Here is a 57,280-nt window from a genome sequence, read left to right as displayed (position 1 = left end):
AAAATAAGAATCAAATCCTACGATTCCTGTAATTTTCTTTTTTATAGGTAATCTCTTTTCAAAAGTAAAACCAAACTTGGTGTAACCATTTGTTGAACCAGAAATGCTAGTTAAATCTGGATCAGAAAACGAGGTTTCGATATCGGTAAGGAATGATCGCGCTACATTTGATTTTATAATGGTTCCTTCTGTAGCAAAGAAAACCTTATCCATATCATTGTAGGAATAGTGTAAATTAAACTCGATGTTGTTAAAACTGTAGTTGTTTATTGAGAGGGAGTTGGGATTATATTCGCGGTCATATTTTGGCTTTAGATTAGTGTAGCTATAGTTTAGTCCAAAACCTACGTAGCTTTTCAGGGAGTTTAAATTTCGGTTTACTTCATTATTGAATTCAAGAGCATTGTAAAGTATATTGTCTGAAGCTTTACCATTGATGTAAATTTCTTGTCTCAGAAAAGCTCCGTAACCTTCTGTTGCCCACCACCATTCTCTGCGTCCTCCAAAATTTTTCTGATAATTGATTCTCACTTTTGGCTGTTCTGCAATATCGGCAGTTATAAGAAGGCGGGAAGCGTCTGCCAGAATGTTTCTTCCTGTGTAATTAAAAATGATGCCGACTCCTCTGTAAGTATCGTAATGTACAGAAGTGCTGAGCTGGTTTTTGGCACGCTCAAACCCAAATAAATTGATGCCGAGTTTGTCTTTATCTTCTATGAAATAGCTGTACGTAATCTCTTCAAATAAATTAGTACCCATAGCTCGGTTAATTCCTTCTAATAAATCTTTGGTGGTGTATTTTACATGTGTTTTAAGATTTGCTCTCCCTACAACCAAAGGCATGTTTTCGGGACTTATTCTTCTATAAACTATGGTGTCAAACACAAATTCTTTTGGCATCTCAGGCAATGCATGAGTTCGTTGTGGATATGCTTTAAGCTTTTCAGATAAAGAAATTAATGCCGGGAGATTTTGATTTGTGGCTATTTTGCCGTCTTTGTAGATTTCATTGCTTTTGGCAAAATCAGCGGTTGAGAATCGTAAATTAGGGAAGTGATCTACTAATATATTGCAAAGATCACGGTTTGCAGGATTCTTAATATTACTCGGAAACATGCTGGTTTGCATTAACACCGTCATAATGTTATTCAGCTTGTCCAATGGTTCCATTCCGCCTCCAACATCACTCCCAATGATAATGTCGGCACCCATTTGTTTGGCAACATCTGTTGGGAAATTATTTAATACTCCACCGTCTACCAATATTGATTTTCCGTAAGGCATTGGCTTGAAAATAGCAGGCAATGACATACTTGCTCTCATAGCATAAGCTAAACTGCCTTTGCTTAAAATAACCTCTTTTCCTTCAACCAAGTCTGTGGCCATGGCTCTAAAAGGTATTGGAAGACTGTCAAAATCTTTTACATTATAGACAGGAAAGGTTAATTCAGAAAGATACTCTCTTAGATTTTGATCATTTAAAAGAGAACCAATGCTGTTCAGTTTTCCGTCTTTAACTCCAATTCCGACTAAATATCTTTGAAATTCTCTTTTTTCTTCTACACTTACAGATCGTAACGATTGACCTCCGCCGAGAAGTTTATCCCAATAAATATTTTTGGTAATTTTTTCGATACTGTCTCCAGAATATCCCATCGCGTACAATCCGCCTATAATGCTTCCCATACTATTTCCAACAATAAGATCGGGAACAATGTGCAGCGAATCCAGTTTTTGCAAAAGCGGAATATGGGCAATTCCTTTTGCTCCGCCACCACTTAATACTAATACAACTTTTGGTTTTTTTTCCTGAGAAAAAATGATATGCGGAAGACTTAGTAAAAAGATGAAGACGAATAAATAAGATATTTTTTTCAAAGTATATTGTTTATGTCGTTGAGAATTAGAAACTTATTTTTGGTAATTAAAAGTAAGGAGATATTTATAAACGTGCAATTTTTTGAGAAATGTTTTCTCAAAAAAACAATTGGTTTAATAAAATTGTTAGGTCTTTTTTTGCTTGAGGGACAGGAATAAGCCACCGAAGTAGCCTAGATGTTGTCACGCCCTAATCATTATTGATTTTGAAATTTTGAAGGGAGTTATTTTTTTGGAAGTAAACCTGACAGGTTTTTAAAACCTGTCAGGTTTCAGATCGCAACTGAACTTGAAACAAAAACAAAACCCGACAAGTTTTTTAAAACTTGTCGGGTTTAAGATATATTTCTAAAAATCAGAAATCTACAATCTTAAATCTAAAATAGATTAATATCTGTAGTATTCTGGTTTGAATGGACCTTGAACTTCAACACCAATATAAGCAGCTTGATCTTCACGTAAAGTTTCCAATTCAACTCCTAATTTAGCTAAGTGTAAAGCAGCAACTTTTTCATCTAAATGTTTTGGTAACATATAAACTTCGTTTTTGTAAGCTGCAGCATTGTTCCATAATTCGATTTGAGCCAAAGTCTGGTTTGTAAATGAGTTACTCATTACAAAACTTGGGTGACCTGTAGCACAACCCAAGTTTACTAAACGACCTTCAGCTAAGATAATGATATCTTTTCCAGCGATAGTATATTTGTCAACTTGAGGTTTGATTTCGATTTTAGAAGCACCATGGTTTTTGTTTAACCAAGCCATGTCGATTTCGTTATCAAAGTGTCCGATGTTACAAACAACAGTTTTGTCTTTCATTTTTTCGAAGTGACTTCCCACAACGATATCTTTATTTCCTGTAGTTGTAATGATGATATCAGCATTAGCAATTACAGTATCTAATTTTTTAACTTCGTAACCGTCCATTGCAGCTTGTAAAGCACAAATTGGATCGATTTCAGTAACTGTTACGATAGAACCAGCGCCTCTAAAAGAAGCTGCAGTTCCTTTTCCTACGTCACCGTATCCGCAAACAATAACTCTTTTTCCAGCCAACATTAAGTCAGTTGCACGACGAATAGCGTCTACAGCAGATTCTTTACATCCGTATTTGTTATCAAATTTAGATTTAGTAACAGAATCGTTAATGTTGATTGCAGGCATTGGAAGAGTTCCCGCTTTTACTCTTTCGTAAAGTCTGTGAACACCAGTTGTAGTTTCTTCAGAAAGACCTTTAATTCCAGGAACCAATTCTGGGAAACGATCGATAACCATGTTTGTTAAATCTCCACCATCATCCAAAATCATGTTCAATGGTTTTCTGTCTTCACCAAAGAATAAAGTCTGCTCAATACACCAGTCAAATTCTTCTTCATTTAAACCTTTCCAAGCGTAAACTGAAATTCCAGCAGCAGCAATAGCAGCAGCAGCTTGATCCTGAGTAGAGAAAATGTTACAAGAAGACCAAGTAACCTCAGCACCAAGAGCAATTAAAGTTTCGATTAAAACAGCAGTCTGGATAGTCATGTGAAGACATCCAGCGATACGAGCACCTTTAAGAGGCTGCTCATCTTTATATTCAGCACGAAGCGCCATTAAACCTGGCATTTCAGCCTCAGCCAATTCAATTTCTTTTCTTCCCCAAGCCGCTAGAGAAATATCTTTTACTTTGAAAGCCACATAAGGCGTAGTTGTAGTACTCATTTATATTATATTTGTATAATTGTAAATTTTTTGCAAATTTAAGGAATAGCTTTTGAATTTTACTATTTTCTGTAAGATTTGTGAAATCTTTAATTTCTTAATCTCTAGAATGTTAGTTTGAGAATCGTTTTGAACCATATAAGAGATATAAGTTCATTTAAAAAAGATTCTGGACTGTGCGTTTTAAACCATATAAGTTATATAAGTTCATTTAAAAAAAGATTCTTAACTATGCAGATTTATTAAGAATGCTTAAATTTACTTAACACATATTTTTAAACCCAAAGTAATATTTCCTTACATAACTTATATGGTTTAAAAGCAAAACAACAAACAATTTCAAAAATGCCTCTATTTCAAACCATTCAATTCAACGAAAACACTAAAATTTTAATTTGGAAGATTACCGAATCTTTTGAAGAATTGTACAGTCAGGTTACTTTAAAAGAAAAAACACAACGAAGATTGGACGGAATGAAATCTGAACTTCACCAACGTGCTTTTTTAAGTGTGCGTATGCTGATTCAGGAAATGGGTTTTACCGATAAGGATTTGCATTATGATGAATTCGGAAAACCTTATTTTGACTGTCATAATTATATTTCTATAACCCATTCGTACAATTATGCGGCTATAATTATCAGCGAAGAAACCGTTGGGATTGATATGGAATTGCAGCGTGAAAAAATCATCAGAATTGCAGATAAATTTACTGATTACGAATGCAATTATCTAGAACCAGATTTTACCGAAGAATACATTAAAAAACTAACTGTTATCTGGGGAGCGAAAGAAGCGATTTTTAAAATTAGAAATGAAAAAGGAATCAGTTTTAAAGACCATATTCGCGTTGAAGATTTTTCTTTAAACGAAAAACAGACTTCAGCGAGTCTGTATTTTGATGATCTAATTAAAGATTTTGATGTTCATTATCTCGAAATCGAGAATTTCACTTTGGTATATGCTTTTGAGAAATAACCACAAAGCCTGGTCATAGCGAGAAACGAAGCAATCCCTTTTGCTAAATCAATATAGTGTGATTGCTTTGTTCTTCGCAATGACACTTAAACTTCGCTTTCTTTCTGTCGATGTTTAAACATACTCATATATAAAAAAGTACTCATTTTTCTGGCGCGTCTTTTTAAAGTATCGGCATTTTCACCTTCAAAATATTCATCGATGGTTTGAAACCAGTGATTCAGCCAAATCCCGAATTCGTTTGCTGTGATTTTTTCATCAAAATGAGCGTCAACTTCATTGTGCACAGCATGCGGGTTTCCTTTATATTTTCGGACGCCAAATAAATTGGTTTCCCAAAAATCAGTAAGTTTTTCGAGATGCGCTTCCCAATCAGAAATCATTTCATTAAAATAAAAGCCGATTTCTTGATCGGCTCTTATTTTATCGTAGAAATGGTTGACGAGAAAATTTACGTCAGCTCTATTTTCTATTTGTTTTTTCACAGAAAAATTGTGTTTAAAAGAATAAATAATACACTTAATACTGAGCTCAAAATTAAGAGGTTAAAAACTACTTTATGTTTCATTTGTGCCAAAATTGAAGTGTTTACAAATATACAAGCTAAAACAATAATAGCCAGCTGAATCATTTGTGTAATAGAAGTTCCGTTTGCTAAAACGTACATTGCAGCAGCGCCTCCTAAACAGCTTTGCCCAATAACTGCCATTGCAGCAGAACCCATATAATTTCTATTGAAAATGTCGAATGTTGTTTGATATAGTGTCATGATATTCAGATTTTTATATGACAAAGATACGCTCGCATTCGATGTTCATTTTATGATTAAAATCATAAAACGGGAACTTTTTTATCTGTATACTTTTCGATTAATAATCTTTAATTCGCCTTTTTTTTCTAAAGCTTTAATGGCTCTAATAACGGTTTCAACACGCAAACCGGTTAAATCACCAATTTGTTGCCTAGTAAAATTAATGAGATAGCCATTTTCATCTTTCTGAAAATTGAAATACGCGATTCCGTGATCTATTAATTTTAAAACACGATGCTCGGGTTCGTGTGTCGAAATTTCTGCTGCCATTACCGATTTATAGTATAATCGCTGTGCAAGATTTTCGATTATTTTAATGCTCATTTTTGGGTTTTCTTCTAAAAGTTTCATGAAGTTTTCTTTCGGAAGAATAAAAATCTCCGAATCTTCTACCGCAATCGCATTTGCTGGATATTTTTGGTTTAGAAATAAAGGAGGTTCTCCAAAAGATTGTCCGTTATAGAATATTCCTTGGATAAATTCACGTCCGTCATCATTATAATTACTCATTTTGACTTCGCCAGAAATGATTTGATAATAGTGCAGAGGCAGATTTCCTTCTTCGAAAATTATATCGTTTCGATCGAAAGATTTTCTGGTTGCGCCATATTTTTCTAATAAATCAACTGTAATCATAATGTATCATTTACGTTATCAAAAACGTTAGACAAATATAATTCATTCAAAATAGTTCTTCGACATTAAAAAACTTTTACTTTTACACCCGCAATGCAAGAACAAATACTCACTATAAGACAACAGATTGTAGAGGCTAAAAGTAATGGTCAGAAACTATTGGCTGTGCTTTTGGATCCTGACAAAATTGTACTGGAAAATGTAGCTCATTTAATTGAGAAAATTAATCAGTCTCCTGCTACTCATATTTTTGTGGGCGGAAGTATTGTTCAGAACAATATTTTGGAAGAATTGATTTCGCAGTTAAAGCAGAAAACCAGTTTGCCTGTTATATTGTTTCCTGGAGATCCTTCGCAGATTTCGCCAAAAGCAGATGGTATTTTGTTTTTGTCTTTATTGTCTGGCCGAAATCCTGATTATCTGATAGAATATCAAGTTCAAGCAGCACCAATTCTGAAAAAAACAAACTTGGAAGTAATTTCTACAGGATATATTTTAATTGAAAGTGGCAATGAAACGGCCGTTGCGCGTGTTAGCAAAACAAAACCTTTAAGTCGAGAAAATCTTGATTTGGTTCTGGCAACAGCTCAGGCGGGAGAAATGTTAGGCAATCAATTGATTTATTTAGAAGCAGGAAGCGGTGCCAAACAGCCAGTGCCAACGGAAATGATCGAGCTGATTTCTCAAAATATAGAAATTCCTGTTATTGTTGGTGGAGGAATCGTAGATTTGCACGGAATTCAAAAAGCGTATAATGCTGGGGCAGATTTGGTTGTTATTGGAACGGCTTTTGAAAACAACAGTCATTTTTTTGAAAAATAAACGCCAAATACCACATTTTCATGATAGATTTTTTCTTAGAAAGTTATAAAAATGCTCCACTATGGCATATAGCTTTAGAGTTTTTAGTTTTCGTATGTGGAATTTTAAGCGTTTGGTTTGCGAAAAAAGAAAACATTTGGGTATATCCAACAGGATTAATTGCTACTGTCATATCGGTTTATCTGCTTTATGTAGCGGGTTATATAGGTGACATGATTATTAATGCTTATTTTTCTATAATGAGTATTTACGGCTGGTATGTTTGGGCAAAAGGAGGAACTGTTGAAGATAATCTGCCGATTACCCGTACAAGTTTTAATGAAAAAATAATCGGAATCTTACTGTTTATTGTGACGGTTTTTGTAGTTTTCGGCATTTATAAATATTTTGATTACGAAATTCATCCTGACAATTATGTAGATATGATTTCGTCAGGAATATTTTTTGCTGGGATGTGGTATATGGCCAGAAAAAAAATAGAAAACTGGACACTTTGGATTATTGGTGATATTATTGTTGTACCTCTTTATGCTTATCGCGGCTTAGGGATGCTGTCACTTCAGTATATAATTTTTACAATTTTGGCTATTTCAGCTTATTTAGAATGGAGAAAGATCTTAGACAGCAAAAAACAACTATCATAAAAATTGCTTTGTTTGGACCTGAAAGTACAGGGAAAACAACCTTAGCAAAACAGCTTGCAGAGTATTACGAAACCGAATGGGTTCCTGAGTTTGCACGCGACTACTTACAAGAAAAATGGGAAGAAAATAAGCATATTTGTGTAGCTGAAGATATGATGCCAATTGCTTACGGGCAGACTGCATTAGAAAATGAAAAATTAGCTAGCGCAAATAAATATTTATTCTGCGATACCAATTTAATGGTAACCAAAGTGTTTTCTGAAATGTACTATGGCTTTTGCGATCCACTTTTAAATGAAGCAGCGATGAAACACGAATACGATTTGTTTTTCTTAACAGACATTGATGTTCCTTGGGAAAAAGACGATATTCGAGATACTCCTGAAGGCAGAGAAACAGTATTTTCTGTCTTTAAACAAACTTTAATAGATACTAAAAAGCCTTTTATAACATTATCGGGAGATAAGGAATGTAGATTGGCAAAGGCAACTTCGATTATTAATAATCTGACCATAGCTAAGGAAAAAGGTTTTTCGTCAAATGATTTCGTAGAAGTTTATAATCATGGAACCGATTTCGAGAATGTTTTCAAGCAATTGGAAATTTTTAAAAACGGAATTCCAAAAAGTAATTTAATAAGTCCGGCTACAGTCAATAATGGAATTTTAAGTCTTTCTGAAGCTGAATTCCAAGAAAAAGCTTCTTTTTATGATATCCATAAATCAGAATTTAAACTAAAAAAGTTTGTGCCTGCTTCTGGTGCTGCAAGTAGAATGTTTAAATTTTTGACTGCTTTTCTAAATGATTTTGATATCAATAAAGAAACTATCAATGCTTATATCAATAGAACGAAAGATCGTGAACTTCCTATTTTTATTGTGGCAATGGAGAAGTTTCCGTTTTTTAAAGAAGTCGATAAAAAACTGAGAGAAATTTATCCTGATTTTGAATCTTTAGAAAGAGATTACAAAAACTACTATTTCATAAAAACAGTATTATCTCCAGACTATTTTGATTTTGCAAACAAACCAAAAGCAGTTTTGCCTTTTCATGAATATAAAACGCACATTGCAATTCCGATAGAAGAGCATTTAAATGAATGTGTGCATTATGCCACTTCTGGGGAAGTATCAAATCTGCATTTTACTGTTTCTGAAGCGCATCAAAGTCTGTTTGAAGAGTCGGTTTTGAAACTAAAAGATGATATTGAAGCATTGTCTCAAACGAAGATTAATGTTTCGTATTCTTACCAAAGTAAAAAAACAGATTCTATAAACGTAGACTTAAAAAATAAACTCGTAAGAGATAAAAGCGATAAATTAGTTTTTAGACCTGGTGGGCATGGAGCTTTGATTGATAATTTAAACCAGCTTGATTCTGATATTATTTTTGTTAAGAATATTGATAATGTAATTCAGAATCATATTGATGAGATTACCTTATACAAGAAGGCTTTGGCGGGAATTTTAATAACGATTCAGCAAAAAGTTTTTGGCTATTTAAAAACAATAGAAAAAAAGGAAATTCAGAAAGAAGAAATTACAGAAATTACAAGCTTTCTAAAAGAAAAACTCAATACAGATTTATCTAGCGACTTCAATAAATTTACTTTAGAAAATCAAATTGAAAAAATTAAAGAACTTCTAGACAGACCAATTCGTGTATGCGGAATGGTAAAAAATGAAGGAGAACCAGGCGGCGGACCGTTTTGGGTAATGAATGATAAAGGAGTGACTTCACTTCAAATTGTGGAAACTTCACAAGTCGATTTGTCAAATAAAAAACAACAGGAAATCTTAGCTGAAGCAACACATTTTAATCCCGTAGATTTGGTTTGTGGTATTAAAAATTATAAAAACGAAAAGTTCGATTTATTGCAATTTGTAGATCAGAACGCAGGTTTTATAGTGGAGAAAAGCGTTGACGGGAAAACAGTGAGAAGTTATGAACTGCCTGGATTATGGAATGGCTCAATGGCCAATTGGCTGACAATTTTTGTGGCGGTTCCACTGATTACTTTTAATCCGGTAAAAACAGTAAATGATTTATTGAAAGCGGCACATCAGCCACAATAATATGGATACAGAAAAAATCATATCAGAATTAAATTTTAAGGCCGTACGCAGTAGTGGTTCGGGCGGACAAAACGTGAATAAAGTTTCGTCAAAAGTAGTTTTGAATTTTGATTTAAATGCTTCTCAAGCTTTATCTGATGAAGAAAAATTGCTTTTACAAGAAAATATATCAGCGAGACTAACTTCAGAAAATATTCTGATTTTAAATTGTGACGAAGACCGAAGCCAGCTTAAAAACAAAGAAATTGTAACGAAACGATTTCTCGAAATCATCAAAAAAGGACTTTATGTCCCGAAAGTTAGAAAGGCTACAAAAGTTCCGAAAGCGGTGATCAAAAAGAGAATTAAGGACAAAAAGAACGTTTCTGATTTGAAACAATCTCGTAGAAAACCAAATATTGATTGAATTCAAAGAAGAAATTCCAATTTTTAAATTCCAAATTCCAAAACTGATTCAAGATTCGTTTTTGGAATTTGGAATTTATTTTTTGGAGATTTTGCCTATAAACGTTTTTGGAATTTGGAATTTGATTTTTGGAATTTTTAACATTACATTTGCACTGTCTCAAAGGGGTGCTCTAAATAACGAGCTGAGATCATACCCAAAGAACCTGAGCGAGTAATGTTGCTAAGGGAAAAAACGACACTATTGAGCGTGCACACTTTATTTTGTCGTGAAACACATTTATTAATTTAACAAAAGAATAATTCCCCCTTTTATTCGTAATTTTTTACGAATGAAAAATTTATTTAAAGGTACTAAGGTGCTAAGTTGCAAAGGTTCTAAGGTTCATAAATTTAGAGCCAAATCTATTTTCTTTACTCTATTCTCTATTTTCTTTACTCTATTCTCTTTTGCGCAACAGCAAGATTCTACAAAAGTCAATCAGCTTGATGATGTTCTGGTTTCTGCGGTTCGTGTTACATCAAAAACTCCAGTAAGTTTTAGTAATATGGATAAAAAAGAAATTAAGTACAGAAATTTAGGTCAGGACATTCCTGTTCTGATGAATTATCTTCCTTCAGTTGTAACGACTTCTGATGCCGGAAATGGTTTTGGATATACCGGAATCCGTGTCCGCGGAAGCGATGCTACACGTGTAAACGTAACCATAAACGGAATTCCGTATAATGATGCAGAAAGCCAAGGTACATTTTGGGTAAACATGCCCGATTTTGCTTCTTCTGTAGAAAGTCTCCAGTTACAGCGTGGAGTGGGAACTTCAACAAACGGTGCAGGTGCTTTCGGAGCGAGTTTAAACATGCTTACAGACAGTTATGCTAATAAAGCGACGGGTGAAATTTCGAGTTCAGCTGGATCATTCAACAGCTTAAAAAATACTGTAAAATTCAGCACTGGATTATTAAATGATCATTTTGAAATTGCGGGTCGTTTATCTGCTATGAAATCGGATGGTTATGTAGATCGTGCAAGTTCAGATTTAAAATCGTATTTTCTTCAAGGAACTTATGTGGGTAAAACCACTTTGATTAAAGCTTTGGTTTTTGGAGGTGCTCAGACAACCTACCAATCTTGGAATGGAATTGATGGAGAAACCCTCAATAAGAACCGTACGTTTAATTCGGCAGGTATGTATACTGATGAAGCAGGAAATGTTCGTTTTTATGATAATGAAACCGATAATTACAATCAAGATCATTACCAGTTGCATTGGAGCGAATCTATTTCTGATAAATGGAGTACAAACTTTGCATTGCATTATACAAAAGGAAAAGGCTATTTCGAAAATTATAAAGAAGATGCCGATATGGCCGATTATAATCTAAATCCTGTTGGGGCTATTACAACAACAGATTTAATTCGCCAAAAATGGTTGGATAATGATTTTTACGGAACTACTTTTTCTGCCAAATATAAAACAGACAAATTAGACGTTATTTTAGGCGGTGGCTGGAACAAATACGAAGGAGATCATTTCGGAAAAGTAATCTGGGCAAGATATGCTTCTCAATCTGAAAAGGATGATCATTATTATGATGATTACTCTGCAAAAACAGATGGTAATGTTTTCGCGAAAGCAAACTATCAGTTTACAGAAAAGTTGAGTTTTTATGGAGATTTGCAATACAGAAGAGTAACTTACAAAGCCAATAGCATAGAAACCGGTTTGGTTGATGATGATTTTAATTTCTTCAACCCAAAAGCAGGTTTAAATTACGCTTTTACTCAAAACAGCACTTTGTATTTTTCTTATGCAAGAGCCAATCGCGAACCAAACAGAACCGATTATGAAGGTGGAAATGTAAAACCAGAAAAACTAAATGATTTTGAATTAGGGTGGAGATTTAATACAGAGAAATTTCAATTAAATTCAAACCTATATTATATGGGATACAAAGATCAGTTGATTTTAACGGGAAGATTAGACGATGTTGGGGCGCCAATTCGTGCTAATACCGAAAAAAGCTATCGTTTAGGTTTTGAATTTGATGCAACAATTGCACTTTCTGATAAATTTACTTTAAGACCAAACTTTACTTTAAGCAGCAACAAAAATGTTGATTTGGCTGTTGATGGCGAATATTACGGAACAACAAAAATCGCCTATTCTCCAGAAGTTATTGCAGGAAACATTATAGTCTATAAACCTATTTCAGGATTGTATCTTTCGTTATTGCAAAAATATGTTGGAGAGCAATACATGAATAATATCGAATTGCCGGCAGCAAAACTGGCAGATTATTTTGTAAACGATTTTAATGCTTCTTACGAAATAAAACCAAACAAGATTTTCAAATCGATTACGATTACAGCTTTAGTAAACAATATTTTCGATAAAAAATATGTTTCAAACGGCGCAATGTGGGATGTTTATCCATACTACTATCCGCAAGCGGGAACAAACTTCTTGATTGGTTTGAATTTGAAATTCTAATAAGTTAAGACACAAAAAAAGCCTGAAAATAATTTTTCAGGCTTTTTTGTTTTTAATTGTAAACATGAATTACAGTTCCGGAAGATTCTACACGATATTGTTTCATCGGATATTCTTTTCCGCCCAATCCTGTAAATAAGTTATATTGAGTTTTATCGCAAGAACATACGGCGTAAATTCCGTCGATTGTCATTGCGGTGCAAGAAGTTAAAGGCTGGTTTGGACACGCAGCATCAAAAGCAGTGTAAGTTCCTTCGCCAGTTTTCATCACAATAATTCCTTTCGCACCATAATTAGCAACATAAACTGGATTACTAGGATATAGTAATTTGTTATACGTTGGCAAATTGGTGTCGAGATAAGCGTTTATAGAATAATTAGGGATATTAGGATTGTTGTTGCTTCTGTTGTTGTCACTGCAAGAAAATAAAACAGCAGTAAATGCGATAAAGAACCAGATTTTTTTCATTATTTGAATAAGAATTAGTTAAAACAAAAATAATTTATTTAGATTTGAAATCTATATGATTAACATATAATTATGTACTATTAAAAATTATAGTATATTTGTGGTAAGAAAATCCCGTCGCGATGGGATTTTTTGTATTTATATAAACGATGAAGTTATGAGTAAAGTATCTTATTATACAGCAGAAGGATTAAAAAAATTAAAAGATGAATTGGAGCATTTAAAAAGTGTAATGCGTCCAAAAGCATCTCAAGATATTGCAGATGCAAGAGATAAAGGAGATTTGTCTGAAAATGCAGAATATGATGCAGCAAAAGAAGCACAGGGTTTATTAGAAATGAGAATTTCTAAACTAGAAGAAGTATATGCAAACGCAAGATTAATTGATGAATCTCAATTGGACGTTTCTAAAGTTTTGGTTTTATCGAATGTGAAAATCAAAAACCAAAGCAACGGGATGGAGATGAAATATACGCTTGTTGCAGAAAGTGAAGCAGATTTGAAAACAGGAAAAATTTCTGTAACCTCTCCAATTGGAAAAGGTTTGCTAGGAAAATCTGTTGGAGAAGTAGCTGAAATTACAGTTCCAAACGGAGTTTTGAAATTTGAAATTCTTGAAATCTCAAGAGACTAAAGTCATTACGAGGAACGAAGCAATCTCACTATTATATTTTAAACAAATAAACTATGAGTTCAATATTCACCAAAATAGTAAACGGAGAAATTCCATGTTACAAAATTGCTGAAGACGATAATTACTTAGCTTTTTTAGATGTAAATCCAAATGCTAAGGGACACACGCTTTGTATTCCAAAACAAGAAATCGATAAGATTTTTGATATGGACGAAGAACTGTATTTAGGCTTAATGAAGTTTTCTAAAAAAGTAGCAGCAGCCTTAGAAAAAACAGTTCCATGCAAAAGAGTAGGAATCGCTGTTGTCGGACTTGAAGTGCCTCACGCACACGTACATTTGATTCCGTTAAACGAAATGGACGAAATGCGTTTCATCAATAAAGTTTCGCTTTCTAAAGAAGAATTTGAAGCGTTAGCAAAAGACATTCAATCGAATTTATAATAAAAATAAAATAAGCTTGTCAGGCTGAGCGGAGTCGAAGCCTTTAAAGTGAATAAAAAAGTGCAGTAAAACTATTTACTGCACTTTTTTATTTAGTGAAATCTGAAATGTAGTTCCTTTTCCAATTTCAGAATGAAGCACTTTAATTTTTCCGTTGTGGTATTCCTCGACAATTCTTTTAGTTAAAGAAAGGCCAAGTCCCCAGCCACGTTTTTTGGTTGTAAATCCAGGTTCAAAAATGGTTTTAAATTGTTTTTTAGAAATTCCTGTTCCAGAATCCTTTACATTAATTTTGACATGATGCAGATCTTGCTCAATCTGAAGATCTAAAGTTCCTTTTCCTTTCATGGCATCAATCGCATTTTTAACCAAATTTTCTATAGTCCAGCTGTGCAACGTTGGATTTATCATTCCCAAAATCGGAGAATCTGGAGCTTTAAACGAAAAAGCAACTTGCTTAGAAAAACGCGATTGCAAATATTCGTAGGCATTTTTTGTTTCTTCGACAATATCATGAAGCTCTAAAACGGGAATCGAACCAATTTTAGAAAAACGATCCGTAATGGTTTGCAATCGGTCAATATCTTTTTCAATTTCAGTACTAATGGATTGATCGATATTTTCGGTTTTTAATATTTCGACCCAGCCAATTAAGGAAGAAAGAGGTGTTCCAATTTGGTGTGCGGTTTCCTTTGCCATTCCCGCCCAAAGTTTGTTTTGAGTTGCCATTTTAGTGCTTTTGTAGAAATTATAAATCAAAGCAATGCAAAGAAAAATAATGAGAACCAGTGCAATAGGGTAATATTTGAGCTTGTTAAGAAGCTCTGAATTCCCATAATATAGCGTTTGATATTTTCCTGGAGCATATTCAAAAGTAATCGGCTCGTTTTCATTTTTCAATCTATTTAAAAGCGCTTTCCTTTTTTTCTTGTCATTCAAAACATCGTCAGAAACATTTTTGGCGCTGACAACTTTGTCGTACAGCATTATGACACCAGGAATTGAAGTGTTGTTATTGATAATTTGGAGAGGTAAATCTAAATCGGTGTATTCATCGGCATTAACTAGAGTAATTTGAGCATTTACAAAAAGATTCATTTTTAAGCGCTCTTCATTTTTAAAAATTTGGAAGAAAGTATAAGTGTTCCAAAGAATTAGAGAAATGATTAAAAAGCAAATTGAAATAATAATCCAGCGGGTTGTATTTGTTCTTTCAGAAAAAGACATATCAGTTATTTTGTGGTATAAATATAACGAAATATACACATTTTATATTTTGCCGATGCTGAAAAGATTTTTCGCTTTTATCTGCAAAACTATTTCTTCTAATTAAACCATTTCAATACTTTTGCAGGTACTAAAATGAGATTCTGTCTAAATTTTAAAGTATGATCAGCATTAATCCAAAAGAGATTCCAACGGCCAAATTGCAAGGCTATCTACAGAGTTCAATCGGTCCAAGGCCAATTGCGTTTGCGAGTACCATTAGCGAGACTGGGATTCCTAATTTATCTCCGTTTAGTTTCTTTAATGTGTTTAGTGCCAATCCGCCGATTTTGGTTTTTTCGCCATCACGACGTGTTCGAGACAATACAATAAAACATACTTTAATTAATGCCGAAGCCACTCGCGAAGTAGTAATAAATGTCGTAAATTACGATATCGTACAGCAGACTTCACTGGCAAGTACAGAATATGGAGATGGTGTCAACGAATTTATTAAAGCTGGATTAACGCAAATCCCTTCAGATTTAGTAAAACCATTTCGCGTAAAAGAATCTCCAGTTCAGTTTGAATGCAAGATTACGCAGATTATTCCGTTAGGAACTGAAGGTGGAGCTGGAAATTTAATTTTATGCGAAGTAGTAAAAATTCATATTGCTGAATCTATTTTGGATGAAAACGGAGCGATCGACCAGCACAAAATTGATTTGGTTTCGAGATTGGGAAATAACTGGTATTCAAGATCAAACCAAGGGCTTTTTGAAGTAGGAAAACCCTTGACAACATTGGGAGTAGGCGTAGATGCAATTCCTGATTTTGTAAAAGAAAGCGCTGTTTTTGACGGAAATGATTTAGGTAAATTGGGAAATATAGAAGCCTTGCCTACAAAAGAAGAAGTTAGTATATTTGTGAAAGAAAATTTCGCAGTCAAAGGAGTTTTAAGTTCCGACGATCAGAAAAAAGTGCATTTAGAAGCCAAAAAATATCTGGATAATGGCGATGTAGAATCGGCTTGGAAAGTGCTTTTAGCTAAAAAATAAAAAAGAAATAGAAACAATAATTAAATAGACGAAGATGGAAGTTACAGGAAAAGTAAAAGTGGTAAACCCAGAGCAGCAAGTTAGTGCCTCATTCAAAAAAAGAGAGTTAGTTGTTACTACTGAGGAGCAGTATCCACAACATATTTTAATCGAATTTACACAAGATAAATGTGATTTATTGAGTAGCTATAAACAAGGAGATGCAGTAAAAGTTTCTATCAATTTAAGAGGAAGAGAATGGGTTAATCCACAAGGAGAAACTAGATATTTCAATAGTATTCAAGGTTGGAGAATCGAAAGATTAGCTGCAGAAGGAGCTACACAAGCACCACCAATGCCAGCAGCAGAAACTTTTGCTCCAGCAACAAACTTAAACGAAGACGAACCAGACGATTTACCGTTCTAAGAAAGTTTAAATCTCAAATTATAAATTCCAAATTCCAAAGCTTTACTGTGTTTGGAGTTTGGAATTTTTATATTCAATATAGCTTTGTCAAAGTTCAAAACTTTGACAAAGCTTTTTAAGAAAGATTGGAATTTGGATTTTTTTTATTTGGAATTTTTTAAAGATGTATTACTTATTCAACGATTTATTTTTTCCGCCAGTAACAGAAGCTGATGAAGAAGGGGTTTTGGCAATTGGAGGCGATCTCAGTTCAGAGCGCTTACAATTGGCATACAAAAGTGGTATTTTTCCTTGGTTTAATGAGGGAGAGCCAATTCTTTGGTGGGCTCCAGACCCAAGGATGGTATTGTTTTTTGATGAATTGGTGATTTCCAAAAGCATGAAAAAAATCCTCAATAAGAAAATATTTAAGGTTACGTATAATAAAAATTTCAGAGAAGTAATTTCCAATTGCCAACAGATAAAACGCGAAGGTCAGAACGGAACTTGGATTTCTGATGAAATGATAGACGCCTACTGTAAATTAAATGAAGAAGGAATAGCAAAATCTGTTGAGGTTTGGCAGGATGATGTTTTAGTTGGCGGCTTGTACGGAATTGATTTGGGTAAAGGAAACGTCTTTTGCGGAGAAAGTATGTTTTCTAAAGTTTCCAATGCTTCAAAAACAGCTTTCATTGCTTTAGCCTTATATTTGAAGAAAGAAAAATATAAATTGTTGGATTGTCAGGTTTATAATTCTCATTTGGAGAGTTTAGGATGTCGAGAAATTGATCGTGAAGAGTTTATGTCCATTTTAAAAAGTAAATAAAAATGAGTGCAGTTTACAGCGTAAAAGAAATTTATATCTATCCGATAAAAAGTTTAGCAGGCATAAGTTTAGAAAGTGCCAATGCGGAAGAAATGGGCTTTGAAAATGATAGAAGATGGATGCTGATTAATTCAGAAAACGTTCACGTTACCCAAAGGGAATATCCTATAATGAGTCAGTTTTATCCTCAGATTGCAGGAGATAAAATTCAAATTGCTTTTGAAGGCGAAACTCATGAATTTTTGATAAACGAATCTTTAGAAATCCCAATAGCATCAAAGGTTTGGGAGGATAAAAGTGAAGTTTTCGAAGTAAATAAAAACAGTTCAAAATGGTTTAGCGATAAATTGGGTTTTGAATGCAGATTAGTGAAAATCAATAAAATTGGGGCTCGCAAACACGAAAGCTCAAGAACGCAGGAAACATACAATGTGAGTTTGGCAGACGGTTATCCGTATTTATTAATTGGAACAGAAAGTCTGGATTTCTTGAATTCTAAACTGCAAGAAAAAATTACCATAAAAAGATTTCGCCCGAACATTGTTGTAAGTACAAAAAATGCTCACGAAGAAGATAATTTTAAGACTTTTGCAATTGGTGGAGTTCAATTTAAAAATATAAAACCTTGCGGAAGATGTATTATGGTGAATAATGACCCGCAGAAAGGAGTTATAAAAAAAGAGCCTCTAAAAACGTTGAGCAAATACAGAAATGTAGATAATTCAGTTTTATTCGGAACTAATCTTGTAAGTCTGAATTCAGGAATTATTAAGGTTGGCGATGAGGTTATTTTCTAGAAATTCAATTTTGTAAAATTCCAATTTAAAGTATTAAAAAGTATTAATTCATTGTTTAAAGTTGGTAGTTCTAAAATTAATTTTAATGTTTCATGCGCCATCATATTTCCTATAATTCCAGGCAACGTTCCTAAAACGCCATTTAGATTACAATTTGGAACATATTTCGGATCAGGCATTTCTGGAAATAAATCACGAAGATTTTTACTTCTGTTATGATTGAAAACAGAAATTTGTCCTTCAAATTTTAAAATACTTCCGTAAACCAAAGGTTTATTAAGCTCAACACAGGTATCATTGACCAAATATCGAGTCGAGAAATTATCAGAACCATCCACAATAATATCATATTGTTCAATAATTTTTGAGGCATTTTCAGCTGTTAGTTTTTCATTAATCGAAACAGCTTCAATAAGCGGATTTAGTTTTGAAACGACTTTTTGCGCCACAATGGCTTTATGTTGTCCAATTTCATTCTCAGTATATAAAATCTGCCTGTGAAGATTATGAACTTCAATCGTATCAAAATCCATAATTCCGATAAAACCAACTCCCGCAGTCGCAATATATTGCAAAATCGGACAGCCTAAACCACCTGCGCCGATTACTAAAACCCTAGCTTTTTTTAACTTTTCCTGACCTTCATCACCAATTTCAGGAAGAATGGTTTGTCTATTGTAACGAAGAAATTCTTGGATAACACTCATTTTTGGGAATTTTAGATTTTAGATTGTTGATTTTAGATTGAGTTTGGAATTTGGAATTTTATTTTTTTTGGAATTTAACTAAAGCTTTTGTCCCAATCTTTCCAAACCGGTTCGTAGCCTGCATTTTTTATAATTTTTGAAATTTCCTCAGCAGAACGTTCATCGCTGATTTCGAATTGCTCCAAAGACTGCGGATCTACCACATAACCGCCAGGATTGGTTTTGGAACCTGCACTCATACTCGTAACACCAATCGGAATTATGTTGTTTCTGAATTTCTCGTTTTCACGAGTCGAAATTGAAATCTCTAAATCTTCATTCCACAATCTGTAAGCGCAGATTAACTGTGTCAAATGTTTATCATCCATAATAAAATTGGGTTCGATAATGCCTTCTGCAGGTCGCAGGCGCGGAAAAGAAACCGAATATTTGGTTTGCCAGTATTTTTTCTGCAAATAATCGAGATGCAACGCGTTAAAAAAGCTGTCTGTTCGCCAGTCTTCTAAACCTAATAAAACACCCAAGCCAATTTTATGAATTCCCGCAGTTCCTATTCGATCAGGAGTTTCGAGTCGGTAATCGAAATTTGATTTTTTGCCTTTCGTATGATACTTTTTATACACTTCTTGATGATAGGTTTCCTGATAAACCAAAACAGAATAAACTCCAACGTCATGCAAACGTTCATAATCTTCTGTAGAAAGTGGCTGAACTTCAACTGAAATAATCGAAAAATCTTCTTTAATTAAATTAATCGCATTCAGAAAATAATTAATATTTACCGTATAATTCGCTTCGCCTGTAACTAGTAAAACATGGTCAAAACCTGTTTTTTTCAAAGCTTCAACTTCGAGTTTTATTTCAGCGTCAGAAAGTGTTTTTCTTTTGATTTTATTGTCTAAACTAAATCCGCAATAGGTGCAGATATTTTGGCATTCGTTGCTCAAGTAAAGCGGTGCATACATCTGAATCGTTTTCCCGAAACGCTTCTTGGTGATTTCATGGCATTTTTGTGCCATTTGCTCCAGATAATTTTGAGCAATAGGAGAAATCAAAATCAAAAAATCATCGAGATTGTATTTGGTTTTGGTCAAAGTACGCTCGACATCTTTTGATGTGGTTTTGTATATTCTGGATTGGATTTCATCCCAGTTATATTGCTCAAAAATAGATTTGAATGTTTTCATTTTTTGGTTTCACGCAGATTTTGCAGATTTAAGCGGATTATTTAGATTTTTATTTTTTTTGATCTAACTAGATTTTATTTGCTATTCTTTTTATATCATCAAGGATGTTTGTTGTATTGAAATTTACGAGCAAACCTAATTTTTTCTTTGTTAGTCTTAAATATGTCGCAACTTGTTTATAATGAATCGGAGCTAAATCTTCTACAGATTTTAATTCTATTATCACTTTATCTTCTACTAAAATGTCAATTCTAAAAGCAGGGTCTAATGTTATCCCTTCATATGGAAGTATTACTTCAACTTGCTTTTGAATTTTGAGATCTAATTTTTCTAATTCATAAAACAAAGCGCTTTCATATACAGATTCAAATAATCCTGGCCCTAGATTATTATAAACTTTAAAAATGGCTCCCCTTATCAAATACGATAATTCATTCTCGGTCATAATTCCTTAATTTTTAATTGAAACAAAATTAAAGAATTTTCTTTCTTTTTATTAGATTTCGTTTCACACTCATTTTTGAGTATCTGCAGAAATTAAAAAAATCAAATCAAATCTGCTTTAATCTGTAAAATCTGCGTGAAACAAAAAAACTAATCGTAAAGAAAAGAAGTCAAAGGACTAGAAGCTGAAGCATAATTTTGCTGATTGGCAACTTTCGCTTCAAAAGCCTTTCTTCCTGCAATAACTGCTTCCTTAAAAGCCTCCGCCATTAATTTCGGATTTCCAGCAACAGCAATTGCAGTATTCACCAAAACAGCGTCGGCGCCAATTTCTATGGCTTTTGCGGCATCAGAAGGTGCGCCAATTCCAGCATCGACAATAACAGGAACAGTGCTTTGTTCGATTATAATTTCTAAGAAATCAATCGTTTTTAAGCCTTTATTACTGCCGATAGGCGAACCCAAAGGCATTACCGCAGCAGTTCCAGCGCTTTCTAAATGTTTGCATAAAACAGGATCGGCATGAATGTAGGGCAGAACAATAAAACCAAGTTTCGCCAGTTCTTCTGTTGCTTTTAACGTTTCAATCGGATCGGGCATTAAATATTTTGGATCAGGATGAATTTCCAGTTTTACCCAATTCGTTTCTAAAGCTTCACGTGCCAATTGTGCAGCAAAAACAGCTTCTTTAGCATTTCTTGCACCTGAAGTATTGGGTAATAAATTGATATTTGGATGTTTTAAATGCGATAAAATAGTATCAGTATCCGTTTCAAGATCAATGCGTTTGAGAGCAACGGTAACCAATTCGCTTTCTGAAGCTAAAATGGCATTTTCCATTTCTTCATTCGAACCAAATTTTCCCGTTCCAAGAAACAAACGTGACTTAAAAGCTTTATCTCCGATATTAAACAATGATTTTTGCATATAATTTTTCATTTAATTGTTGAATTAATTTTTCCTTTTCATCACTTTCGGTAATGATTCCAGAAATGGCAATTCCGTGAATCCCAGTTTCCATTAGCGGACTAACATCTCGTAATGTGATGCCTCCAATGGCATAAACAGGAATTTCGATTTTATTTTTTTTTAATTTTTGCAGAATGTCAAAGTAGCCCGACAATCCCAGAATCGGACTTAATTTTTCTTTCGTAGCTGTAAAACGGAAAGGCCCTAAACCAATATAATCACAGCCATCTTTAACGTGATTTTGAATATCTTCAAAGGTGTTTGCGGTTCCTCCAATTACTTTTGAAGTTCCTAAAAAAGCTCTCGCTTCATTAATTTTAGTATCGGTTAAACCTAAATGAACGCCGTCAGCATCTATTTCTTTAGTAAGATTTAAATCATCATTTACAATAAAATGGGCAGCGTATTTTTCGCATAAAGGTTTTATCGCTTCCGCTAAAAGAAAAGTTTCTTTTTGTGTCTGGTTTTTAAATCGCATTTGCACCCAGTTGCAGCCCGAATCAAGCGCCTGATGAATGTTGGATAATTGTTTTTCTATAGTTTCGCCTTGCGAGATATATTGAAGTTTGCTATACATAATGATATCCGATTAAAGTTGATGTTGAACTCAGGTAATTTTCGATATAGATTTTAGCATTTTTGCAAGCCTCTTTTATCGATTGGTTTAAAGCCAAATTGGAAGCAATAGCGGAAGAAAGCACACAGCCTGAACCGTGTTTTTCATAGCATTTTTTATCTGAAGGAAGTAATTCTAAAATTTCATCCTTTAGAAATAAACGATCTGTACCAATAGCTTTTTCGGTATGTCCGCCTTTCAAAAGAATATTCGTAGGAAATTGATTTTCCTTTAATATAAAGTCTGGAAAAAGAATTTTCATTTCATGATAATTGGGTGTTATCAAATCGATTTTAGAAAGTATTTTGCTTAAATCTAAACGATCTTCAATAGTCATAAATTCAAATTTTGTTGTGGATTTATGAACAGGATCCCAGACAATTTTCGTCAAATGAGAAAGCTGTTTTACAGTCGAAACAATTTGGTTCAAGTCATTTAAAGAAGAAACAATTCCAATTTTGACAACACTGATTTTATAATTCAAAAACATTGTTTCAATCGAACGGATTACAAAACTCAAATCGGTCCACTGAATTTCATAAAATTGATTTTCAGTCTGAATGGTATTCGCTGTCGAAATAGCAAAACCAGTTACTTTGTGCTGTTCAAATGTTTTGATATCAGCCAAAATTCCGGCACCGCCTGAAGGATCTAAACCTGCGATTGTGAGTGCGAAAGGGCGATTTGCTGACATAATTTAAATTGTTTTAATGGATTTTCATTTTTCCAAATACTTCCTAAAAGAGCGAAATCATCAAAGCCTTTTTCTAAAACTTCTTGAATGTTTTCTGAATCAATTCCACCTAAAGCAATCATTTTTGTTTCATGATTTGTTCTTGATTTTATTTCTTCGAAAAGATCTTTCTCTGGAGAATAATTTTCTTTTGAAATGCTTTTAAAAACGGGACTTAAAAAGGCGTAATCAAAATTTTCTAGAGAGTTAAAATCTTCTATAGAATGCGTTGATGTTGAATACCTACAAGGTTTTGAAAACCTTGCAGGAGAGCTGCTAGATTGATTTCTTTCTTTTTCAGAAAAATGAAATCTGTCAATGCCAAAATCTTCAGCTAATTCATGATGATTATGCAGAACCATTTTATCTCGAAATTCTAATTTCATCTGATGGAGGAACTGAGTCATTTCTAAAGATGAAAAATAAGGTTTGCGAATATGAAGCAATGGCAATCCTTCTTCAAAAAAGGAAGTGATTAAATTAATTTCATTTTTTACCGCAATTGGATTTGAGATTAAAATCATTCGAATTGTTTTTTCTTCTCCCGCAGATTTCACAGATTCAGGAGATCTTTATTCTTTACTCTTTTTTCTATCCTCTTCTTAAATATAAATCTCTTTCCCCTGCTCAATAAACTCTTCCGATTTCTCCTGCATTCCTTTTTCGGCAGCGGCTACATCTCGTATTTCCTGAGATATTTTCATCGAACAGAATTTTGGCCCACACATTGAACAGAAATGCGCCACTTTTGCGCCATCTGCAGGAAGGGTTTCATCGTGAAATTCTCTTGCTGTATCTGGATCTAAAGCCAAATTGAATTGATCTTCCCAACGAAATTCAAAACGCGCTTTACTCAACGCATTATCACGATATTGTGCACCTGGATGGCCTTTAGCCAAATCGGCAGCATGAGCAGAAATTTTATACGTAATCACACCGTCTTTTACGTCTTTTTTATTCGGTAAGCCTAAATGTTCTTTTGGCGTTACATAACAAAGCATCGCACAGCCGTACCAGCCAATCATAGCAGCTCCAATTGCAGAAGTAATATGATCGTAACCTGGTGCAATATCTGTAGTTAATGGACCAAGAGTATAAAAAGGAGCTTCGTGACAATGTTCCAATTGCTTGTCCATATTTTCTTTGATCATGTGCATTGGAACGTGTCCTGGACCTTCAATAAAAACTTGAACATCGTGTTTCCAAGCAATTTTTGTCAATTCGCCCAAAGTTTCCAATTCAGCAAATTGTGCAGCGTCATTGGCATCGGCAATAGAACCTGGACGCAAGCCATCTCCAAGAGAAAACGCTACGTCATATTGTTTCATGATTTCGCAGATTTCTTCAAAATGCGTGTAGAGGAAATTTTCTTTATGATGGAATAGACACCATTTTGCCATGATAGATCCTCCACGAGAGACAATTCCAGTAACACGATTGGCAGTTAAATGAATATAACGCAATAAAACTCCAGCGTGAATCGTGAAATACGAAACGCCTTGTTCTGCCTGTTCGATCAATGTATCACGGAAAATTTCCCAAGTTAAATCCTCAGCAATTCCTTTTACTTTTTCTAATGCCTGATAAATAGGAACGGTTCCAATTGGAACAGGGGAGTTGCGGATAATCCATTCTCTGGTTTCGTGAATGTTTTTTCCTGTCGAAAGATCCATAATAGTGTCAGCTCCCCAGCGGCAAGCCCAAACAGCTTTTTCTACCTCTTCTTCGATGCTCGAAGTCACAGCGCTGTTTCCAATATTAGCGTTTATTTTTACCAAGAAATTACGTCCCACAATCATTGGTTCGCTTTCTGGGTGATTGATATTATTTGGAATAATGGCTCTTCCGCAAGCGACTTCGGAGCGCACAAATTCTGGAGTAATTTTGCTTTTTGGAGTGTTGGCTCCAAAACTATGGCCATGATGCTGACAGCGCATCGCTTCAGTCTGCTCATTTAAAAGTTCGATACGTTGGTTCTCGCGAATGGCAATATATTCCATTTCGGGAGTAATAATGCCTTGTTTGGCGTAATATAATTGGGTTACGTTTACGCCTTTTTTAGCACGTTTTGGCTGATGCAAATATTCGAATCGAAGATGATCTAAGCTTTCATCTTTCAGTCTACTTTGACCGTAATCTGAAGTTATTTCTTCTAAGATTTCGACATCATTTCGATCCAAAATCCATTTTTCGCGTAAGCGTGGCAACCCTTTTCTAATGTCGATAGCAATATTTGGATCAGTGTAAGCACCCGAAGTATCATAAACAGTTACGGGAGGATTTTTCTCAATTCCGCCATTAGAAAGTTTGGTGTCACTCAAAGTAATTTCGCGCATTGCCACTTTTATCGGATGAATTTCTCCGTCGATATATACTTTTTTAGAATTCGGAAACGGGGTTCTGGATATTTGTTCTTCTTTCATAGTTTTTGTTTCAGGTTTGAAGTTTAAAGTTTCAAGTTGATTCTGATTGTGTTTATTCACAACGTTTTTGCGTAGAGACGCACTGCAGTACATCTACGTATGATTGGCAAATTGGAATTTGGGATTTAAAAATTTTGAATTTTAAAAATTAACCTCCCTGCGTAGCAGAAATAATCAAAATATCGTCAGTTTCGTGTAGGAGGTATTCGTTCCATTTGGTTTTTGGAACAACAGTATTGTTGACAGCAACAGCGATTCCGTTTTGTTTGAGCGGAATTTCGAGATCGAGCAATGATTGAACGCTTAGCGATTCAGCATTGAATTTTTTGGTTTGTTGATTGATTTTAAGTTCCATTCCTTTTTGAGTTTAGTGTATAGTTACACAATAGGAATGGCTACAAAATACACGCAGGCGCGCGCATAGAAGTCATCTTACTTTTCCCTACGCTAGTATGAACTAGATCAGGTTCAGAGGGTAAAATCTCAGCCTGCATGATGCAGACACCCCTAAAGTGTGAAGCAAATATATGTAATTTTTGTTTAAAGTTTCAAGTTTAAGGTTTTCAAGTTCAAAAAAAATGAAAACACTGAAAACTGAGACAGTTATTTCTTTCGCGTAAAGCAATCTTCTATATGATCATTGACCATTCCAGTTGCCTGCATGTGAGCATAAATAACCGTTGAGCCAACAAATTTAAATCCGCGTTTCTTTAAATCTTTGCTGATAGCATCAGAAATTGGAGTTGTTGCAGGAACATCTTTTAAAGTTTTTGGTTTGTTGTCAATTGGCTTTCCGTCAGTAAATTTCCAGATATATTTAGAGAAAGTTCCAAATTCTTCTTGAACTTTCATAAAAGCATGAGCATTTGAAACAGCGGAATTGATTTTCAATTTATTGCGAATAATTCCAGTATCCTGCATTAACTCTTCGATTTTCTCTTCAGAATAATTCGCAATTTTTTTATAATCAAAATTATCAAAAGCAGTTTTAAAGTTTTCTCTTTTGTTTAAAATCGTGATCCAGCTTAAGCCTGCCTGAAAAGTTTCTAAAATTAAAAATTCAAAAATTGTTGGGTCATCATATACTGGAGTTCCCCATTCTTCGTCGTGATATTTTTTATATAAATCGCTGGCAGAGCACCAGCCGCATCTTATTGGTTCCATTTTTTTATTTTAAATGTATAAAAAAAGCTTCAGACTATGAAGTTTGAAGCTTTTGGAAATTTATAATTTATCAAAATTATTTTTTCTTATATACAGAAATAGCGCTTACTGATATACCACCTTCTGAATATGTCATTTTTATTTTTAATGTAGTACTGGTTAATTCTGAGATTTCCCATTTAACTTCTTCATCACTATATTTTAAAGTTAAAGTGTTTCCATCTTTTTTCCAAGTACCATTTTCATCATAAGTGCTGCATTTTGAGTCCCAATATTCTGATGTAATGTCGATGAAATTTCCATCATTAGAGAATGTCATTGAAGGAATTTCACAACCTTCACTATCATAAGGTTGTAATATTTCTTGACCGCTAAAAACAGCTCCTTGGTGGGTAATTTCCCATTTTCCCTCAATCGAGCCACCATTGTTATCATCATCGCTGCTGCAAGAAACGGCAGTTAAGCCTAATGTCAAAATTGACACAAAAAGAATGCTTAGTTTTTTCATTTTTGGTAGATTTTATTTGTTAAATGTTATGGGGCGAAAATAAAATCTTTTTTGTAAAAAACGAAAGAATTTATGAGGTTTTTCTTTTAAATATCTTAAATTTTTCTTAAAATATTGAGTAATAGCTTCTTAAAAGTAATTATTTTCCTATTTGCCAGCTATATCCTTTAACACTCGGAATATAGGCTGATCTGCCAATTATAACTAAATTATTGTAGATTTTTTTGTTGTATTTAATGCCAATTGCATTTCCGGAAGTGTACATTTTATTGGCTTTAAATACCACTTTCATTTTGCCATCTTCCAACTCTGCGTCAGATACTTTTTCAATAAACCAAGTAGAATGCCATTTTACAGCCAATTCATTTTCTGCTGTTTTAGTTACACTTTTTACGAGCTTAACCGCTTCTTCGGGAATCTCGAAGTTCTCTGTTAACTGCTTTTGAGTCATGGTCTGACCCATTTTGCATTTTTCTAATATTTTGCGAATATTGACAAAGCTTAATAATTTGTCATTGGCTTCTTTTTTTATAGAAGTTGGCTGATTTACAGTATTATTTACGGTTTTAGAATTTACTGTTTTAACTTCTATCGGAGTTTTAATTGCAAAAGGATTTTTTGATGAAACAGTTTTTTTAGAATAGATCTCTTTTGGAGCGGTAATGCTTTTTGATGAAATTGTAGAATTTATTTTCACGCCAGCGGGTGTTAATTTATTAACAGGCTGAATGATTTTTTTAGGCTGTTTTTTTTCATTATCACCACAACTGACAAAGAAATAGGTAACAGAGAATAAAATAAGGAAGTAATTATTTTTCATGACCTAGTTTTTTTATTCTTTAACTTTTGTGTGCGGGATCTGTGTCTAAATATTTTTTAATCAAATGATGTCCTAAATAAATCGCTGGTGTTAGTAAAATAGCGATTGCTAATTTAAAAGTATATCCTATTAATCCTGAAGATATAAAGGTGTCAAAGTCTATCTTTCCTGGAAGCCAAAAAGCAATTCCCAAAACAATAAACGAATCAAATAATTGCGAAATTACGGTAGAACCCGTCGCTCTCAGCCATATTTTCTTTTCGCCGGTTCTGTTTTTAAAAAACCAAAAAATCCAAACATCAATAAGCTGAGAAGCCATAAAAGCGATTAAACTTCCAACAATGATCCACATGCTCTGTCCAAAAACGGCTTGAAATTGCTCATCATTTACAGGACTTATTCCTTTTGCGGCCGGAATTACCATAGCCATAAACAAGATAATAAAAGCATAAGCAATCAGACATGCCGTTATAAAAGAAAGTTTTTTCACTCCTTTTTCACCAAAATATTCATTAATCAAATCGGTTGTTAGAAATACGATTGGCCAAGGCAAAATTCCGATACTCATTACAAAAGGTCCAACTTGGATTAATTTTCCTCCAATTAACTCAGCGACAACGGCATTGGTGATAAATATCCCTGATAAAATTACAAAAACAATTTCTTTTCTGGTTTTAAACATTTGATTTTTGGTATTGATATTTCAAAAATAAACTATTTCTTTTAAATCTTAGAAACGGATTTAGAAGTTTGCTTTCGATTGGTTAATTTTGAGATTCTGTTGCATTTTTTGCTAGTCCAATTTTTGTACAGAATTAATAAAAGTATAGTTATGAAAACACCAATAGAATTAGATAATCCATTGTTAAGAGAATGGTCTGGCCCTTATGGAGGAGTTCCAGATTTTACAGCCTACAAAGTTTCCGATTTTAAGCCTGCAATAGAATTTGCAATAAAAGAAAAATTGGAAGAAATTGATGCCATCGCAAATAATCCAGAAGAGCCGACATTTGAAAATACTGTCAAAGCTTTAGAACTTTCTGGTGAAAAGTTAGATAGAATTTATGCTGTTTATGGAATTTACAGATCGAATTTAAGTACCCCAGAATTTAATAGTGTTGATACAGAAATGTCTCCAAAATTGGCAGAGATTAATGATAAATTGTATCAAAATGAGAAGTTGTTTTCTAGAATTGAAACCTTATACAAATCAGAAGAAAAGAAAAATTTAACGAAGGAGCAGCAACGTTTGCTTTGGCTGTATTATACCGATTTTGTTAAAGAAGGAGCGGAGTTAAACAAAGAAGACAAAGATAAAGTTGCCGAAATAAACCAAGAATTGGCAACGCTTTTTACTTCTTTTAGTCAAAAATTGTTGGCAGAAGAAAATAATCAGTATATTGAATTAAAAACAGAAGCTGACTTTGATGGTTTGCCTGAAGAGTTTAAAAATGCTGCGATTGCTGAAGCGAAAGAAAGAAATTTAAGTGTTTTAGGATGTATCGGAAATACAAGATCTTCAATTGAGCCTTTTTTGACTTTTTCCAACAAAAGAAATTTAAGAGAACAAGCTTTTGAAATTTTTGTAAAAAGAGGCGATAATAAGAATGAAAATGATACAAATGACACTCTTGTATCTATTTTAAGATTAAGAGCAGAGAAAGCGAAGATTTTGGGCTTTGCTAATTTTGCTGAGTGGAGTTTGTCTAATAAAATGGCAAAGGATCCGCAGAAAACGCTCGATCTAATGCATTCTGTATGGAAACCTGCTGTAGACAAAGTAAAAAATGATGTTTTGGCAATGCAGGAAATGGTAGATAGAGAAGGAGGGAACTTTAAAATCCAGCCTTGGGATTACCGTTATTATGCAGAAAAAGTGCGAAAAGAAAAATACGATTTAGATCAGAACGAAATAAAGCAATATTTGCAGTTAGAAAATTTACGTGAATCGATGTTTTGGACAGCGGGCGAATTGTTTGATTTAGGTTTTAAGCAATTATTTGATGTTCCGGTTTATCATGAAGATGTTAGAGTTTGGGAAGTAAATAATAAAAATACAGGAGAACCAATTGGATTATGGTATTTTGACCCATATGCGCGAATTGGAAAACGTTCTGGAGCTTGGATGAATTCGCATCGCGATCAGCAGAAAATCAACGGAAAAGTATTGCCAATCGTGTCTAACAACTGCAATTTTATAAAAGGAAATAGCAATGAGCCCACTTTGATTTCTTGGGATGATGCCACGACTTTGTTTCATGAATTTGGGCACGCACTGCACGGATTGTGCTCGAATGTTACTTATCCGAGTCTTTCTGGGACTTCGGTAGCCAGAGATTACGTGGAGTTTCCTTCACAACTATTAGAACATTGGTTAGCAACTCCTGAAGTGCTAAATAAGTTTGCCCTTCATTACAAAACAAACGAACCTTTGTCTCAATCATTGGTAGAAAGAATAGGAAAAGCAGCTAATTTTAATGAAGGTTTTGCAACTGTAGAAACAATTTCAAGTTCGTTTGTTGATATGAAACTGCATCTTACAACCGAGATAATCGATCCGTATGATTTTGAGAAAAAGATTTTAAGCGAAATTAATATGCCTTCAGAAATTGTGATGCGACATAGAATTCCACAATTTGCACATATATTTTCAAGTGACGGATATGCAGCAGGATATTACAGCTATTTATGGGCAGATGTAATCAATGCAGATGCTTACGAAGCTTTTTTAGAAGCAAACGGACCTTTTGATAAAACAGTTTCTAAACGCCTTTATCAAACAGTTTTAAGCGTTGGAAATACTATTGATAATGAAACGATGTATGAAAATTTCAGAGGACATGCTCCACAATCTGATGCTTTGATGAGAGCCAGAAATTTTCCGGTTGAAAGTTAATATGAAATAAAAAAAAGCCCGAATAACTAAATATTCGGGCTTTTTAATATTGAAAAAATAATATATTAACCTAAAGTAACTCTTTTGAAACCAGTGATTTCAACGTTGAATCCTTTAACGTAATCACCTACTTTTTTACTATCATCTTTGATGAAGTTTTGGTCAAGTAACGCTTTCTCTTGATCTAACGTAGTGTTGTCAGAGATGAAACGTTGTACTTTTCCTGGAAGAATTTTGTCCCAGATTTGCTCTGGTTTACCTTCAGCTTTTAATTCAGCTTTAGCATCTTCTTCAGCTTGTTTGATAACTTCTGGAGTTAATTGAGAGAAAGAGATGTATTTAGGAACATTTTTCAACGTTTTTCCTAAACGTGCAGCTTCTTCATTATCTTTTTCGATTACAGCAATACGAGCAGCAAGTTCAGATTCAACGAAAGCAGGATCAAAATCTTTGTAAGATAATGTGTCAGCTCCCATAGAGGCAACTTGCATAGAGATATCTTTTGTTAAAGTCTCAGCGTTGTCAACTTTAGCAGAAATAGCTGTTAAAGCAGCGATTTTGTTAACGTGAACGTAAGATCCAACGAAAGCACCTTCTAAAATTTCGAAACCACCGATTTCGATTTTCTCACCGATAACACCTGTTTGCTCGATTAATTTTTCAGCAACAGTAATTCCGTTGAAATCAGAAGCTAAGAAATCTTCTTTAGAAGAGAAGTTGATAGCTCTTTCAACTAAATCTTTAGCTAAAGTAACGAAAGCCTCATTTTTACCTACGAAGTCAGTTTCGCAGTTTAAAGTAAGAATAGCTCCTTTAGTGTTATCAGCATTGATAAAAGAAACAGCAGCTCCTTCAGAAGACTCACGGTCAGAACGGTTAGCAGCAACTTTTTGTCCTTTTTCTCTAAGGATTTGGATCGCTTTATCGAAATCTCCTTCCGCTTCAACTAAAGCTTTTTTACAGTCCATCATTCCGGCACCTGTAGATTGTCTTAATTTATTTACGTCTGCAGCAGTAATTGTTGCCATAATATTTTGAATTTTAATGTTAAAAGTAAAAATTCCATCTTCTAAATCCCAAACTCCAATTTTATTAAATTATCAACATAACGTTTTTAATTTTGTATTTGGAATTTGGAATTTAAAATTTGGAATTTAAAATTTGATTTATTCTTCAGTTGCAGGAGCAGCTTCAGCCTCAACAGCAGGAGCTTCTTCAGCAGCTTCAACTTCTTTTTCTGCACCTCTGTCAGATAGACCTTCGATTACAGCAGTAGTTACTAAAGATAAAATTTTGTCAATTGATTTAGAAGCATCATCATTTGCAGGAATCACGTAATCAACCTCTCTTGGGTCAGAATTCGTATCAACCATTGCGAAAACTGGAATGTTTAATTTTTGAGCTTCTTTTATTGCGATGTGTTCAGCTTTGATATCTACTACGAACAATGCTGCAGGTAGTCTAGACATATCAGCAATTGAACCTAAGTTTTTCTCCAATTTAGCACGTAGACGATCAACTTGTAAACGCTCTTTTTTAGAAAGTGTGTTGAAAGTACCATCTTTCTTCATTTTATCAATAGAAGACATTTTTTTAACTGCCTTTCTGATAGTTACGAAGTTAGTTAGCATTCCACCTGGCCATCTTTCAGTGATGTAAGGCATGTTTGCAGCTTTTGCTTTATCAGCAACGATGTCTTTAGCTTGTTTTTTGGTAGCTACGAATAAGATTTTTCTACCTGATGCAGCGATTTTTTTCAAAGCTTCATTAGCTTCTTCAATTTTAGCTGCAGTTTTATATAGATTGATAATGTGAATACCATTACGCTCCATATAAATGTAAGGAGCCATGTTTGGATCCCATTTTCTAGTCATGTGTCCGAAGTGAACACCTGCTTCTAGTAATTCTTTTACTTCTATTTTGTTTGCCATTTTTGTACTAGTTTACGTTCTGTTGATTAGCAATGTATAAATGGCGATTTCTCTGGCTTTATACATTTAGATGCTAAACTATATCCTACCTCGATAGGAGAGCAACAATAACTGTGTTTTTTAATTTCAATAAATAATTGATAATGTCTTGTCCCATCCGAACAAGACAGGTAATATTAACGTTTAGAGAACTGGAATCTCTTACGAGCTTTCTTCTGACCGAATTTCTTACGTTCAACCATTCTTGGGTCTCTTGTTAATAAACCTTCTGGTTTAAGGATAGCTCTGTTTTCAGCGTTAACTTCACACATTACGCGTGCTAATGCCATTCTTACAGCTTCTGCTTGACCAGTTGTACCACCTCCGTAAACGTTTACTTTTACGTCAAAGTTACTTGCGTTTTCTGTCATAGAAAGCGGTTGTAAAACTTTGTATTGTAAAGTTGCAGTTGGAAAGTAAGTTGCGAATTCTTTTTTGTTTACAGTGATGTTTCCAGTTCCTTCAGAAACGTATACACGTGCAACAGCGGTTTTTCTTCTACCGATTTTGTGAATAACTCCCATTACTTAAGATCATTTAGGTTAACAGTTCTAGGTTTTTGAGCTCCGTGAGTGTGCTCAGCTCCTACAACAACATTTAGATTTCTGAAAAGTTCTGCTCCTAATTTGTTTTTAGGTAACATACCTTTTACCGCTTTTTCTACTAATAATGCAGGGTTTTTAGCTTGCAATACTTTAGCAGTTAAAGTTCTTTGTCCTCCTGGGTAACCTGTATGACGCATGTAGATTTTGTCATTCAATTTTGTACCTGTAAGGTTAATTTTTTCTGAGTTGATAACAATTACGTTATCTCCACAGTCAACGTGCGGTGTGTAACTTGGCTTGTACTTACCTCTTAAGATCATAGCAACCTTAGATGCAAGACGTCCTAAGTTATGACCTTCAGCGTCAACAACAATCCACTCTTTAGTTACAGTGCCTTTGTTTGCCGAAACTGTTTTGTAGCTTAATGCGTCCATAATATTATTTTAATTAAACATTCCATCCCCAATAAAGGGGATGCAAAAGTACAATTAATTATTTTAAAACCAAATACCTTAAAGAATATTTTATTCGCTGAAAATCAGGCATTCAGTTTTTGAAATAAATGGACATAAAAAAAACCGTCTCTTCTGAAGTAAAAAGACGGTTCAATAATACAAAAAAAATGGCTTATACAATAAATATATTGGCAATATCTACCACCTGTTGTGTTGTAAGTGGTTCATCATAAGCTTCTGAGCCTGCCGCAGCGCCAAATGCAGTTGCAGTATTAAAACCTGCCTGCATGGTTACGCCTTCGCCATCGTAAACGGCTTGTGTTGCGGCGGGCATTCCTGCGCCTCTATCAGAATTGGAAATCCAGCCTTTTAAACCTCGAAGTCTTCTCACTTCAGATGCATGGCGTGCTTCAACAGAATGTATCTGTAATGCGGCTTGTAATAAATCGGGTGTGGTGATTAAATTCGCTGCCTGTCCTTTATAGGCTCTTACGCCTGTATCTTCAAAAGCTTGAGCGAGAGCTAAAAATGTAGGATAATCTCCAAAAGGATTAAATGCGCCTCCAACTGTAAAATCAAAAGTAGGTTTTGCAACAAAATTTGGACTCGCTGTTCCACCCAATCCTGCAATTAAAAACTTCACATGATCAGACTCGTGTGCAGCAATCTGTTGAAAAACTTTTAAATCGCGTCCGCCATTTTCGGAAGCTGGAATTACGCCAGAATCTAAAGCCATGGCATAAAACTCGTTTTCAAGATATTCTAATGTTAAAGCAAACTGAAGCGCTCCAATTGGCGTAGCGGGAGTTGCTGTTATGTCTTTAGCGAAAGCTTTATTAGTCAAAGCTGATAGTCCGAAAGGGATTGAAGCCAGCGCTAAATTTTTTCCGATGTTTCCAAACTGAGAAAAACTGTCTCTTCTTGAGCCAGTGCTATTTAATAAATTATCATCAGTAAAGGATTCTATAAATTTTAAAATGTTCATAATTTCTAAGTTTTAGCTGGTTAGATTAAGGTAAGTATTTAGCTGTAAATTTTGTAGTGATAAAACCGGCAGCAATTGGCAGAATTTTAGACGGATCTTTTGCATCATCTAAACCTGTTGACATGTTTACGATATCATCTCCAGCAAAATCTTTAGAATTCGGATTAATTAAACTTCTGATAGCCGCCGCATGTCGCGCTTCTACAGAAACTATTTTTCCTGCTAATAATAAGTAATCAGCTGTTTTGATTAATTTTCCAGCACCGTTATAGGCAGCTACTCCCGTATCTTCTAATGCTTTTGCAGTAGCAAGAACTTCGGTGCGGCTATTAAAATTTAGTGAACCATAATTAAAGGCTAGGGAAGGAAGCAATTGTGAGCTTGGATCTGGAAGTGCTCCAGTCAAAGCAGCTTTAAAGAAATCTCTGTGAACCACTTCGTGATGGTACAAATCGGTTAAGACTTCTCGTTCTAAAGAACTAAAAACAGTATTGAAATTGCTTGCATTTACAACTTTGGTGTAAAAATCAGCTTCCAATTGTTCAAGAGCGTATGCATAAGTAAGAACTCCAAAATCGCCAGAGCCTAAATCAAAAACACCATTTCGAACTCCAGGAAGTGAGGTGTCGCCCATGTTATTATCATCGTTATCATTGTCGCTGCATCCAGCTAAAACCAAACCTGTGGTTACTAATGTTAACCCACTGAGCTTAAGAAAGCTCCTTCTGCTATTCAATGAAGGATCAACTTCATGAATTTTAACTTCGTTTTTCATAATTAAAGGTTTTTTAATAAGGTTAATAACATTGGTCTTAAGTTTATTAACGAAATTTTTAGACATACGGTTTTAAACTTTAACATTTATTATTTTTCTTTTAAAAAAATTTCAGTGATTTGAAGATGAAGTACTTGTTTTTTGTTTTATTTTCGGTAATTCTACTATATTTGTATCAATTACATGAAAAACTATTTTTAAATGAAAGCTAAAGCAACTCTAAAACAAATTGCGAAAGAACTTGGTGTTTCTGTATCGACAGTTTCTAAGGCGTTAAATGACAGCCCAGAAATCAGTGAGCAAACAAAGGTGAAGATTAAGGAGTATGCCAAACTCAAAAATTACAAGCCTAATGTTATTGGTCTAAATTTAAAAAACCGTAAAACCAAAACGATCGGGGTGATTATTCCTAATATTTTAAATTCTTTCTTCGCGAAAGTTTTTAGCGGTATTGAGAAAGTTGCCGACAAAAAGGGGTATAATGTAATTACGTGTATTTCTAATGAATCTTTAGAAAAAGAAGTTCATACACTAGAAATGCTAAGTAACGGAACAATCGACGGTTTCATTCTTTCGGTTTCTGAAGAAGCTCAAAAATTACAGGATTACAATCATTTTTCTGAAATTATAAATGACGGAACTCCAATTGTAATGTTTGACCGAATTGCCGATGAAGTGAAATGTGATAAAGTGGTGGTAGATGATTTTGATTCTGCATTAAATTCAACACAGCATTTAATCGATTTAGGATGCAAAAATATTGCCTTAATCTCTTCTGTAGATAATTTAAGCATCGGAAAATTGAGAGCAGATGGATATTTGAAGGCTTTGAAAGACAATAATATTCCAGTAAACGAAAAAATCATTCTTCGTACCGATTCTGAAGAAGATATGAAAAGCAGAATCGAAGGTATATTGGATCAAAAAGTAGACGGAATTTTCGCTTTGGACGAAAATGATTCGGTTGCTGCGCTAAGAGTAAGTTTGAAAAAAGGCTACAGAGTTCCTGAAGATATTTCAATAATTGGTTTTGCTGATGGAATTTTAGCTTCAAGACGTTTATCGCCAAGTCTGACTACAGTAAGTCAGCATGGTGTTGAAATTGGAGAAGTTGCTGCAAAAAGATTAATCGAAAGATTGGAAGAACCAGAAGGAACAATTTCTGAGTACGAAACAATCGTCATTAAAACGAAATTGAAAGAAAGAGAATCTACGAGAAAGAAAAAATAAACAGAAAACATCCGCCGCGGCGGATGTTTTTTATTTTAACTCATAAGGAAATTTAGGATTTTTGTATTTCTTTAATTTCTCAAACGGAATTATAAAAGATTCTTCACAGGATCTTGCTGCTCTATAAAAGATAGGAGTAAATTCAATTCCTTTTTCTGTATAATTCCAAGATGGAAAATCCCAGTATTCTTCATTGGTGTAATCACAATAATCATCTTCATTTTTTGGCTTTTCAAAATGTTCCTGAGAATTAATTACAGCAAGTAATTTAGGTGCAAAAAAATCAGTTCGGTATTTTGAAAAAGCATCAAAATTATTCTCTTTGTCGCCCGTTACACTTTTGTCAAAAGCCAGAATATCATCAATTTCATATTTTTTTCCGTTGTTTAAATCGATTAAATAACCGCTGCTTCCAAAATCGGGATGCGCGCCTCCGCAGAACCAAGAATCAGAAGTTTGAAAACCTAACAAATTGGTATTTAAATAATTTATTGTTGTGTTGCTTTCTATTCCTTGTCCATTGCTATATTCAAAACTAGAAGAACAGCCAAGCTGACTTAAGGTGTTTTCGATATGAATTTGTTCTAAAATCGGATTAATCAAGGTTTTGCTTTTCTCAGAAAAATTAGTTCCCAATCTAAAGAAATCTGAGACGCAATGCTTTTCAGAATACCAAACAAATTCTTTGTTGTTGTAAAGAGTGGTTTTCTGTTTTTTAAATTCAAGGAATTTATATTTTACCAGATTCAATTTTTCGTCATCAAACTTTATTTTTAGATTTGATTTGTAATTATCAAAATTAACAGGTTCTAAATGAACAGCTAATTTTTTGTCTTTGTCATCGTACCAAAAACCATCAAAATTGTTTCCTGATTTTTTAAGGTAAAATTTTTCAGTAATATTATCTCCAGGTTTAAAGTAGAATGTAAAATTATTGCCGTCACTTACTTTTCCTTCCAGTTTAATATCTTTTAATGAGCTTTGATAAAAGTAAACAATGTTTGGTGTGCTGTCATCTTCATAAATCTCAAACCTCATGAAAATTTTACTTTTTCCTAGAGTTCCCTCAAGATAATAGGCTTTGCTTTGACAAAATGCAATTGTTGAATAAAGTAGAAATAGGTGCAAAAGAAATTTCTTCATTTTACTTTTTTAAATTTAAAAATGGAGTAGTAAATGTAAGAAAAGTGAAATTCTTATAGCTTGAAATGATTTTGTTTTTGCAAATAAAAAAGCCATTCGAATAGAATGGCTTTATATGTTTAGATAGAAATAAGATATTCAAAATCTAAAATCAACAATCTGAAATCTAAAATTGTTAGTGCGCTTCTAGCCAGTCTTTACCTAATCCAAGTTCAACTTCTAGAGGAACCGACATTTTAAATGCATTTTCCATTTCGTGTTTAATCATTGGCTGGATTTTTTCGAGTTCGTCATTGTGAACATCGAACACAAGCTCATCATGCACCTGAAGCAGCATTCTCGATTTCCAGTTTTCGTCGCGAAGTTTTTTATGAATGTTGATCATCGCTATTTTAATCACATCGGCAGCACTTCCCTGAATTGGTGCGTTTACAGCATTTCGTTCAGCGGCACTTCTTACAACGGCATTAGCAGAATTAATATCTTTTAAATAACGGCGACGGCCTAAAATAGTTTGTACATAACCATTTTCGCGTGCAAATTCAACCTGCTCATTAATATAAGAACGTAATCTTGGATATGTTTTATAATAAGCATCGATCAAAGCGGCGCTTTCACTTCTAGAAAGTGAAGTCTGATTGCTCAATCCAAAAGCTGAAACACCATAAATAATTCCGAAGTTTACCGTTTTGGCGTTGCTTCTTTGTTCGCGAGAAACCTCTTCTAAGGCAACATCAAAAACTTTTGCAGCTGTAGCTCTGTGAATGTCTTCTCCGTTTTGGAAAGCGGCAATCATATTTTCTTCACCGCTTAAAGCGGCAATAATTCGCAATTCGATCTGAGAGTAATCGGCAGAGATTAAGGTGTGGTTTTCATCGCGAGCAACAAAGGCTTTACGAATCTGACGCCCTCTCTGAGTACGAATTGGAATATTCTGCAAGTTCGGATTATTAGAACTTAAACGTCCAGTTGCAGCAACAGCCTGCATATAATCGGTATGAACGCGTAAGGTCTTTTTATCAACCTGTTCTGGTAAAGCCAAAATATAAGTGCTTTGCAATTTTACCATTTGACGCCAATCTAAAATATCTTTTACAATTGGGTTGTCATTTGCCAGATAAGTCAAAACTTCCTCGCCAGTTGCATATTGTCCTGTTTTGGTTTTCTTTTGTTTTGCTCCGCCAATTTTAAGTTTGTCAAATAAAATATCTCCTAATTGTTTTGGAGAAGCCAGATTGAAGGTTTCGCCAGCCGTTTCGTAGATTTTCTGTTCCAAAGATTTGATTTCGATATCCATTTCTTTCGACATTTCTTTCAAGAAATCAACATCTAAACGAATACCTTCAGTTTCCATATCAGCCAAAACGCTTACTAACGGAATTTCGATATCATCAAACAACTTTTTAGTTTCGGTTTTGTCTAATTCAGTGGTAAAAATTTCTTTTAATTGTAAAGTAATATCGGCATCTTCGGCAGCATATTCTTTAATATCTTCCAAAGGAACATCACGCATGTTAAGCTGATTTTTTCCTTTTTTGCCAATTAAAGTTTCAATAGATTTTGGAGAATATTTTAAATAGGTTTCTGCCAAAATATCCATATTATGACGCATATCAGGATTGATCAGATAATGTGCGATCATCGTATCAAAAAGTTTTCCTTTTACAGTCACGCCGTAATTAGAAAGGATTTTTAAATCGTATTTTAAATTTTGTCCAATTTTCTCAATATTTTCATTTTCAAAAAACGGAACAAATTTATCAACCAAAGCTTTTGCTTCTTCCTGATTTTCCGGAAACGGAACATAAAATGCTTTTCCTTTTTCGTAAGCAAAAGACATTCCAACCAATTCTGCATGCAGCGCATCAATTCCTGTTGTTTCAGTATCAAAACAAACAGAAGGCTGTTTTTGCAGATTTTGCAAAAGCAATTTAATTCCTAAATCACCTTGAACAGTTTGGTATGAATGTTCTGTGTTTTCTAAAGTATTGTAGAAAGAAGTTCTATGAGTGTCTGTATCTTCATCTGTAGTCGCGCTTCCAAAAAGATCAAACTGGTCTTCGTTTTTGGCTGTCGCTTTTTTAGCTGGTTTAGCATTTGCATCTGGCGCTTCAGTCTGCGCACCCCCCGTTTTAAACAAATTATCAAATTGCTCCGCCATTCTTCTAAACTCTAGTTCTTGAAAAATAGCATCTGTTTTTTCGATATCTGGGCGAGAAAGTTCGTAATCTTCTTCATTAAAAGTAACATCGCAATCGGTGATAATTGCCGCTAATTTTTTAGAAAGAATACCTTTTTCTTTATTGGCTTCAATGTTTTCTTTCATTTTACCTTTTAGCAAATGCGTATTTTCTAAAAGATTTTCCATAGTTCCAAATTCTTTCAGGAACTTTTTAGCCGTAACTTCTCCAACTCCAGGCAATCCGGGAATATTATCTACAGCGTCACCCATCATTCCAAGAAAATCAATTACCTGCTCAGGTCTTTCAATTTCAAATTTTGCCAACACTTCTGGAACGCCCCAAATTTCGATTCCGTTACCCATACGGGCAGGCTTATACATAAAGATATTCTCAGAAACCAATTGAGCAAAATCCTTATCTGGGGTTACCATATAGACTTTGTAGTTTTGCTTTTCTGCTTGTTTGGCAATAGTTCCAATTAAATCATCGGCCTCGCAGCCAGCAAGTTCAATAATTGGAATATGCATCGCTCTTAATAATTCTTGAATGTACGGAACCGCAATTTTAATCGCTTCTGGAGTTTCGTCACGATTGGCTTTATATTCGGTGAACATTTCGGTTCTCGCGTGGCTTCCTTCTTTATCGAAAGCAACGGCCAAATGATCTGGTTTTTCTCTTTTAATAACATCCAAAAGTGAGTTCATAAACCCCATAATTGCAGATGTATCCATTCCTTTTGAGTTGATTCTCGGGTTTTTTATAAAAGCATAATAACCGCGAAAAATTAATGCGTAAGCATCTAGAAGAAAAAGGCGTTTTTGAGTTGACATATTAAAAATATTAGTCTGTAAAAATAATCAATTGGGTTCTCAAAAGTTAAACTAATCAGATTTTTTTTCCACCATATATGTAGAGACGCACCGTAATGCTTCTAAATTTAAACCATATAAGCCATATAAGTTTATTTTTTTAGAGACGCACAGTCGTACGTCTAATTTTTAAATCATATAAGTCATGTCATTTTGTAGAGACACACCGCAGTGCGTCTAAATTGTGAAAACGAATATTTTATTGAACCATATAAGTCATGTAAGTTTATTTTGGATTAGTAGGAATAATTTAATCTCGCAAAGGCGCCAAGTCGCAAAGTTTATTAATTCTCTTTTCGACTTGGCGCCTTTGCGAGAACATTTCATCGTAATAAAAATTAAAATGAACTTACATGACTTATATGGTTCAGAAACACAAAGCGTTAATACCAAGTTAAAATATCTTAAACGTAGGATTTCTTCATTTTTCCTTCATCTTGTAAGGGTAATTTTGATCTGTAAAATAAAAGGTTATTAATTCTTAAATCTTAGAAATCATGAGAAATTTATTAATGTTACTAGTGGCAGTTTTAGGAACAAGTGCAATGGTTCACGCATTTCCTGCAAAAGATGGAAAAGAAGCTCCAGCAAAAGAAGTAAAAGCGACCAAAAATCCTAAACACAAAGCTGATAAAAAAACAAAATCAGTAAAAAGTGAAGCTCCAAAAGCAGCAACTGCAAAACCAGAGACTGCAAAAGTGAAAAAATAAGAGTTGCTCTCGTTTTGTTTTCGGAGCATTGTAAGGAAACAAAACAGGAATAATGATTATGAGAATGCGATTGAAGAAAGCTGATGGAGAAATTTATCAGCTTTTTTTATTCGTTAATTTTTTAATAATGTGCGATTAGACTTTTGATAATTGATTAATTTTAGTTGCGCTTAAAAGCCTTTGTTTATGAATGTTTTAATTGTTGAAGATAATAAAGAACTTGCTGTAGAAGTTTTCGATTTTTTATGCAATGCAGGTTATATTTGTAAAATTGCAAATAACTGTGCCGATGCTCTGGAAGAATTCGGAAGCAATGATTATGATGTTATACTGCTGGATCTTGGTTTGCCTGATGGCGACGGTTTTGAAGTTTTGCAGACCATTCGAAAAACAAAATCAAAAATTGCGGTGATTGTGCTTACTGCCCGCGGAGAATTAGGTGATAGAATTAATGGGCTTCATCTAGGAGCCGATGATTACTTAACGAAACCTTTTGCTTTGACAGAATTGGCGGCGAGAATATTTGCGGTAATTCGCAGGATTCATGGTTTTACTTTAAACAATTTAAGCATTCACGGTTTTTTACTGCAACTTCAGGATTATAAAGTTAGTTTTAATGAAATTCCTTTAAACCTCACTAAAAAAGAATTTGATATTTTTCAATATTTAGTTTTAAATAAAAACCGCGTTATCACAAGATTGCAGCTGACAGAACATATTTGGGGAGATGTTTTGGAGGTAAATTCAGATTCTAATTTTATCGATGTGCATGTTCGTAATCTCCGAAAAAAATTGGACAAGCATACTGCTATAGATTGGTTTGAAACGGTTCGAAATGTAGGATATCGTATAAACGAATAAATCGATTCTTGTGAAAATAAAACATCAATTAGTCATTTTTAATGCTTTGACCAGATTGCTGGTCATTTTGATTTTATGGCTGATGCTTCCTATTTTGGTAGAAAATGTCGTATATCGCCATATTAATACTACGTTACTAGAGAAAAAGAAAAAATTTATTGAACATCTGAATCAAGAGGAAATAAATGATTTTATAGAAAATCCGGACAATTCAACAGGAACTTTTTCTGAGTTTTCAACCCTTCATAGTGAGTTTTTGGTGCTTTCTAGAGTTCTGATAAAACCACGTCAGAAAAAAACAACTTTTAGTAATGAATACCGAAAAATTGAAGGCGAAGAAAACGAATACCGAATTTTGGAGCATCATTTTACTTATGAAGGCGAAGATTATCAGCTTGAAATTGGCAGCAGTTTGAGCGAGGTCAACGATTTAACATTCGTAATCAAACTGTTTATTATTATTGTTTTTGTGGTAATTCTCTTGATTACCTTTTTGGCCGATACTTTTTACATCGAATATCTTTTAAAACCATTTTATAAAATTATCGATACCAAAATCAGGCGTGTCAACGAACCAGATGCATTTGATCACACTCCGATAAAAGCGGTTTCAAGAGATTTTAGAGAGTTAGATTTTGTTTTAAACCAAATGATGGATCGAATTGCTGAAGTTTTTAAAAAAGAAAAACAGTTTATTTCGAATGTTTCACACGAGCTTCTAACGCCAATTGCGCTTCTTAAAAATAAACTTGAAAACTTATTGCAGAATGAATCTCTGGATGATAATGCAATGGATAAAATTGCAGGTTCTTTAAAGACGCTCGATATGCTGAAAAAAATCATTAATAATTTATTGCTGATTTCAAGAATTGATAACAATCAATATGAAGCGAATGAAGAAATCAACCTTCGTGAAATTGTTTCAGATTTGTATGAAGATCTCCAAGATCGTATTGAGGATAGAGAAATTCAGTTTGAAAATAAAATGCAAAACAGTTTTATTTTTATTGGAAACAAAACCTTAATTCATATCCTGATTTATAATCTGGTGACCAACGCTATAAAATATAACAAGCCGAAGGGAAAGATTATGGTCGAAGATGGTTTTGAAGATAATCGTTATTTTATTTCAGTAAAAGACACTGGAATTGGAATGGACGAAACACAATTGGATAAAGTATTCAGCCGTTTTGCCCGAATCAGTTCAGATCAGGAAGGGCAGGGCTTAGGTCTTGCCATTGCAAAAAGTATTGCTTCTTTTCACCATATAGAAATTACGGTAAAATCGGTATTGAATGAAGGAACTTCTTTTAAATTATGGTTTGAAAAACATAATTAAAAGTTAAACTTTCTTGTAAGACTTTTTCTTCATTTTGGCTTAATCTCATGAATGTAATTTTGACTTATAAATAATGAAATAATAGTAATCATAAAATTTAAAAGTCATGAAAAAAGCAGCAATTTTAGCAGTAGCAGTTTTAGGAACATTTGCAATGGTAAACGCGCAAACAACTCCAGCGCCAGCAAAAACTAAAGAAGTAAAAACGGAAAAACACGATAAAAAACACAAAAAAGCAAAAGGAGGTAAAAAAGCAGAAGCTGTAAAACCAGAAGCTGCAACAACAAAATAAATGAGATGTAAATCTTGAATATAAAATAGTTTTAAAGATAGGTAGGTTAAAGCTGAAAGAGCAATCTTTCGGCTTTTTTATTTTTAGAGCGTTAAATTTTTTATAATAAAAAGCAATAGAATTTTCATTCTTTGTTACTTTGTTTAAAACTATATTAAATGATCCTTCGTTTTGTAATTCTATGCGCTCTTTTATTATTTATTGAGTTCTATTCTTATCAGGCTTTTCGAACATTAATCAAAGCACGCTGGGTTTTGGTTGGTTATCAAATTATAAGTTTACTGGCTTTAATCTTCATTATATATTCATTTTCTCAGGTAGATCGGTCTGTTGGTCAGACCAGGCAGTTTATGTTTACGACAGGTTTGATGCTGGTAATATACGTTCCAAAAATTGTACTTACCTTAATAATGTTTGGTGAGGATATTTTTAGAATAGGAGCGAGTATCGTAAATTATTTTGTTTACAATGCGCCACGTAAAGAAATGATGCCAGATCGAAGAAAGTTTGTTAGCCAGATCGCTTTAGGATTGGCGGCAATTCCGTTTCTTTCTATTATTTACGGAATTTTTGAAGGGAAATATAATTTCAAAGTCATCAAACAAACCGTATTTTTTCCAGATCTTCCAGATGCTTTCGATGGTTTTAAAATCACGCAGATTTCTGATGTTCATAGCGGAAGTTTCGATAATCCAGAAAAGATTAATTACGCAATCGATCTTATTAATGAACAGGAATCGGATTTGATTTTGTTTACTGGAGATATTGTAAATACGCATGCGAAAGAAATGCATCCTTGGCTGGAAACTTTTAATCGTATCAAGAATTACAAATATGGTAAGTTTTCGGTTTTAGGAAATCATGATTATGGTGAATATGTAACATGGCCTTCTGAAAAGGATAAAAATGAAAACTTTCAGGAAATAAAAAGATTATACGATCAAATTGGTTTTAAGCTTTTGCTGAATGAACATACTTATATTCAAAAAGGCGATGATAAAATCGCTTTAATTGGGGTAGAAAACTGGGGTGTGAATTTTAAGAAAGCTGGCGATCTGAACAAAGCTTCTGAAAATGTGCGCCAAGACGATTTTAAAATTTTAATGAGCCATGATCCGAGTCATTGGGAGGCCGAAATTAAAGACCATCCAAAGAATTTTCATCTGACATTTGCAGGCCATACGCATGGTATGCAGTTCGGAATCGAAATTCCAGGATATTTTAAATGGAGTTTGGCGCAGTACATTTACAAACAATGGGCGGGATTGTACGAAAACGTCGGAAGATACGTTTATGTTAACCGTGGGTTTGGTTTTCACGCTTATCCAGGACGAGTTGGAATTATGCCGGAAATAACAGTTATTGAACTAAAAAAAGGCCGTAATGTCGCTTAATTCGTTAAAAATGCTACATTTGTATAATATATATTTCTTTTAAGAGATTTAAAAAACTTAAATTTTTGGTTTTATGTCAAAATTTGGAGAATTAATAAATGCTCAAGTTCCAGTGTTAATTGACTTTTACACAGATTGGAATGAATCTTCGGTATCTATGCATCCTGTTATTAAGGACGTAGCTGCTGCGCTTGGCGATAAAGCCAAAGTAATCAAAATTGATGTAGATAAAAATCAGGAACTAGCTGAAGCACTTCGTATTAAAGGACTTCCAACTTTAATGATTTATAAAGAAGGGCAAATGATCTGGAGGCAATCTGGAGAGCTTGATGCCAATACTATAATCGGGATTGTTCAGGAACAATTCAGCGTCTAAATAACTTCTTTTTATTGATGTTATTTAGTGAATAATGTCAAACTTATATCCGTTTTCTTTTAAAAAATGCAGTGTTCGAGGCAAGGCAAATCTTAAATTTGGAGAAGCCTTTATACTGTCATGAAAAACAATTACACTTCCTGATTTTACATTTTTTGTCACGTTTTCAAGACATTTTTCAGGAGTAATGCTTTGATCAAAATCTGCACTTAAAACATCCCACATTACAATTTTATAGCCTAAACTTCTAAGAATCTTAGACTGCGCTTTTTTGATTTTTCCGTAAGGAGGGCGGAATAATAAACAGCGAGGCACTTTTTCTTGTTCGTCTAAAATTGCGGCACAGTTTTTTACATTTTCAACATATTCATTCGTATGGCTTTTCCATCCATTTACATGGTTCATGGTATGGTTTCCAATAGAATGTCCGTCGGTGATTAACTTTTCAAATAAAGCCAAGTTTGCTTTGATATTTTTTCCAATACAGAAAAAAGTAGCTTTTGCATCAAATTTTTTTAATTCAGATAAAACCCAGTCTGTGATTTCTGGAGTTGGGCCATCGTCAAAAGTGAGGTATATTTTCTTTTCGTTGTTAGGAATGTCCCAGCAATATTTAGAAAACACCTTTTTGATAAATGCATTAGTTTTTACCCAATAAAAGCTCATTTTGAATTAAAATTATATTGTACGTATAAAATTAAAAAATGCAGCGCTATTTATCAAACAGTGCTGCATTTTTTTAATCAGTAAGATTTTCGTATATTATTTATTCTTTTTCACGTCCAAAACGCTCAAAAATATTTACATAAGTATTGAATGTAGTTTTGTGCTTGTTGTAAAAAGCAGTGTCTTTATTTTCATCCATTACATGTAGCAAACTTCTATAGCGCTCGATATCTGTAATAATATCCATTGCCAAATCGGTCTGATCTGAAGGCGTTAAAGTTTTATAATAATCCAAATTCTCTCTATATTTCTGAACCAGTTTATTTAAAAGATCCTGGGCTTTAGCTTTTTCGCCAACTTTATAATAACCGTCACCAAAACCTTCAACTAACGAATAATATCCAAATTTATCCAAAGGCATTTTAGTCATTGCTAAATTTATTACGTTTTTAGCTTTGTCAATTTTACCTTCAGCAATAAGCTGATTCATTAATCTAGAAAGATTCGTACGGTACGTAATGCTGTTTCTTCTCGTTTCTGGGTCGTGGTAGATTTTTTCGCTTTCGCTGTTACCCCAATCCCATTTCATTACGATATCATACATTTTATCGGCATCAATTTGTCCCATATCTAATGGTCCACCGTCTTTAGAAGGAGCATTTTTTACAGGAACCAGTTTGTAAACCATTCCGTCTAACTGCAGATAATCTTTTAACCATAAATAATCTTCATCATCAAAAGCACCGCCACTAAAATAAATTGGTCGTTTCCAATTGTTATTTGCCAAGATATCAAGCATCATTAAACGGTTTTTGTATAATGCACTTCCTTTAATATCAATATCTAAATAAGGAACAATAGAATCGTAATATTTAGGATTAACTACTTTATTTTTGATAATAAGATCCTTGTCTACATTTACTCTAATCTTGTTTGTTGGATAGAAATGGATAGTTTGTCCGTTTTGTAATCCAACAGTCGATTTAGGGTTTTTGATGAAATCGATAAAATCTTTAATATTCCAACGAGTATCAATTTTTTGAATATAAGCCGTGTAATCTAAGTTATCTCCCACATACTGGCTGTGATTGAAAGAAATTGGCAACGGATTAGATTCATAAGATTTCGCTTTCATTTGATCGATGTACCAGTCTGTCATAAACAAACTCGTATTTACAATCTTCACATCGGTTCTAAAATGCTCAATTTCCTGCGCGTACCAAAGAGGGAAGGTGTCATTATCTCCAATGGTGAATAAAATAGCGTCTTTATCGCAAGAACTTAAATACGCTTTAGCCATTGCAACTGCTGTATATTTTCCAGATCTGTCGTGATCATCCCAGTTTTGAGCAGCCATTAAAACAGGCGCTGCCAATAAACTTCCTGCAATAAGTACCGGTCCAGCAATTTTAGGAGCTAGGTATTTCTGGAGACTTTCGTAAAGTGAATAAACACCAAATCCGATCCAGATGGCAAAGACGTAGAAGGAACCTACAAGCGCGTAGTCTCTTTCACGAGGTTCAAAAGGTCTTTCGTTCAAATATATTTTTAATGCAATTCCGGTAAATAAAAACAAAGCTAAAAGAACATAAAAACTTTTTAAGTCTTTATTAGCATGGTACATTATACCGATTAACCCTAGAATAAACGGAATAAAATAATAAGCATTACGTCCTTTGTTGTTTAAAACATCAGAAGGCAAATTGTCTTGAGAGCCTAAATGAACAGAATCTAAAGGTTTGATACCACTAATCCAGTTTCCGTCCAGATTGTCATATTTGCCTTGAATGTCATTCTGGCGTCCAACAAAGTTCCACATTAAATATCTCCAATACATGTATCCGAATTGATATTCAAACATAAAACTAAAGTTGTCTCCTGTAGAAGGTTTTTCGATAAGAAGATATTCACCATAGCTTCTTAAGAATTTTACATAACCTTCGTTGTCAATCTGTTTTTGAGCATAAGCTCTTCTGAATTCAGAAACAGTTTTTTCAACTTCATTGCGCAATTGTGCTGTAGCTTTGTTGTATTCATCTTCAGTCAATTGGCTTGCGTCGATTCCGTATTTTGCCAAATCTTCCTCATAATTGTAATTAGGATTGATTCGGAACTTCGGAGGATTGGTAAAGTTGATATAGTTTTGAATGTGAGCTGTTTCTGTGCTCCACATTCTAGGCAGAATCGCTTTCTGGTTGTCATCAGAATTTTGTTCTGCATTTTTATAATTATTGGTAATAATGTATTTACCAGTTTTATAATCTCTTTCGTAGTTAGGTTTTTTGTCTAAATAAGGAGTTTTAGCATCAAGACCAGCAAAAAGTTCCGTGTATTGAGGTCCGTAAAACAAAGGATTCACACCATATTGTTCACGATTATAGTAAGCCAAAACCTCAGTTGCATCTGATGGTTTATTTTCGTTAATAACTGTATTCGCGTTTGCACGAACAGGAAGCATTAACCAAGTTGAGAAACCAATCAGGATAAATAAAATACACAATATAATAGTGTTGTAGAATATTAAACCTTTTTGCTTCGTGTATTTTAATCCGAAATAGAAAAACGCAATAAATAATAAAGCTACAAAGATAGTTCCTGAATTAAATGGAAGTCCCATGCTGTTTACCATGAAGATTTCGGTTTTTCCGAAAAATGCCATAGTAAGAGGAAGAAGCAATTTAAAAATGAACAATAAAATTCCAATAACTACAATGTTAGCAATAATGAAATTTTTGATTGTAACTTTTTCGTAATGTTTGAAATAGTATAAAAATCCGATAGAAGGAATAGTTAAAAGAGCCATGAAGTGAACTCCAAACGAAAGACCAATAACCAAAGAAATGATTAATAACCATTTGTTTCCTTTTGGTTGGTCCATGTCTTGTTCCCAGCGCAAACCAAGCCAGAAAAGCAAAGCAATTAATAAAGAAGCCATTGCATAAACTTCGGCCTCTACTGCGTTGAACCAAAAACTATCGGAAAAAGTATAAGCTAAAGCCCCTACAAATGAGCTTCCTAAAATAACAATTGAATTGTTTTGATCAATTTCTGCAAAACGACCTACAATCTTTTTCAAAATCATAGACGACGACCAGAACATAAATAATATGGTAAATGCACTAGAAAAAACAGACATCATGTTAACCATCAGAGCTACATGCTGAGCATCTATGGCAAACATGGCAAAAAATGCACCCATCATCTGGAAAAGCGGAGCTCCCGGCGGGTGTCCTACTTCAAGTTTGGCTGCGGTAGCAATATATTCTCCGCAATCCCAAAAGCTCATTGTAGGTTCAACAGTTAATGTATAAGTTATTAAAGCGATTGCAAATGCAAACCAACCAATAATTGTATTCCATTTATTGAAATTGAATTGTGCCATATTTAGGTATTAAAAATTTGAATGTTTTTCTATCCTACAAAGAAAATGTTTTTTTACTTAAAGAAACGACCATTAACATAAAATTCTACAAAACTATCTTTTAAAACTAATATGTTGTCTATGAGGAGTTTTTAATGCTGAAGCTGATTTTAACGTGAAAAAAATCAAAAAAAAATATTTTTTTTGCTCAAAAAGTTTGCACAAACTAAATAAAGACTTAAATTTGCACTCGCTTAACAGCACTGCTGGTCTATGGTGTAATGGTAACACTACGGTTTTTGGTGCCGTCTTTCTAGGTTCGAGTCCTAGTAGACCAACAGAAAAGCCTCTCAGAAATGAGAGGCTTTTTTTATTTAAAAAAGTTTCCTTTAAAATTTGCATAAATTAAATAAAGTTTTAATTTTGCACCCGCTTAACCGCACTGCTGGTCTATGGTGTAATGGTAACACTACGGTTTTTGGTGCCGTCTTTCTAGGTTCGAGTCCTAGTAGACCAACACAAAGCCTCTCAGAAATGAGAGGCTTTTTTTATGCAACAAAGTTTTTTAAAATTCGAATATTTAAATTCCAAATTCCAAGGCTTTGCAGATTGGAATTTGGAATTTCTTTTTTGAAATTTTTTATAGTTGAGATTTATAAGGAAGAAGGAACGATTCCGAATTTCTTTTTAAAGGCAAAAGAAAAATGAGAAAGATCTTCAAAACCGACACCTATATATACTTCTGACGGTGTGTTTCCTTGACTGATTAAATAATAAGCTTCTTGGAGCCTTTTGTTTAAGAGCCATTTTCCAGGCGTTTGCTGAAATACTTTTTGAAAATCTCTTTTAAATGTTGCTAAACTTCTTCCAGTCAGATAGGCAAATCGATGCATTTGAACATTAAAATGGAAGTTTTTGTTCATAAAGGCTTCTAAATCAATTTTGCCAGGTTCGTTAAAATCAAATAAAATGTCTTTTAATTCTGGATTTACTTTTAATAAAAGATGAACCGCTTCTTTGATTTTTAAATGGAACAAAGCTTCGTTGTTTTCTTCTTCGATTTCAAGGTAAGACAACAGCGATTCCATAAAAGATTTGTAGAGCGGGTTGGGAGCTAGCGCAAACATAGCATCTGAATCTAATTTTTTGTCTGACTTTAAATTGTGTTCTTTGCTGATTTCTCTTAAAATGTCCTGATCTAGAAAAAGGGAAATCGTTTTGAATTCGCCTCCTTCTGGTGGAATTTTAGTAAACTTTGCTAAATGATTTCGCCTGCTGAAACGAAATTCTCCCGGTTTTATGTGAAAAGTGTTTTTGCTATCTGAAGCAATCATTTCTCCAGAAATCTGATAGCTGAAAACGTGCTCAGGTATAAAGTGTTCGCCTTCGCGACTGCGTGAATAATAACACGAGTAGAGAATTTTCGGCTTTGTGCTTGGTTTGGTGCTCATATTGTAAAAATACTAAAAGATCTGGAAATCTTTACGCTTAAAGATTTCCAGATATAGGAAGGTTATTTTTGTTGAATTAATGCTCTTGGTTCTAGATAAGCCTCTAGTCCTAAAATTCCAAATTCACGTCCGATTCCAGATTGTTTGAATCCGCCAAATGGAGCCATTGGGTCGTGGCTGATTCCGTTTACCTGAACGCGGCCAGCATTAAGTTGTGAAGCGACGCGGTGTGCTCTTTCTGAATTTGATGAGCTTACGTAAGCTTGTAATCCGTACGTGGTGTCGTTGGCAATTTCGATTGCTTCTTCTTCTGTTTTGTATGTAATAACAGATAAAACAGGTCCGAATATTTCTTCTTTTGCAATACGCATTTGATTATTGGCATGGATAAAGACAGTTGGCTTAACAAAATTTCCGTTTTCTAATCCTTCTGGTTTTCCTAATCCGCCAGTTAATATTTCTGCTCCTTCGTTAATTCCGGCCTGAATATAATCCTGAACACGGTTGTATTGTTTTGTGCTCACCATTGGGCCTACATTAGTGTTTGGGTTTTTAGGATTGTCTACAATAAGTTTTGAAACGGTTTCATTAATGAAAAGTTTTGCTTCATTTAGCTTGTTTTCTGGAATTAACAATCTGCTTCCAGCAATGCAAGCTTGTCCGTTATTCATAAAAGCGGCGCTTATGGCAAGCGGAATGGCTTTTGAGAAATTGGCATCGTCTAGAATAATATTAGGGGATTTTCCGCCAAGTTCAAGCGTAACTCGTTTCATGGTGTTAACGGCTTCTTTTGCAATGATTTTTCCAACATTGGTAGATCCTGTAAAAGATATTTTAGCAATATCTGGATTTCTGCTTATTTCTGCACCCACGATTTCTCCCAGTCCGTTTACGATATTGACAACTCCTTTTGGAAGATTTGCTTCGTGAAGACATTCAAGGATTAATTCTGTCTGTTGAGCACTCATTTCGCTAGGTTTGATTACGGTTGTGCATCCTGCTGCAATTGCTGTAGATAATTTGCTGCAGATATAGCCATTGCTGGAATTCCACGGAATAATAATTCCGACAACACCAATTGGTGTCATTTGAACTTCAGAATCTCCCATTGTTTTAGTGAAATTGTATGAATTAAGTAGGCTGATGGCAGAATCAAAACTTTTTAGCATATACTCATAACTTACACTGGCAAATTGAAAAGTACCTCCATATTCTTCTATCATTACATTAATAAAATCGTATTTTCTTTTTTCGACAGCAGATTTAATGTTTTTGAGGTATTGGATTCTTTCTGAAACTGTTGTTTTTGAAAAAGTTTTAAAAGCGTTTTTAGCGGCTTCTATCGCTCTTTGGGTGTCTTCTGCGTTGCCTAAAAGAACTTTTCCTAATTTTTCGTTTGTTGTTGGGCTAATAAGGTCAAAGTATTCTGTTCCTTGTGGAGTAATAAATTCTCCATTAACGTAAATTTTGTCTATTGTTTTCATTTTGTTGTTTTTTAATGAATTTCTATTTGACAAATTTCCGTATTAAATGGACTGGCAACTTTGTTGTAAAGCTCAACTAAGCTTTGTTGAAAAGCTCATTTTTTTTGTTTGGATAAAAAAAGCTTCTCGTTTGAGAAGCTTTAAAGTTTTTTGAATAATATATTTAAATCTTTAAGGTTATAACAGGTTTAACGGCGTGATTCACTAGACCTTCGCTGATGCTTCCGTTAAAGAAATGGGCAAAGCCAGTTCTTCCGTGCGTGCACATTCCGATGATGTCAGCATTTATTTTGTTCGAGAAATTAATAATTCCTTTTTCAATATTGGTATCATTGTAAATTTGAGTAGTGTAATTCTCAATATCGAATTCGGCTATAAAATCACTCATTGTTTTTTCGCTTACATGAGTTGGTTTAAAGCTGTTTGGTGTGCAAATAGTGACTAAATGTAATTTTGAATCAAATGATTTGGTGAAATTTAAAAGTTTTTCAAATGGTTTTTTGGCTTCTTCTGAAAAATCAGATGCGAATACAATATCAAATGGTTTAAAATCGGCAATGTTCTTTTTGATAACTAAAACAGGAATTTCGGAGTTTCGAACTACTTTTTCAGTATTAGAGCCTATTAATAATTCTTCAACGCCAGAAGAACCGTGCGATCCCATAACAATTAAATCGACATCATAATCTTTGCTTATTTGAGTGATTCCATGAATAGGCTTGTCCATTTTTACAATTTCAGTAACAGGAATTCCTTCAAGATATTCTCTAGAGGCAACTTCATCAAGCGTTTCATTTGCTTTTTTCATAAAAAGCATCGCTTCAGGAATGCTGGCTCCGCCCATTATGGCATCATTGGACTGGTGCGGCAATTCGAGCATGTGCAGAAGAATGAGTTCAGAATTGTTCTTTTTTGCAATTTGTGCGGCAACTTTTAAAGCATCTTCTGCGTGTTCTGAGAAGTCTGTAGGTACTAAAATTCGTTTCATGATTTGAGGGTTAAAAATGATGAATAATTCTGTGTTTTAATGCTATTATAAAGATAAGAAATTATTTTAGAGCAATCAATTTATTTGATTTATAAAAAAAACACTATATTTGCACTGTTATTTATTAAAATCTAAATAATGAGGGGACTAAGTGTCCCCTCTTTTTATAAAATTATGACATTCAAAGAAAAAGTAAACGGATTAATTACAGAAGCTCTTCTGGGAAAACCATCAATCTTTTTGGTTGATCTGGCTGTTTCGGATTCTTTTAAAATTAGTGTTGGTTTAGACGGAGATAATGGAGTGGCGCTGCAAGACTGCATAGACATTAGTCGTGCAATCGAGAATAATCTGGATCGTGAAGAACAAGATTTTTCGCTTGAAGTAGCATCGGTTGGAGTAGGGACACCTCTAAAAATGGTTAGACAATACAAAAAAAATGTTGGTAGGACGTTGATTGTTACCACAAATACAGAAAAAATTGAAGCAGAATTGGTAGAAGCTAATGATGTTTTTATAATTTTGTCTTGGAAAGCAAGAGAACCGAAAAAAGTAGGAAAAGGAAAAGAAACAGTTCAAAAAGAGCAACAAATACCTTATACAGAAATTAAAGAGGCAGTTGTTACGGTAACATTTTAATTTTAATTAAAAAATTCGCATGGAAAATTTAGCATTAATCGATTCATTCTCAGAGTTTAAAGATAATAAACTTATTGATCGTGTAACGCTTATGGCAATTTTAGAGGACGTATTTAGAAATGCATTAAAGAAAAAATACGGTTCAGATGAAAATTTCGATATCATTATAAATCCTGACAAAGGAGATATGGAAATTTGGAGAAGAAGAGTAATTGTTGCCGATGAAGATCTTGATTTTGAAAATGAGGAAATTACATTGACTGAAGCAAGAAAAATTGAAGCGGATTTTGAAATTGGAGAAGAAGTTTCTGAAGAAGTAAAATTGATTGATTTAGGAAGAAGAGCTATCTTAGCGCTTCGTCAGAATCTAATATCTAAAATTCACGAACACGATAATACAAATCTTTACAAACAATTTAAAGATATTATCGGTGATATTTATACAGCAGAAGTGCACCACGTGCGTCCAAGAGTAGTAATCTTGGTTGATGATGAAGGAAATGAAATTGTGCTTCCAAAAGAAAAACAAATCCCGTCAGATTTCTTCCGTAAAGGAGATAATGTACGCGGTATCATTGAAAGCGTAGAATTAAAAGGGAATAAACCTCAAATTATTATGTCTAGAACTTCAGAAAAGTTCTTAGAAAAATTATTTGAACAAGAAATTCCAGAAGTTTTCGACGGATTAATTACAGTTAAAAATGTAGTTCGTATTCCTGGAGAAAAAGCAAAAGTAGCGGTTGATTCTTATGATGATAGAATTGATCCAGTTGGAGCTTGCGTTGGAATGAAAGGTTCTCGTATTCACGGAATTGTTCGTGAGCTTGGAAATGAAAATATTGATGTAATCAATTATACAAACAATATTCAATTATTTATTACAAGAGCATTAAGCCCTGCAAAAGTTTCTTCTATCAAAATTGATGAAGAAAGCAAAAGAGCTGAAGTTTTCTTGAAATTAGAAGAGGTTTCTAAAGCAATTGGTAGAGGTGGTCATAACATTAAATTAGCAGGTCAGCTAACAGGTTATGAATTAGATGTTATCCGAGAAGGAGACGTTGCCGGAACTGTTGCAGATGAAGACGATGTTGAATTAACAGAGTTCTCTGATGAAATCGAAGAGTGGGTAATTGAAGAGTTTGCAAAAATAGGTTTGGATACTGCAAAAAGTATCTTGAAACATGACGTAGAAGATTTAGTAAGAAGAACAGACTTAGAAGAGGAAACGATTCTAGATGTTATGAAGATACTAAAAGAAGAGTTTGATAGTTAAGCGATAGCTTGAGTCTGCTCTAACAACACAACGAAAAAGGTAATAATAAAAAGGTTATATGTCTGAAGAGAGAGTAATAAGAATAAACAAGGTTTTAAGGGAATTAAATATTTCGTTAGAAAGAGCTGTAGATTATCTAAAAGATAAGGGGATTGCTATTGATGCAAATCCAAATGCTAAAATTTCTGATAGTGAATTTAATATCCTTCAAAGCCAATTTGCGGGCGATAAGGGGAACAAGGAGGCTTCTAAAGAAGTTGGAGAAGAGAAAAGAAAAGAAAAAGAGGCATTACGTGTAGAGCGTGAGAAAGAAATTGAAGACAAACGCAGACAAGATGAGGAGCGTCAAAAACAGCAAGAAATAATCAAAGCGAGAGCTGTTGTTTCTGGACCTGTACAAGTTGGTAAAATTGACTTGAATCCAAAAAAACCTGCGATTACTCCTTCTGAGGAAACAGCTAAGGTTGAAGAACCTAAAGCTGTTGCTGCTTCTGTGCAGCCAGAAAAACCTGTTCAAAATGAAACGGTAAAATCTGAACCAGTTGTTTCAACTCCTGTTTCTGAAACAAAAAAAGAAGAACCTATTATTACGGAGAAAAAAGAAGTTAAAGCAGAATCTAAAGTTGCTCAGGAGCCAATCGTGTCTACTGATCCAACAACTTCAGAGGAAACTATTACAACTCAATATCAAAAGCTTACAGGAACAACTCTTACGGGACAGACAATTGATTTATCTCAATTTAACAAGCCTAAGAAAAAGAAAGAAGATCCAAAAGCGGCTCAGAATAAGCCTGGAACTCCTGGGGTTGGTAATAATAACAACGCAAATAAAAATAAGCGTAAAAGAATTGGTCCTAAGCCAGGTGTGCCTGGTGCGCCAAAACCTGCTACGGGTAATGCGCCTGGAACGCCAAATCAAAATAAGCCAGCTCAAAACAATAATGGAGGAGGATTTAATGCTAACAGAAGTCAGAGACCTGGTTTTGTAAAAGGAAACCGTCCTGCAATTGTAGCTAAAGTTGAGCCAACTGAAGAAGAAGTAAAAAACCAAATTAGAGAAACTCTTGAAAAACTTCAAGGTAAAGGAGGGAAATCTAAAGCGGCTAAATATAGAAGAGACAAAAGAGAAACGCACCGTCAGAAATCTGATGATGAGCAAAGAGCTCTTGACGAAGGAAGTAAAACTATTAAGGTTACTGAATTTGTTACAGTAGGTGAAATTGCTATCATGATGGATGTGCCGATTACTAAAGTAATTGGAACTTGTATGTCTCTTGGAATCATGGTAACCATGAATCAGCGTTTAGATGCTGAAACATTAACTATTGTAGCCGATGAGTTTGGTTACGATGTTGAATTTATTACAGTAGATATCGAAGAAGCAATTGAAGTTGTTGAAGATAGAGAAGAAGATTTAGTAACTAGAGCGCCAATTGTTACCGTAATGGGTCACGTTGACCACGGTAAAACATCTTTACTGGATTATATTCGTAAAGAAAATGTTATCGCTGGTGAGTCTGGAGGTATTACACAGCACATTGGGGCGTATGGAGTTACT

At 34.0% G+C, this 57,280-nt stretch carries 56 protein-coding genes, 2 tRNA genes and 1 riboswitch (2 of these 59 running past the window's edge); of the genes, 25 read left to right on the top strand and 33 right to left on the bottom strand.

Going from position 1 to position 57,280, the window contains the following annotated elements:
- Together AC3E9W_RS14930 and ahcY are read right to left on the bottom strand one after the other, a co-directional pair.
- On the bottom strand, window positions 1–1,878 hold the 5' portion of the coding sequence (locus AC3E9W_RS14930) for a patatin-like phospholipase family protein (protein WP_488768940.1). Its footprint begins 441 nt before the window's first position; the window shows 1,878 of its 2,319 coding nt (coding positions 1–1,878); its start codon is at window positions 1,876–1,878; its stop codon lies beyond the left edge, outside the window.
- A gap of 387 nt (window positions 1,879–2,265) precedes the next feature.
- Entirely contained in the window at window positions 2,266–3,582 is a 1,317-nt protein-coding gene (gene ahcY / locus AC3E9W_RS14925) for an adenosylhomocysteinase (RefSeq protein WP_306155889.1), read from the bottom strand.
- 345 nt (window positions 3,583–3,927) lie between these two features.
- Here ahcY and AC3E9W_RS14920 point away from each other — a divergent pair, with 345 nt between their 5' ends.
- On the top strand, window positions 3,928–4,560 hold the full coding sequence (locus tag AC3E9W_RS14920) for a 4'-phosphopantetheinyl transferase family protein (protein ID WP_488768939.1): 633 nt from the start codon (window positions 3,928–3,930) through the stop codon (window positions 4,558–4,560).
- Window positions 4,561–4,646: 86 nt separating this feature from the next.
- On the opposite strand, the gene AC3E9W_RS14915 is transcribed toward AC3E9W_RS14920, so the two are convergent.
- The 3 genes from AC3E9W_RS14915 to AC3E9W_RS14905 form a co-directional block, all read right to left on the bottom strand.
- Window positions 4,647–5,045 (bottom strand): group III truncated hemoglobin, encoded by a 399-nt coding sequence (locus tag AC3E9W_RS14915; RefSeq protein WP_306155891.1) that lies wholly within the window; start codon window positions 5,043–5,045, stop codon window positions 4,647–4,649.
- The gene (locus AC3E9W_RS14910; protein WP_488768938.1) at window positions 5,042–5,329 is read right to left on the bottom strand and encodes a hypothetical protein; all 288 of its coding nucleotides are present in this window, start codon (window positions 5,327–5,329) and stop codon (window positions 5,042–5,044) included. The genes AC3E9W_RS14915 and AC3E9W_RS14910 overlap by 4 nt, the downstream gene beginning before the upstream one ends.
- 81 nt (window positions 5,330–5,410) lie before the next feature.
- Window positions 5,411–6,007, bottom strand: coding sequence for a Crp/Fnr family transcriptional regulator (locus tag AC3E9W_RS14905; protein WP_306155893.1), 597 nt, complete (start codon window positions 6,005–6,007; stop codon window positions 5,411–5,413).
- Between the two features lie 93 nt (window positions 6,008–6,100).
- Here AC3E9W_RS14905 and AC3E9W_RS14900 point away from each other — a divergent pair, with 93 nt between their 5' ends.
- The 5 genes from AC3E9W_RS14900 to AC3E9W_RS14880 all read left to right on the top strand — a co-directional run bounded on the left by AC3E9W_RS14900 (window position 6,101) and on the right by AC3E9W_RS14880 (window position 12,445).
- The gene (locus AC3E9W_RS14900) at window positions 6,101–6,829 is read left to right on the top strand and encodes a phosphoglycerol geranylgeranyltransferase (protein ID WP_488768937.1); all 729 of its coding nucleotides are present in this window, start codon (window positions 6,101–6,103) and stop codon (window positions 6,827–6,829) included.
- 20 nt (window positions 6,830–6,849) lie between these two features.
- Complete coding sequence (gene pnuC / locus AC3E9W_RS14895; RefSeq protein WP_488768936.1) at window positions 6,850–7,473, top strand: nicotinamide riboside transporter PnuC; 624 nt, start codon at window positions 6,850–6,852, stop codon at window positions 7,471–7,473.
- On the top strand, window positions 7,434–9,548 hold the full coding sequence (locus AC3E9W_RS14890) for a DUF4301 family protein (RefSeq protein WP_488768935.1): 2,115 nt from the start codon (window positions 7,434–7,436) through the stop codon (window positions 9,546–9,548). Before pnuC ends, AC3E9W_RS14890 begins: the two co-directional genes overlap by 40 nt.
- A 1-nt stretch (window position 9,549) precedes the next feature.
- Complete coding sequence (gene arfB / locus AC3E9W_RS14885) at window positions 9,550–9,954, top strand: alternative ribosome rescue aminoacyl-tRNA hydrolase ArfB (RefSeq protein ID WP_488768934.1); 405 nt, start codon at window positions 9,550–9,552, stop codon at window positions 9,952–9,954.
- Between the two features lie 331 nt (window positions 9,955–10,285).
- Window positions 10,286–12,445: a TonB-dependent receptor gene (locus tag AC3E9W_RS14880; RefSeq protein WP_488768933.1), complete on the top strand. Its 2,160-nt coding sequence runs from the start codon at window positions 10,286–10,288 to the stop codon at window positions 12,443–12,445.
- A gap of 52 nt (window positions 12,446–12,497) precedes the next feature.
- Here AC3E9W_RS14880 and AC3E9W_RS14875 read toward each other — a convergent pair whose 3' ends face one another.
- Window positions 12,498–12,914, bottom strand: coding sequence for a Rieske (2Fe-2S) protein (locus AC3E9W_RS14875; RefSeq protein ID WP_488768932.1), 417 nt, complete (start codon window positions 12,912–12,914; stop codon window positions 12,498–12,500).
- Window positions 12,915–13,071: 157 nt separating this feature from the next.
- Between AC3E9W_RS14875 and greA the strand changes: the two genes are divergently transcribed.
- Both greA and AC3E9W_RS14865 read left to right on the top strand, forming a co-directional pair.
- Window positions 13,072–13,548 (top strand): transcription elongation factor GreA, encoded by a 477-nt coding sequence (gene greA, locus AC3E9W_RS14870; RefSeq protein WP_111288069.1) that lies wholly within the window; start codon window positions 13,072–13,074, stop codon window positions 13,546–13,548.
- Window positions 13,549–13,601: 53 nt separating this feature from the next.
- The gene (locus AC3E9W_RS14865; protein ID WP_135222940.1) at window positions 13,602–13,991 is read left to right on the top strand and encodes an HIT family protein; all 390 of its coding nucleotides are present in this window, start codon (window positions 13,602–13,604) and stop codon (window positions 13,989–13,991) included.
- 75 nt (window positions 13,992–14,066) lie between these two features.
- Here AC3E9W_RS14865 and AC3E9W_RS14860 read toward each other — a convergent pair whose 3' ends face one another.
- Window positions 14,067–15,218: a sensor histidine kinase gene (locus AC3E9W_RS14860; RefSeq protein WP_306155901.1), complete on the bottom strand. Its 1,152-nt coding sequence runs from the start codon at window positions 15,216–15,218 to the stop codon at window positions 14,067–14,069.
- Between the two features lie 161 nt (window positions 15,219–15,379).
- Here AC3E9W_RS14860 and AC3E9W_RS14855 point away from each other — a divergent pair, with 161 nt between their 5' ends.
- The 4 genes from AC3E9W_RS14855 to AC3E9W_RS14840 all read left to right on the top strand — a co-directional run bounded on the left by AC3E9W_RS14855 (window position 15,380) and on the right by AC3E9W_RS14840 (window position 18,266).
- A complete protein-coding gene (locus tag AC3E9W_RS14855) occupies window positions 15,380–16,255 on the top strand; it encodes a flavin reductase family protein (RefSeq protein WP_488768931.1) in 876 nt (291 codons plus the stop codon).
- Window positions 16,256–16,289: 34 nt separating this feature from the next.
- The gene (locus tag AC3E9W_RS14850) at window positions 16,290–16,661 is read left to right on the top strand and encodes a DUF3127 domain-containing protein (protein WP_306155903.1); all 372 of its coding nucleotides are present in this window, start codon (window positions 16,290–16,292) and stop codon (window positions 16,659–16,661) included.
- Between the two features lie 163 nt (window positions 16,662–16,824).
- The gene (aat, locus tag AC3E9W_RS14845; protein WP_456890701.1) at window positions 16,825–17,469 is read left to right on the top strand and encodes a leucyl/phenylalanyl-tRNA--protein transferase; all 645 of its coding nucleotides are present in this window, start codon (window positions 16,825–16,827) and stop codon (window positions 17,467–17,469) included.
- A 2-nt stretch (window positions 17,470–17,471) separates the two neighbouring features.
- Complete coding sequence (locus AC3E9W_RS14840; protein WP_488768930.1) at window positions 17,472–18,266, top strand: MOSC domain-containing protein; 795 nt, start codon at window positions 17,472–17,474, stop codon at window positions 18,264–18,266.
- Here AC3E9W_RS14840 and AC3E9W_RS14835 read toward each other — a convergent pair.
- The 13 genes from AC3E9W_RS14835 to AC3E9W_RS14775 all read right to left on the bottom strand — a co-directional run bounded on the left by AC3E9W_RS14835 (window position 18,263) and on the right by AC3E9W_RS14775 (window position 28,519).
- Window positions 18,263–18,973, bottom strand: a complete 711-nt coding sequence (locus AC3E9W_RS14835) for a HesA/MoeB/ThiF family protein (protein ID WP_488768929.1) — start codon at window positions 18,971–18,973, stop codon at window positions 18,263–18,265. The two genes, AC3E9W_RS14840 and AC3E9W_RS14835, sit on opposite strands and share 4 nt — an antisense overlap.
- Before the next feature lie 74 nt (window positions 18,974–19,047).
- Entirely contained in the window at window positions 19,048–20,160 is a 1,113-nt protein-coding gene (gene thiH, locus AC3E9W_RS14830; RefSeq protein WP_488768928.1) for a 2-iminoacetate synthase ThiH, read from the bottom strand.
- 67 nt (window positions 20,161–20,227) lie between these two features.
- Window positions 20,228–20,605 (bottom strand): GxxExxY protein, encoded by a 378-nt coding sequence (locus tag AC3E9W_RS14825; protein WP_488768927.1) that lies wholly within the window; start codon window positions 20,603–20,605, stop codon window positions 20,228–20,230.
- A 149-nt stretch (window positions 20,606–20,754) separates the two neighbouring features.
- On the bottom strand, window positions 20,755–21,531 hold the full coding sequence (locus tag AC3E9W_RS14820; protein ID WP_488768926.1) for a thiazole synthase: 777 nt from the start codon (window positions 21,529–21,531) through the stop codon (window positions 20,755–20,757).
- Window positions 21,512–22,150: a thiamine phosphate synthase gene (locus tag AC3E9W_RS14815; protein ID WP_488768925.1), complete on the bottom strand. Its 639-nt coding sequence runs from the start codon at window positions 22,148–22,150 to the stop codon at window positions 21,512–21,514. Before AC3E9W_RS14815 ends, AC3E9W_RS14820 begins: the two co-directional genes overlap by 20 nt.
- Window positions 22,143–22,883 (bottom strand): hydroxymethylpyrimidine/phosphomethylpyrimidine kinase, encoded by a 741-nt coding sequence (locus AC3E9W_RS14810; protein ID WP_488768924.1) that lies wholly within the window; start codon window positions 22,881–22,883, stop codon window positions 22,143–22,145. The genes AC3E9W_RS14815 and AC3E9W_RS14810 overlap by 8 nt, the downstream gene beginning before the upstream one ends.
- Window positions 22,841–23,446, bottom strand: a complete 606-nt coding sequence (locus AC3E9W_RS14805) for a thiamine phosphate synthase (RefSeq protein ID WP_488768923.1) — start codon at window positions 23,444–23,446, stop codon at window positions 22,841–22,843. Before AC3E9W_RS14805 ends, AC3E9W_RS14810 begins: the two co-directional genes overlap by 43 nt.
- Window positions 23,447–23,524: 78 nt before the next feature.
- On the bottom strand, window positions 23,525–25,345 hold the full coding sequence (gene thiC, locus AC3E9W_RS14800; RefSeq protein ID WP_488768922.1) for a phosphomethylpyrimidine synthase ThiC: 1,821 nt from the start codon (window positions 25,343–25,345) through the stop codon (window positions 23,525–23,527).
- Window positions 25,346–25,493: 148 nt separating this feature from the next.
- The gene (gene thiS, locus AC3E9W_RS14795) at window positions 25,494–25,700 is read right to left on the bottom strand and encodes a sulfur carrier protein ThiS (protein ID WP_456890685.1); all 207 of its coding nucleotides are present in this window, start codon (window positions 25,698–25,700) and stop codon (window positions 25,494–25,496) included.
- Between the two features lie 67 nt (window positions 25,701–25,767).
- Window positions 25,768–25,864: riboswitch (TPP riboswitch) on the bottom strand.
- A gap of 84 nt (window positions 25,865–25,948) precedes the next feature.
- Entirely contained in the window at window positions 25,949–26,509 is a 561-nt protein-coding gene (locus AC3E9W_RS14790; protein WP_488768921.1) for a DNA-3-methyladenine glycosylase I, read from the bottom strand.
- A 76-nt stretch (window positions 26,510–26,585) separates the two neighbouring features.
- Window positions 26,586–27,017 carry a lipocalin-like domain-containing protein gene (locus AC3E9W_RS14785; protein WP_488768920.1) on the bottom strand — a complete coding sequence of 144 codons (432 nt, stop codon included), beginning with the start codon at window positions 27,015–27,017 and terminating at the stop codon, window positions 26,586–26,588.
- Between the two features lie 139 nt (window positions 27,018–27,156).
- A complete protein-coding gene (locus tag AC3E9W_RS14780; RefSeq protein WP_488768919.1) occupies window positions 27,157–27,837 on the bottom strand; it encodes a hypothetical protein in 681 nt (226 codons plus the stop codon).
- Window positions 27,838–27,856: 19 nt separating this feature from the next.
- Window positions 27,857–28,519 (bottom strand): queuosine precursor transporter, encoded by a 663-nt coding sequence (locus tag AC3E9W_RS14775; RefSeq protein WP_488768918.1) that lies wholly within the window; start codon window positions 28,517–28,519, stop codon window positions 27,857–27,859.
- Window positions 28,520–28,669: 150 nt separating this feature from the next.
- Between AC3E9W_RS14775 and AC3E9W_RS14770 the strand changes: the two genes are divergently transcribed.
- Window positions 28,670–30,733: a M3 family metallopeptidase gene (locus AC3E9W_RS14770; RefSeq protein WP_488768917.1), complete on the top strand. Its 2,064-nt coding sequence runs from the start codon at window positions 28,670–28,672 to the stop codon at window positions 30,731–30,733.
- A gap of 65 nt (window positions 30,734–30,798) precedes the next feature.
- Here AC3E9W_RS14770 and tsf read toward each other — a convergent pair whose 3' ends face one another.
- The 6 genes from tsf to AC3E9W_RS14740 form a co-directional block, all read right to left on the bottom strand.
- Complete coding sequence (gene tsf / locus AC3E9W_RS14765) at window positions 30,799–31,761, bottom strand: translation elongation factor Ts (RefSeq protein ID WP_306155920.1); 963 nt, start codon at window positions 31,759–31,761, stop codon at window positions 30,799–30,801.
- Between the two features lie 138 nt (window positions 31,762–31,899).
- Complete coding sequence (gene rpsB, locus AC3E9W_RS14760) at window positions 31,900–32,664, bottom strand: 30S ribosomal protein S2 (RefSeq protein WP_095927954.1); 765 nt, start codon at window positions 32,662–32,664, stop codon at window positions 31,900–31,902.
- A gap of 176 nt (window positions 32,665–32,840) precedes the next feature.
- Complete coding sequence (gene rpsI, locus AC3E9W_RS14755) at window positions 32,841–33,227, bottom strand: 30S ribosomal protein S9 (protein WP_008466792.1); 387 nt, start codon at window positions 33,225–33,227, stop codon at window positions 32,841–32,843.
- Window positions 33,227–33,682 (bottom strand): 50S ribosomal protein L13, encoded by a 456-nt coding sequence (rplM, locus tag AC3E9W_RS14750; protein ID WP_125722248.1) that lies wholly within the window; start codon window positions 33,680–33,682, stop codon window positions 33,227–33,229. The genes rpsI and rplM overlap by 1 nt, the downstream gene beginning before the upstream one ends.
- A 193-nt stretch (window positions 33,683–33,875) precedes the next feature.
- Window positions 33,876–34,688 carry a ferritin-like domain-containing protein gene (locus AC3E9W_RS14745; protein ID WP_306155921.1) on the bottom strand — a complete coding sequence of 271 codons (813 nt, stop codon included), beginning with the start codon at window positions 34,686–34,688 and terminating at the stop codon, window positions 33,876–33,878.
- Window positions 34,689–34,713: 25 nt separating this feature from the next.
- Window positions 34,714–35,463 (bottom strand): ferritin-like domain-containing protein, encoded by a 750-nt coding sequence (locus AC3E9W_RS14740; RefSeq protein WP_306155922.1) that lies wholly within the window; start codon window positions 35,461–35,463, stop codon window positions 34,714–34,716.
- Between the two features lie 201 nt (window positions 35,464–35,664).
- Between AC3E9W_RS14740 and AC3E9W_RS14735 the strand changes: the two genes are divergently transcribed.
- On the top strand, window positions 35,665–36,693 hold the full coding sequence (locus AC3E9W_RS14735; RefSeq protein ID WP_488768916.1) for a LacI family DNA-binding transcriptional regulator: 1,029 nt from the start codon (window positions 35,665–35,667) through the stop codon (window positions 36,691–36,693).
- 30 nt (window positions 36,694–36,723) lie between these two features.
- Here the strand turns inward: AC3E9W_RS14735 and AC3E9W_RS14730 are convergent, their stop codons facing one another.
- The gene (locus AC3E9W_RS14730; RefSeq protein ID WP_488768915.1) at window positions 36,724–37,731 is read right to left on the bottom strand and encodes a hypothetical protein; all 1,008 of its coding nucleotides are present in this window, start codon (window positions 37,729–37,731) and stop codon (window positions 36,724–36,726) included.
- A gap of 280 nt (window positions 37,732–38,011) precedes the next feature.
- Window positions 38,012–40,849: a DNA polymerase I gene (gene polA, locus AC3E9W_RS14725; protein WP_488768914.1), complete on the bottom strand. Its 2,838-nt coding sequence runs from the start codon at window positions 40,847–40,849 to the stop codon at window positions 38,012–38,014.
- A 536-nt stretch (window positions 40,850–41,385) separates the two neighbouring features.
- On the opposite strand from polA, the gene AC3E9W_RS14720 reads away from it, so the two are divergent.
- From AC3E9W_RS14720 to AC3E9W_RS14695, 6 genes are all read left to right on the top strand, one after another.
- On the top strand, window positions 41,386–41,598 hold the full coding sequence (locus AC3E9W_RS14720) for a hypothetical protein (RefSeq protein WP_306155927.1): 213 nt from the start codon (window positions 41,386–41,388) through the stop codon (window positions 41,596–41,598).
- 186 nt (window positions 41,599–41,784) lie between these two features.
- Window positions 41,785–42,459, top strand: a complete 675-nt coding sequence (locus AC3E9W_RS14715; RefSeq protein WP_488768913.1) for a response regulator transcription factor — start codon at window positions 41,785–41,787, stop codon at window positions 42,457–42,459.
- A 10-nt stretch (window positions 42,460–42,469) separates the two neighbouring features.
- Window positions 42,470–43,798 (top strand): sensor histidine kinase, encoded by a 1,329-nt coding sequence (locus AC3E9W_RS14710; protein WP_488768912.1) that lies wholly within the window; start codon window positions 42,470–42,472, stop codon window positions 43,796–43,798.
- Window positions 43,799–43,904: 106 nt separating this feature from the next.
- Window positions 43,905–44,090 carry a hypothetical protein gene (locus AC3E9W_RS14705; protein ID WP_488768911.1) on the top strand — a complete coding sequence of 62 codons (186 nt, stop codon included), beginning with the start codon at window positions 43,905–43,907 and terminating at the stop codon, window positions 44,088–44,090.
- A gap of 158 nt (window positions 44,091–44,248) precedes the next feature.
- Entirely contained in the window at window positions 44,249–45,484 is a 1,236-nt protein-coding gene (locus AC3E9W_RS14700; RefSeq protein ID WP_488768910.1) for a metallophosphoesterase, read from the top strand.
- 73 nt (window positions 45,485–45,557) lie between these two features.
- Entirely contained in the window at window positions 45,558–45,860 is a 303-nt protein-coding gene (locus AC3E9W_RS14695; protein ID WP_059117840.1) for a thioredoxin family protein, read from the top strand.
- 24 nt (window positions 45,861–45,884) lie between these two features.
- On the opposite strand, the gene AC3E9W_RS14690 is transcribed toward AC3E9W_RS14695, so the two are convergent.
- Window positions 45,885–46,526, bottom strand: a complete 642-nt coding sequence (locus tag AC3E9W_RS14690) for a polysaccharide deacetylase family protein (protein WP_488768909.1) — start codon at window positions 46,524–46,526, stop codon at window positions 45,885–45,887.
- Window positions 46,527–46,626: 100 nt separating this feature from the next.
- Window positions 46,627–49,908, bottom strand: a complete 3,282-nt coding sequence (locus AC3E9W_RS14685) for a glycosyltransferase family 117 protein (protein ID WP_488768908.1) — start codon at window positions 49,906–49,908, stop codon at window positions 46,627–46,629.
- Window positions 49,909–50,154: 246 nt separating this feature from the next.
- On the opposite strand from AC3E9W_RS14685, the gene AC3E9W_RS14680 reads away from it, so the two are divergent.
- Window positions 50,155–50,225: transfer RNA gene (locus tag AC3E9W_RS14680), tRNA-Gln, on the top strand.
- Between the two features lie 108 nt (window positions 50,226–50,333).
- A tRNA-Gln gene (locus AC3E9W_RS14675) sits at window positions 50,334–50,404 on the top strand.
- Between the two features lie 136 nt (window positions 50,405–50,540).
- On the opposite strand, the gene AC3E9W_RS14670 is transcribed toward AC3E9W_RS14675, so the two are convergent.
- The 3 genes from AC3E9W_RS14670 to AC3E9W_RS14660 form a co-directional block, all read right to left on the bottom strand.
- Complete coding sequence (locus tag AC3E9W_RS14670; protein ID WP_488768906.1) at window positions 50,541–51,338, bottom strand: helix-turn-helix domain-containing protein; 798 nt, start codon at window positions 51,336–51,338, stop codon at window positions 50,541–50,543.
- A 62-nt stretch (window positions 51,339–51,400) separates the two neighbouring features.
- On the bottom strand, window positions 51,401–52,822 hold the full coding sequence (locus tag AC3E9W_RS14665) for an aldehyde dehydrogenase family protein (RefSeq protein WP_488768905.1): 1,422 nt from the start codon (window positions 52,820–52,822) through the stop codon (window positions 51,401–51,403).
- Between the two features lie 163 nt (window positions 52,823–52,985).
- Entirely contained in the window at window positions 52,986–53,810 is an 825-nt protein-coding gene (locus AC3E9W_RS14660; protein ID WP_488768904.1) for a universal stress protein, read from the bottom strand.
- A gap of 174 nt (window positions 53,811–53,984) precedes the next feature.
- Between AC3E9W_RS14660 and rimP the strand changes: the two genes are divergently transcribed.
- The 3 genes in view from rimP to infB are tightly spaced (at most 58 nt apart) and all read left to right on the top strand, a layout consistent with a single transcriptional unit that may run on beyond the window.
- The gene (rimP, locus tag AC3E9W_RS14655) at window positions 53,985–54,449 is read left to right on the top strand and encodes a ribosome assembly cofactor RimP (protein ID WP_488768903.1); all 465 of its coding nucleotides are present in this window, start codon (window positions 53,985–53,987) and stop codon (window positions 54,447–54,449) included.
- Window positions 54,450–54,468: 19 nt separating this feature from the next.
- Window positions 54,469–55,722: a transcription termination factor NusA gene (nusA, locus tag AC3E9W_RS14650; protein ID WP_125722262.1), complete on the top strand. Its 1,254-nt coding sequence runs from the start codon at window positions 54,469–54,471 to the stop codon at window positions 55,720–55,722.
- Between the two features lie 58 nt (window positions 55,723–55,780).
- Window positions 55,781–57,280: the 5' portion of a translation initiation factor IF-2 gene (gene infB / locus AC3E9W_RS14645; protein WP_488768902.1), read on the top strand. Its footprint extends 1,374 nt past the window's final position; the window shows 1,500 of its 2,874 coding nt (coding positions 1–1,500); the start codon lies at window positions 55,781–55,783; the stop codon falls past the right edge of the window.

This window comes from Flavobacterium sp. 38 (assembly GCF_057799715.1).
The sequence above is the reverse complement of the archived record's forward strand: the minus strand, read 5'-3'. Positions and strand labels throughout refer to the sequence as shown.

Bases quoted from the DNA above. Each gene is read 5' to 3' on its own strand.
- ahcY (WP_306155889.1), bottom strand. From the start codon at position 3,582: ATGAGTACTACAACTACGCCTTATGTGGCTTTCAAAGTAAAAGATATT.
- AC3E9W_RS14920 (WP_488768939.1), top strand. From the start codon at position 3,928: ATGCCTCTATTTCAAACCATTCAATTCAACGAAAACACTAAAATTTTA.
- AC3E9W_RS14910 (WP_488768938.1), bottom strand. From the start codon at position 5,329: ATGACACTATATCAAACAACATTCGACATTTTCAATAGAAATTATATG.
- AC3E9W_RS14905 (WP_306155893.1), bottom strand. From the start codon at position 6,007: ATGATTACAGTTGATTTATTAGAAAAATATGGCGCAACCAGAAAATCT.
- AC3E9W_RS14900 (WP_488768937.1), top strand. From the start codon at position 6,101: ATGCAAGAACAAATACTCACTATAAGACAACAGATTGTAGAGGCTAAA.
- pnuC (WP_488768936.1), top strand. From the start codon at position 6,850: ATGATAGATTTTTTCTTAGAAAGTTATAAAAATGCTCCACTATGGCAT.
- AC3E9W_RS14890 (WP_488768935.1), top strand. From the start codon at position 7,434: ATGGAGAAAGATCTTAGACAGCAAAAAACAACTATCATAAAAATTGCT.
- arfB (WP_488768934.1), top strand. From the start codon at position 9,550: ATGGATACAGAAAAAATCATATCAGAATTAAATTTTAAGGCCGTACGC.
- AC3E9W_RS14880 (WP_488768933.1), top strand. From the start codon at position 10,286: ATGAAAAATTTATTTAAAGGTACTAAGGTGCTAAGTTGCAAAGGTTCT.
- AC3E9W_RS14875 (WP_488768932.1), bottom strand. From the start codon at position 12,914: ATGAAAAAAATCTGGTTCTTTATCGCATTTACTGCTGTTTTATTTTCT.
- greA (WP_111288069.1), top strand. From the start codon at position 13,072: ATGAGTAAAGTATCTTATTATACAGCAGAAGGATTAAAAAAATTAAAA.
- AC3E9W_RS14865 (WP_135222940.1), top strand. From the start codon at position 13,602: ATGAGTTCAATATTCACCAAAATAGTAAACGGAGAAATTCCATGTTAC.
- AC3E9W_RS14860 (WP_306155901.1), bottom strand. From the start codon at position 15,218: ATGTCTTTTTCTGAAAGAACAAATACAACCCGCTGGATTATTATTTCA.
- AC3E9W_RS14855 (WP_488768931.1), top strand. From the start codon at position 15,380: ATGATCAGCATTAATCCAAAAGAGATTCCAACGGCCAAATTGCAAGGC.
- AC3E9W_RS14850 (WP_306155903.1), top strand. From the start codon at position 16,290: ATGGAAGTTACAGGAAAAGTAAAAGTGGTAAACCCAGAGCAGCAAGTT.
- aat (WP_456890701.1), top strand. From the start codon at position 16,825: ATGTATTACTTATTCAACGATTTATTTTTTCCGCCAGTAACAGAAGCT.
- AC3E9W_RS14840 (WP_488768930.1), top strand. From the start codon at position 17,472: ATGAGTGCAGTTTACAGCGTAAAAGAAATTTATATCTATCCGATAAAA.
- AC3E9W_RS14835 (WP_488768929.1), bottom strand. From the start codon at position 18,973: ATGAGTGTTATCCAAGAATTTCTTCGTTACAATAGACAAACCATTCTT.
- thiH (WP_488768928.1), bottom strand. From the start codon at position 20,160: ATGAAAACATTCAAATCTATTTTTGAGCAATATAACTGGGATGAAATC.
- AC3E9W_RS14825 (WP_488768927.1), bottom strand. From the start codon at position 20,605: ATGACCGAGAATGAATTATCGTATTTGATAAGGGGAGCCATTTTTAAA.
- AC3E9W_RS14820 (WP_488768926.1), bottom strand. From the start codon at position 21,531: ATGCAAAAATCATTGTTTAATATCGGAGATAAAGCTTTTAAGTCACGT.
- AC3E9W_RS14815 (WP_488768925.1), bottom strand. From the start codon at position 22,150: ATGTATAGCAAACTTCAATATATCTCGCAAGGCGAAACTATAGAAAAA.
- AC3E9W_RS14810 (WP_488768924.1), bottom strand. From the start codon at position 22,883: ATGTCAGCAAATCGCCCTTTCGCACTCACAATCGCAGGTTTAGATCCT.
- AC3E9W_RS14805 (WP_488768923.1), bottom strand. From the start codon at position 23,446: ATGATTTTAATCTCAAATCCAATTGCGGTAAAAAATGAAATTAATTTA.
- thiC (WP_488768922.1), bottom strand. From the start codon at position 25,345: ATGAAAGAAGAACAAATATCCAGAACCCCGTTTCCGAATTCTAAAAAA.
- thiS (WP_456890685.1), bottom strand. From the start codon at position 25,700: ATGGAACTTAAAATCAATCAACAAACCAAAAAATTCAATGCTGAATCG.
- AC3E9W_RS14790 (WP_488768921.1), bottom strand. From the start codon at position 26,509: ATGGAACCAATAAGATGCGGCTGGTGCTCTGCCAGCGATTTATATAAA.
- AC3E9W_RS14785 (WP_488768920.1), bottom strand. From the start codon at position 27,017: ATGAAAAAACTAAGCATTCTTTTTGTGTCAATTTTGACATTAGGCTTA.
- AC3E9W_RS14780 (WP_488768919.1), bottom strand. From the start codon at position 27,837: ATGAAAAATAATTACTTCCTTATTTTATTCTCTGTTACCTATTTCTTT.
- AC3E9W_RS14775 (WP_488768918.1), bottom strand. From the start codon at position 28,519: ATGTTTAAAACCAGAAAAGAAATTGTTTTTGTAATTTTATCAGGGATA.
- AC3E9W_RS14770 (WP_488768917.1), top strand. From the start codon at position 28,670: ATGAAAACACCAATAGAATTAGATAATCCATTGTTAAGAGAATGGTCT.
- tsf (WP_306155920.1), bottom strand. From the start codon at position 31,761: ATGGCAACAATTACTGCTGCAGACGTAAATAAATTAAGACAATCTACA.
- rpsB (WP_095927954.1), bottom strand. From the start codon at position 32,664: ATGGCAAACAAAATAGAAGTAAAAGAATTACTAGAAGCAGGTGTTCAC.
- rpsI (WP_008466792.1), bottom strand. From the start codon at position 33,227: ATGGGAGTTATTCACAAAATCGGTAGAAGAAAAACCGCTGTTGCACGT.
- rplM (WP_125722248.1), bottom strand. From the start codon at position 33,682: ATGGACGCATTAAGCTACAAAACAGTTTCGGCAAACAAAGGCACTGTA.
- AC3E9W_RS14745 (WP_306155921.1), bottom strand. From the start codon at position 34,688: ATGAACATTTTAAAATTTATAGAATCCTTTACTGATGATAATTTATTA.
- AC3E9W_RS14740 (WP_306155922.1), bottom strand. From the start codon at position 35,463: ATGAAAAACGAAGTTAAAATTCATGAAGTTGATCCTTCATTGAATAGC.
- AC3E9W_RS14735 (WP_488768916.1), top strand. From the start codon at position 35,665: ATGAAAGCTAAAGCAACTCTAAAACAAATTGCGAAAGAACTTGGTGTT.
- AC3E9W_RS14730 (WP_488768915.1), bottom strand. From the start codon at position 37,731: ATGAGGTTTGAGATTTATGAAGATGACAGCACACCAAACATTGTTTAC.
- polA (WP_488768914.1), bottom strand. From the start codon at position 40,849: ATGTCAACTCAAAAACGCCTTTTTCTTCTAGATGCTTACGCATTAATT.
- AC3E9W_RS14720 (WP_306155927.1), top strand. From the start codon at position 41,386: ATGAGAAATTTATTAATGTTACTAGTGGCAGTTTTAGGAACAAGTGCA.
- AC3E9W_RS14715 (WP_488768913.1), top strand. From the start codon at position 41,785: ATGAATGTTTTAATTGTTGAAGATAATAAAGAACTTGCTGTAGAAGTT.
- AC3E9W_RS14705 (WP_488768911.1), top strand. From the start codon at position 43,905: ATGAAAAAAGCAGCAATTTTAGCAGTAGCAGTTTTAGGAACATTTGCA.
- AC3E9W_RS14700 (WP_488768910.1), top strand. From the start codon at position 44,249: ATGATCCTTCGTTTTGTAATTCTATGCGCTCTTTTATTATTTATTGAG.
- AC3E9W_RS14695 (WP_059117840.1), top strand. From the start codon at position 45,558: ATGTCAAAATTTGGAGAATTAATAAATGCTCAAGTTCCAGTGTTAATT.
- AC3E9W_RS14690 (WP_488768909.1), bottom strand. From the start codon at position 46,526: ATGAGCTTTTATTGGGTAAAAACTAATGCATTTATCAAAAAGGTGTTT.
- AC3E9W_RS14685 (WP_488768908.1), bottom strand. From the start codon at position 49,908: ATGGCACAATTCAATTTCAATAAATGGAATACAATTATTGGTTGGTTT.
- AC3E9W_RS14670 (WP_488768906.1), bottom strand. From the start codon at position 51,338: ATGAGCACCAAACCAAGCACAAAGCCGAAAATTCTCTACTCGTGTTAT.
- AC3E9W_RS14665 (WP_488768905.1), bottom strand. From the start codon at position 52,822: ATGAAAACAATAGACAAAATTTACGTTAATGGAGAATTTATTACTCCA.
- AC3E9W_RS14660 (WP_488768904.1), bottom strand. From the start codon at position 53,810: ATGAAACGAATTTTAGTACCTACAGACTTCTCAGAACACGCAGAAGAT.
- rimP (WP_488768903.1), top strand. From the start codon at position 53,985: ATGACATTCAAAGAAAAAGTAAACGGATTAATTACAGAAGCTCTTCTG.
- nusA (WP_125722262.1), top strand. From the start codon at position 54,469: ATGGAAAATTTAGCATTAATCGATTCATTCTCAGAGTTTAAAGATAAT.